Annotated in this window: 49 protein-coding genes and 1 riboswitch; of the genes, 19 read left to right on the top strand and 30 right to left on the bottom strand. The window is 61.5% G+C overall.

Annotation, left to right across the window (positions count from 1 at the left end; translation table 11 throughout):
• Positions 1-43 precede the first annotated feature (43 nt).
• On the top strand, positions 44-631 hold the full coding sequence (locus ACTQ4R_RS06390; protein ID WP_441626952.1) for a recombinase family protein: 588 nt from the start codon (positions 44-46) through the stop codon (positions 629-631).
• Positions 632-721: 90 nt separating this feature from the next.
• On the opposite strand, the gene ACTQ4R_RS06385 is transcribed toward ACTQ4R_RS06390, so the two are convergent.
• On the bottom strand, positions 722-2,131 hold the full coding sequence (locus tag ACTQ4R_RS06385) for an S-layer homology domain-containing protein (protein WP_441626951.1): 1,410 nt from the start codon (positions 2,129-2,131) through the stop codon (positions 722-724).
• Positions 2,132-2,379: 248 nt separating this feature from the next.
• Positions 2,380-3,693, bottom strand: coding sequence for an S-layer homology domain-containing protein (locus ACTQ4R_RS06380; RefSeq protein WP_441626949.1), 1,314 nt, complete (start codon positions 3,691-3,693; stop codon positions 2,380-2,382).
• A gap of 97 nt (positions 3,694-3,790) precedes the next feature.
• Between ACTQ4R_RS06380 and ACTQ4R_RS06375 the strand changes: the two genes are divergently transcribed.
• Together ACTQ4R_RS06375 and ACTQ4R_RS06370 are read left to right on the top strand one after the other, a co-directional pair.
• Entirely contained in the window at positions 3,791-4,051 is a 261-nt protein-coding gene (locus tag ACTQ4R_RS06375; protein WP_268821444.1) for a helix-turn-helix domain-containing protein, read from the top strand.
• 72 nt (positions 4,052-4,123) lie between these two features.
• Positions 4,124-5,152, top strand: a complete 1,029-nt coding sequence (locus ACTQ4R_RS06370) for a helix-turn-helix transcriptional regulator (RefSeq protein WP_441626947.1) — start codon at positions 4,124-4,126, stop codon at positions 5,150-5,152.
• Positions 5,153-5,223: 71 nt separating this feature from the next.
• Here the strand turns inward: ACTQ4R_RS06370 and ACTQ4R_RS06365 are convergent, their stop codons facing one another.
• The 4 genes from ACTQ4R_RS06365 to ACTQ4R_RS06350 form a co-directional block, all read right to left on the bottom strand.
• Positions 5,224-6,159 carry a tyrosine-type recombinase/integrase gene (locus ACTQ4R_RS06365; protein ID WP_441626945.1) on the bottom strand — a complete coding sequence of 312 codons (936 nt, stop codon included), beginning with the start codon at positions 6,157-6,159 and terminating at the stop codon, positions 5,224-5,226.
• A gap of 136 nt (positions 6,160-6,295) precedes the next feature.
• Entirely contained in the window at positions 6,296-7,294 is a 999-nt protein-coding gene (locus ACTQ4R_RS06360; RefSeq protein WP_441626943.1) for a GGGtGRT protein, read from the bottom strand.
• Between the two features lie 19 nt (positions 7,295-7,313).
• Positions 7,314-8,006: an iron-sulfur cluster assembly scaffold protein gene (locus ACTQ4R_RS06355; RefSeq protein WP_441626941.1), complete on the bottom strand. Its 693-nt coding sequence runs from the start codon at positions 8,004-8,006 to the stop codon at positions 7,314-7,316.
• Between the two features lie 241 nt (positions 8,007-8,247).
• A complete protein-coding gene (locus tag ACTQ4R_RS06350) occupies positions 8,248-10,371 on the bottom strand; it encodes a sodium-translocating pyrophosphatase (RefSeq protein WP_441626939.1) in 2,124 nt (707 codons plus the stop codon).
• A gap of 823 nt (positions 10,372-11,194) precedes the next feature.
• Between ACTQ4R_RS06350 and ACTQ4R_RS06345 the strand changes: the two genes are divergently transcribed.
• On the top strand, positions 11,195-12,055 hold the full coding sequence (locus ACTQ4R_RS06345) for a metallophosphoesterase (RefSeq protein ID WP_441626937.1): 861 nt from the start codon (positions 11,195-11,197) through the stop codon (positions 12,053-12,055).
• A gap of 10 nt (positions 12,056-12,065) precedes the next feature.
• Positions 12,066-13,931: a tRNA uridine-5-carboxymethylaminomethyl(34) synthesis enzyme MnmG gene (gene mnmG, locus ACTQ4R_RS06340; RefSeq protein WP_441626935.1), complete on the top strand. Its 1,866-nt coding sequence runs from the start codon at positions 12,066-12,068 to the stop codon at positions 13,929-13,931.
• On the opposite strand, the gene ACTQ4R_RS06335 is transcribed toward mnmG, so the two are convergent.
• Complete coding sequence (locus ACTQ4R_RS06335) at positions 13,909-14,127, bottom strand: hypothetical protein (RefSeq protein WP_441626933.1); 219 nt, start codon at positions 14,125-14,127, stop codon at positions 13,909-13,911. The genes mnmG and ACTQ4R_RS06335 overlap by 23 nt on opposite strands.
• Before the next feature lie 77 nt (positions 14,128-14,204).
• On the opposite strand from ACTQ4R_RS06335, the gene ACTQ4R_RS06330 reads away from it, so the two are divergent.
• Genes ACTQ4R_RS06330 through ACTQ4R_RS06315 form a run of 4 tightly spaced genes read left to right on the top strand, consistent with a single transcriptional unit; the run spans position 14,205 to position 17,204 of the window.
• Positions 14,205-14,429, top strand: a complete 225-nt coding sequence (locus tag ACTQ4R_RS06330) for a helix-turn-helix domain-containing protein (RefSeq protein WP_441626931.1) — start codon at positions 14,205-14,207, stop codon at positions 14,427-14,429.
• Between the two features lie 40 nt (positions 14,430-14,469).
• The gene (locus ACTQ4R_RS06325) at positions 14,470-15,141 is read left to right on the top strand and encodes a cyclase family protein (protein ID WP_441626929.1); all 672 of its coding nucleotides are present in this window, start codon (positions 14,470-14,472) and stop codon (positions 15,139-15,141) included.
• Positions 15,138-16,466 carry a MurT ligase domain-containing protein gene (locus tag ACTQ4R_RS06320; RefSeq protein WP_441626927.1) on the top strand — a complete coding sequence of 443 codons (1,329 nt, stop codon included), beginning with the start codon at positions 15,138-15,140 and terminating at the stop codon, positions 16,464-16,466. The genes ACTQ4R_RS06325 and ACTQ4R_RS06320 overlap by 4 nt, the downstream gene beginning before the upstream one ends.
• Positions 16,467-16,469: 3 nt before the next feature.
• The gene (locus ACTQ4R_RS06315) at positions 16,470-17,204 is read left to right on the top strand and encodes a type 1 glutamine amidotransferase (protein WP_441626925.1); all 735 of its coding nucleotides are present in this window, start codon (positions 16,470-16,472) and stop codon (positions 17,202-17,204) included.
• 73 nt (positions 17,205-17,277) lie between these two features.
• Here the strand turns inward: ACTQ4R_RS06315 and ACTQ4R_RS06310 are convergent, their stop codons facing one another.
• A complete protein-coding gene (locus ACTQ4R_RS06310; RefSeq protein ID WP_441626923.1) occupies positions 17,278-18,186 on the bottom strand; it encodes an AraC family transcriptional regulator in 909 nt (302 codons plus the stop codon).
• 138 nt (positions 18,187-18,324) lie between these two features.
• Between ACTQ4R_RS06310 and ACTQ4R_RS06305 the strand changes: the two genes are divergently transcribed.
• Positions 18,325-18,582, top strand: coding sequence for a hypothetical protein (locus ACTQ4R_RS06305; RefSeq protein ID WP_441626921.1), 258 nt, complete (start codon positions 18,325-18,327; stop codon positions 18,580-18,582).
• 287 nt (positions 18,583-18,869) lie between these two features.
• Here ACTQ4R_RS06305 and nifJ read toward each other — a convergent pair whose 3' ends face one another.
• Positions 18,870-22,397 (bottom strand): pyruvate:ferredoxin (flavodoxin) oxidoreductase, encoded by a 3,528-nt coding sequence (gene nifJ, locus ACTQ4R_RS06300; RefSeq protein WP_441626919.1) that lies wholly within the window; start codon positions 22,395-22,397, stop codon positions 18,870-18,872.
• A 98-nt stretch (positions 22,398-22,495) separates the two neighbouring features.
• Positions 22,496-22,708 carry a hypothetical protein gene (locus tag ACTQ4R_RS06295; protein ID WP_441626917.1) on the bottom strand — a complete coding sequence of 71 codons (213 nt, stop codon included), beginning with the start codon at positions 22,706-22,708 and terminating at the stop codon, positions 22,496-22,498.
• On the opposite strand from ACTQ4R_RS06295, the gene ACTQ4R_RS06290 reads away from it, so the two are divergent.
• Together ACTQ4R_RS06290 and ACTQ4R_RS06285 are read left to right on the top strand one after the other, a co-directional pair.
• Entirely contained in the window at positions 22,707-24,224 is a 1,518-nt protein-coding gene (locus tag ACTQ4R_RS06290; protein ID WP_441626915.1) for a YifB family Mg chelatase-like AAA ATPase, read from the top strand. The two genes, ACTQ4R_RS06295 and ACTQ4R_RS06290, sit on opposite strands and share 2 nt — an antisense overlap.
• 335 nt (positions 24,225-24,559) lie before the next feature.
• Positions 24,560-24,922 (top strand): transposase, encoded by a 363-nt coding sequence (locus ACTQ4R_RS06285; RefSeq protein ID WP_441626913.1) that lies wholly within the window; start codon positions 24,560-24,562, stop codon positions 24,920-24,922.
• Positions 24,923-25,104: 182 nt separating this feature from the next.
• Here the strand turns inward: ACTQ4R_RS06285 and ACTQ4R_RS06280 are convergent, their stop codons facing one another.
• The 4 genes from ACTQ4R_RS06280 to ACTQ4R_RS06265 all read right to left on the bottom strand — a co-directional run bounded on the left by ACTQ4R_RS06280 (position 25,105) and on the right by ACTQ4R_RS06265 (position 27,476).
• A complete protein-coding gene (locus tag ACTQ4R_RS06280) occupies positions 25,105-25,425 on the bottom strand; it encodes a hypothetical protein (protein WP_441626911.1) in 321 nt (106 codons plus the stop codon).
• The gene (locus tag ACTQ4R_RS06275; RefSeq protein ID WP_441626909.1) at positions 25,422-26,255 is read right to left on the bottom strand and encodes an RsiV family protein; all 834 of its coding nucleotides are present in this window, start codon (positions 26,253-26,255) and stop codon (positions 25,422-25,424) included. The genes ACTQ4R_RS06280 and ACTQ4R_RS06275 overlap by 4 nt, the downstream gene beginning before the upstream one ends.
• Positions 26,256-26,263: 8 nt before the next feature.
• Positions 26,264-26,752, bottom strand: coding sequence for an RNA polymerase sigma factor (locus tag ACTQ4R_RS06270; protein WP_441626907.1), 489 nt, complete (start codon positions 26,750-26,752; stop codon positions 26,264-26,266).
• Between the two features lie 91 nt (positions 26,753-26,843).
• The gene (locus ACTQ4R_RS06265; RefSeq protein WP_441626905.1) at positions 26,844-27,476 is read right to left on the bottom strand and encodes a flavodoxin family protein; all 633 of its coding nucleotides are present in this window, start codon (positions 27,474-27,476) and stop codon (positions 26,844-26,846) included.
• 173 nt (positions 27,477-27,649) lie between these two features.
• On the opposite strand from ACTQ4R_RS06265, the gene thiI reads away from it, so the two are divergent.
• Positions 27,650-28,828, top strand: a complete 1,179-nt coding sequence (thiI, locus tag ACTQ4R_RS06260) for a tRNA uracil 4-sulfurtransferase ThiI (protein ID WP_441626903.1) — start codon at positions 27,650-27,652, stop codon at positions 28,826-28,828.
• 45 nt (positions 28,829-28,873) lie between these two features.
• Positions 28,874-30,142 (top strand): competence/damage-inducible protein A, encoded by a 1,269-nt coding sequence (locus tag ACTQ4R_RS06255; RefSeq protein ID WP_441626901.1) that lies wholly within the window; start codon positions 28,874-28,876, stop codon positions 30,140-30,142.
• A gap of 38 nt (positions 30,143-30,180) precedes the next feature.
• Here the strand turns inward: ACTQ4R_RS06255 and ACTQ4R_RS06250 are convergent, their stop codons facing one another.
• The 3 genes from ACTQ4R_RS06250 to ACTQ4R_RS06240 form a co-directional block, all read right to left on the bottom strand.
• Complete coding sequence (locus tag ACTQ4R_RS06250; protein WP_441627188.1) at positions 30,181-31,032, bottom strand: DMT family transporter; 852 nt, start codon at positions 31,030-31,032, stop codon at positions 30,181-30,183.
• A gap of 57 nt (positions 31,033-31,089) precedes the next feature.
• A complete protein-coding gene (locus ACTQ4R_RS06245) occupies positions 31,090-32,277 on the bottom strand; it encodes an aldo/keto reductase (protein WP_441626899.1) in 1,188 nt (395 codons plus the stop codon).
• Between the two features lie 106 nt (positions 32,278-32,383).
• A complete protein-coding gene (locus ACTQ4R_RS06240) occupies positions 32,384-33,139 on the bottom strand; it encodes a ZIP family metal transporter (protein ID WP_441626897.1) in 756 nt (251 codons plus the stop codon).
• Positions 33,140-33,297: 158 nt separating this feature from the next.
• Positions 33,298-33,400, top strand: a riboswitch (purine riboswitch).
• A 64-nt stretch (positions 33,401-33,464) separates the two neighbouring features.
• On the opposite strand from ACTQ4R_RS06240, the gene ACTQ4R_RS06235 reads away from it, so the two are divergent.
• Positions 33,465-34,736, top strand: coding sequence for an amidohydrolase family protein (locus tag ACTQ4R_RS06235; protein WP_441626895.1), 1,272 nt, complete (start codon positions 33,465-33,467; stop codon positions 34,734-34,736).
• A 31-nt stretch (positions 34,737-34,767) separates the two neighbouring features.
• On the opposite strand, the gene ACTQ4R_RS06230 is transcribed toward ACTQ4R_RS06235, so the two are convergent.
• Entirely contained in the window at positions 34,768-35,010 is a 243-nt protein-coding gene (locus ACTQ4R_RS06230; RefSeq protein WP_441626893.1) for a helix-turn-helix domain-containing protein, read from the bottom strand.
• A 99-nt stretch (positions 35,011-35,109) separates the two neighbouring features.
• On the opposite strand from ACTQ4R_RS06230, the gene ACTQ4R_RS06225 reads away from it, so the two are divergent.
• Positions 35,110-35,295: a hypothetical protein gene (locus ACTQ4R_RS06225; protein WP_441626891.1), complete on the top strand. Its 186-nt coding sequence runs from the start codon at positions 35,110-35,112 to the stop codon at positions 35,293-35,295.
• Between the two features lie 34 nt (positions 35,296-35,329).
• Here ACTQ4R_RS06225 and ACTQ4R_RS06220 read toward each other — a convergent pair whose 3' ends face one another.
• The 5 genes from ACTQ4R_RS06220 to ACTQ4R_RS06200 form a co-directional block, all read right to left on the bottom strand.
• The gene (locus ACTQ4R_RS06220; protein ID WP_441626889.1) at positions 35,330-35,800 is read right to left on the bottom strand and encodes a COG2426 family protein; all 471 of its coding nucleotides are present in this window, start codon (positions 35,798-35,800) and stop codon (positions 35,330-35,332) included.
• A 65-nt stretch (positions 35,801-35,865) separates the two neighbouring features.
• Entirely contained in the window at positions 35,866-36,696 is an 831-nt protein-coding gene (locus tag ACTQ4R_RS06215) for a hypothetical protein (protein WP_441626887.1), read from the bottom strand.
• The gene (locus ACTQ4R_RS06210; protein WP_441626885.1) at positions 36,690-37,385 is read right to left on the bottom strand and encodes an ABC transporter ATP-binding protein; all 696 of its coding nucleotides are present in this window, start codon (positions 37,383-37,385) and stop codon (positions 36,690-36,692) included. Before ACTQ4R_RS06210 ends, ACTQ4R_RS06215 begins: the two co-directional genes overlap by 7 nt.
• The gene (locus ACTQ4R_RS06205) at positions 37,366-37,758 is read right to left on the bottom strand and encodes a GntR family transcriptional regulator (protein ID WP_441626883.1); all 393 of its coding nucleotides are present in this window, start codon (positions 37,756-37,758) and stop codon (positions 37,366-37,368) included. The genes ACTQ4R_RS06210 and ACTQ4R_RS06205 overlap by 20 nt, the downstream gene beginning before the upstream one ends.
• Before the next feature lie 122 nt (positions 37,759-37,880).
• Positions 37,881-38,009: a hypothetical protein gene (locus ACTQ4R_RS06200; protein ID WP_441626881.1), complete on the bottom strand. Its 129-nt coding sequence runs from the start codon at positions 38,007-38,009 to the stop codon at positions 37,881-37,883.
• An 83-nt stretch (positions 38,010-38,092) separates the two neighbouring features.
• Between ACTQ4R_RS06200 and ACTQ4R_RS06195 the strand changes: the two genes are divergently transcribed.
• Complete coding sequence (locus ACTQ4R_RS06195; protein WP_441626879.1) at positions 38,093-38,320, top strand: helix-turn-helix domain-containing protein; 228 nt, start codon at positions 38,093-38,095, stop codon at positions 38,318-38,320.
• Between the two features lie 36 nt (positions 38,321-38,356).
• Here ACTQ4R_RS06195 and ACTQ4R_RS06190 read toward each other — a convergent pair whose 3' ends face one another.
• The 3 genes from ACTQ4R_RS06190 to ACTQ4R_RS06180 form a co-directional block, all read right to left on the bottom strand.
• A complete protein-coding gene (locus ACTQ4R_RS06190) occupies positions 38,357-39,202 on the bottom strand; it encodes an HAD-IIB family hydrolase (protein WP_441626877.1) in 846 nt (281 codons plus the stop codon).
• A 65-nt stretch (positions 39,203-39,267) separates the two neighbouring features.
• Positions 39,268-40,581, bottom strand: a complete 1,314-nt coding sequence (locus ACTQ4R_RS06185; RefSeq protein ID WP_441627186.1) for a PSP1 domain-containing protein — start codon at positions 40,579-40,581, stop codon at positions 39,268-39,270.
• A gap of 5 nt (positions 40,582-40,586) precedes the next feature.
• Positions 40,587-41,450 (bottom strand): DNA polymerase III subunit delta', encoded by an 864-nt coding sequence (locus tag ACTQ4R_RS06180; protein ID WP_441626875.1) that lies wholly within the window; start codon positions 41,448-41,450, stop codon positions 40,587-40,589.
• A gap of 295 nt (positions 41,451-41,745) precedes the next feature.
• Here ACTQ4R_RS06180 and ppdK point away from each other — a divergent pair, with 295 nt between their 5' ends.
• On the top strand, positions 41,746-44,373 hold the full coding sequence (gene ppdK, locus ACTQ4R_RS06175; RefSeq protein ID WP_441626873.1) for a pyruvate, phosphate dikinase: 2,628 nt from the start codon (positions 41,746-41,748) through the stop codon (positions 44,371-44,373).
• 106 nt (positions 44,374-44,479) lie between these two features.
• Here the strand turns inward: ppdK and ACTQ4R_RS06170 are convergent, their stop codons facing one another.
• The 3 genes from ACTQ4R_RS06170 to ACTQ4R_RS06160 form a co-directional block, all read right to left on the bottom strand.
• On the bottom strand, positions 44,480-45,100 hold the full coding sequence (locus ACTQ4R_RS06170; protein ID WP_441626871.1) for an FUSC family protein: 621 nt from the start codon (positions 45,098-45,100) through the stop codon (positions 44,480-44,482).
• A 183-nt stretch (positions 45,101-45,283) separates the two neighbouring features.
• Positions 45,284-49,321, bottom strand: a complete 4,038-nt coding sequence (gene carB, locus ACTQ4R_RS06165; RefSeq protein ID WP_441626869.1) for a carbamoyl-phosphate synthase large subunit — start codon at positions 49,319-49,321, stop codon at positions 45,284-45,286.
• On the bottom strand, positions 49,321-50,385 hold the full coding sequence (locus ACTQ4R_RS06160) for a carbamoyl phosphate synthase small subunit (protein WP_441626867.1): 1,065 nt from the start codon (positions 50,383-50,385) through the stop codon (positions 49,321-49,323). The genes carB and ACTQ4R_RS06160 overlap by 1 nt, the downstream gene beginning before the upstream one ends.
• Before the next feature lie 258 nt (positions 50,386-50,643).
• Between ACTQ4R_RS06160 and ACTQ4R_RS06155 the strand changes: the two genes are divergently transcribed.
• Positions 50,644-52,932: a PAS domain-containing protein gene (locus ACTQ4R_RS06155; RefSeq protein WP_441626865.1), complete on the top strand. Its 2,289-nt coding sequence runs from the start codon at positions 50,644-50,646 to the stop codon at positions 52,930-52,932.
• 263 nt (positions 52,933-53,195) lie between these two features.
• Here the strand turns inward: ACTQ4R_RS06155 and lepA are convergent, their stop codons facing one another.
• Positions 53,196-55,001, bottom strand: a complete 1,806-nt coding sequence (lepA, locus tag ACTQ4R_RS06150; protein WP_441626863.1) for a translation elongation factor 4 — start codon at positions 54,999-55,001, stop codon at positions 53,196-53,198.
• Positions 55,002-55,359 lie beyond the last annotated feature (358 nt).

The following is a 55,359-nucleotide window of genomic DNA, read 5'->3' as shown; positions in this document are numbered from 1 at the left end:
CAATACAAAGCCCGTGGAGCATTCCAGAAGGGAGACAGATCAAATGAACCACGGATACGCAAGATGCTCTACCAACGAAACCAAGCAGGACATTGACCGCCAAGTGCGGGAATTGAAAGCAGCAGGCGCAGAGAGCCTTTTTGTAGAGTATGAACACGGTGACGCTGACGAGAAAAAGCAGTTGTCCTTGCTGCTGGAACAGGCCAGACCCGGCGACACAATCATTACCACAGAGGTTTCCAGACTGTCCAGAAGCACAAAGCAGCTCTGTGAGATCATTGACCGCATCCAGAAGCAGAAGTTGAGATTGGAGATCATCGGCAGTATCACCATTGACTGCCGTTCCGGCGAACTTGATCCCATGACCAAGGCATTTTTGCAAATGTCCGGCATCTTCGCAGAATTGGAGTTGTCCATGATCCGCTCCCGCGTTCGGTCTGGAATGGCAAACGCCAAGGCCAAGGGAGCGAAGATTGGCAGACCACAGGCAACCGTGGATGATATTCCCGCCGTGTTCCTCCGCCATTATCCCGCCTACAAGAAGAAACAGTTGAATGTAAGTGAGTTGGCAAGGGTGTGCGATTTGAGCAGAACGACGGTTTATAAATACATTGATCTTTTGGAAGGATAGACGAACAGGGAGCCGAGAAATCGGCTCCCTGCTGGAGGCTGTCGATCCGCCAATGGGGGATAATGTTTGACTGATGTAAAAGGCGTATATTCACTGACTGTCCCAGTCTTCTTTTAAGACGGGGAGTCCGTGAAAATAAATATCGATGTAAGCGTGCTCCTGGAAGCTGCCATTCTGCGGGTTGTCGCGCACGCGGGCGTATACTGCATCGTAAGCGTCGCTTACATAGTCGGGCACAAAGTAGAACGCGGAAGAGTCTCCGCTTTTCAGTTCCACACGGTGCATCAACCCCGTGTTCCAGCCCTCTGTTTGATGCTCTTTCACCGTCCAGAACTGAATGTCGCGGTTCATGGTGTTGGTGAAATTCACGCGGTAGAGATAACCTCCCAACACCCGTGCGCGTTCCACAGAGCGGAACTTGAAATTAGGAACTTCATAGCTGTCGTCAATGATGTCGCCATAGGGCAGGAACACGGGGGCACTGTCATCCTCCGTCAGCTGCAGATACCCTATCTCAATGACATAGTCCGGTGCCGTGTTGCCGTCCTCCGAAGGGCCGATGGAGAGGTTTGCATAGTCCCTGAACCATGCTTTTGGCAGCTTGCAGGTAAAAATACTGCTTCCCGGTTCGGCGGCATAGAGAACCATCTCGCCCAACTCACCTCGTTCCCAGTTAGCGGGCATCACAAAAAATTCCTGTACGGTAGCACTGTCATAGTGCATACGGAAATATACATACTCGCCGTCAGGGGCGTATTCCATGCTTTTGAGTTTGAAGTAGCTCGGAACATAGCCCCAGCAACCATACCCTGTTTTGGGAATCGTCCGGAACGTCAGACCTGCCGGAGCGGCATCCTGCCGATAGAGAACCCGAGCATCCTGCGAAATGGCTCCTTCCGCCTGCAGCTTTTCCGCCAGCAACTGTTCCGTGCCGCAAACCGTAGCAGAAAGGGCGCTCCAAGAGATGTATGCCACATCGTTGCGGACGAACCTGCCTGCGTTGGCGGAGTTGTACTGCCCCGCCGTGATACCCAACTTGTCGGACAATTCCCATGCCGTAGAGACCTCAAAATCCTTGCCGGATTCATAGCCCAGCGCCCGCAGGACGAAGGTGATGTACTGGTTGGCTTTGGCAGGGGCGCCGCCATTGTAGGTGGTAGCGGTATAACCGTTGGTCAGGCCATTGGTGTAGGCGTAGCCGATGTAAGGCTTCATACTGTCGGAAACATCTGTAAAGGGAATATCCCACGTTCCGGCTTTGGCCTCTTCCTCTTTGCCCAGCAGACGCACCAGCATGATGATGGCCTGGTTCCGGGTGGGCGTCTTGTCCAGGTCAAAGATGGGCGTTCCGTCAGAATTGGTGCCAGTTCCTTTGAAAAGCCCTAGCTCATACAGAGCCTCCGCCGCCTCGGCAGCCTCATCACTTGCAGCAGCCGCAGAGGGAACGAGGGCGAAAATCATAACCAGGGTAAGAATCAAGCACAATACTCTTTTTTTCATGGCTAACCCTCCTATTTTTGATATAAACAGTATGATAGCATATTATCCATGCAGCATCTACTATCATAGACATAAAACGTCTCTTTTTCTCTTAAACTGTTAAAGAGGAAAGAGGTGATTGTGTGCAGTTCGATAACTTTGCTGTTGGAAAGGCAATTAGAGACCTCACCATTGGCCTTTTGGAACGGTAAAAGCAAAAAGGCGGCAGAGATAATCCTCTGCCGTCTTCTTGCTTCTATCATGTTCTATCAATCGAAGATAAACCAGGAATCAATGTTTTGTGCCAGCGGATGATTGTTGCCCCAGTCGCAGTAATAGGTCTCGCCATCCAGGATAACGCGGTTCAGCACGTGGCCGGTGTCGGTTCCCTTAATGCTGCCACCGACACCCTGCGCAGAAATGCCTTCCAGATGCATCAGCAGATTGAATGCGCCCGCTCTGCCAACGCAGTCTGCCTTTTTGAGAACCAGACAGGCGTAGGGAGAGTCGAATTCGACACTTTTCCCCTGCTTTGCTGCCTCCGGACCGCCGCCTACGGATACGTTCATTCCTCTGAGATGGTCATAATATACCTGCGCGATCTGCTTTTGGGTCATGTCGTCGGTAATCTTTCCTCTTTCGTGCAGCTCGTTCTGGATTGCCTGCGCCGCACCCAAAGCGCCTATCTGCTGGACGTAAATTTCCTCGATACTCAGGGAAGACTGAGGAAAGTCAATAAATACACCGTCAGGGTTTGCTCCACAGCCAATAAAGGTGTTGGAGAATACACCTGCCAGCTCCGGATAGGTGATGCTCAGTGCTTTGATGCGAGTCCGCATGGTATTGATTAGGGTTGGAGCATCTGCTTCCTCTGTAGTACCTATGTTGCTGAAATTCAGGGAGTAGTTGCCGAAGAGGAAAGAATATAGTATGTTGTTGTCCAGATCCGCTTCCGTCTTCGGTTCGGAAATCCAGCGGATGTTGGCGGGAAGACCCCAGTAGGGGGCGGTCGCCACTACTTCCTGAACCTCGTGGGCATTCAGGGAAATTTTTGCCACATCACCTCGAGTAAAAGCGGAGGCATTGGCATATTCACCACTGGTGATGCCCAATTGGTCGGAAAGCAGATAGGATGTGCCTACCTGGAAGTCCTTGCCAGACTCATAACCCAGCGCACGAAGAACAAAGGTAATATACTGATTTGCCTTGATCGGATTTGTGCCGCTGTAAGTAGTTGCGGTAGTTCCACTGGTCAAGCCGTTGGCGTAAGCATAACCGATGTAAGGATAAGCTGTGGAGCCCTTTGCTACATCCGCAAAAGGAAGCTCCCAATTTCCGGCAAGAGCCTCTTCTTCCTTGCCTAGCAAACGTACCAGCATGATAACCGCCTGATTACGGGTGGGGGTTTGTTCCAGAGCAAAAATAGGGGTGCCATCGGGATTGGTGCCTGTTCCCCTGAACAGACCCAGCTCGTACAGGGTCTGGGCGGCCTGTGTTGCTTCATCATTTGCGGCAACAGCAGAGGGAACTAAACTGAAAACCATAACAAGAGTAAGCATAAGACACAAGAATTTCTTTTTCATGACGAAACCTCCTATGTTGATGTAAATATCATAATAGCATATTATTCCATAAATGTCTATTATCGCAGACTTAAATTACTTCTTTTTCTCTTAAACTATGGAAGAGAAAAGAGGTGATTGTGTGCAGTTCGATAACTTTGCTGTTGGAAAGGCAATTAGAGACCTCCGCAAAGAAAAGGGAATTTCCCAAGATGTGTTGAGCGGCTTTGCGGGAATTGCACGCACTCACCTGACAATGATCGAAAACGGGACAAAACAGGCAAATTTTGAAACGCTGTGGAAAATCGCATTGGCTCTTGATATTCGGCCCAGCGAACTGGTTGCCAGGATAGAAGAAGAGATTGAAAATCATACTTAAAGGGCAGGCTCATCCTGCCCTTTTTTGCTGTTGGCGTGGTATAATCGTGAAAACGGCGTGGGAGGATAGTATATGAAAATGGATGATCTCGATTTACAAATCAAATACACCCCCGCCGAGCGCCAATTTCTCCTGTATGAATATTTCCAAAAGCACACAAATAAGGAGCACCCTGTTTCTCGAAAAGAGATATTGGACTATCTTGAAACATTTGAAATCTACATCTCACCGCACACACTATACAGCGACCTTGATGTGTTGCGAGGCACAATGAAACTTGATATTCAGTTCAACGCCCACGCACATAAAGGTGCGGGCGGGTATTGGGTGAAAAATCCAAAGTTCAAGCCTCACGAATTGCGGTTAATGGTCGATGGTATCCAGTCCTCAAAGTTCATTCCGCAGAGCCAAGCGAGGGCGATTACTCAAAAAATTACTGACCTCGCAGACAACTATACGAAAGCCTCCCTAAACCGCCAAGCGTATGTTGCCGGGCGTGTCCGCGGTCTAAATGAAAGCGTTGTGAAAGACGCTGATCATATCCACGAGGCCATCGCCACAGATCGCAAAATAGCGTTTCGCTATTTCCATTACACCCCCAACAAGGATAATCCGCAAACCTACTCCAAGAGCGGTGAAAGAATTATTGTCAGTCCCTACGCCCTGATGTGGAACGACGGCAATTATTATCTTTATGCCTACGACGGCAAAAAGTTCAGGACATACCGAGTGGATAGAATGGAGGGTATTTCTCGCCCACTATTGGAAAAACGGGATGGTGGGGATGAATACGACAAGAAAAACCTGACCGACCAAAGGGCAAAAGTATTCAGTATGTATCACGGAGAAGCCTACAATGTGAGGATACGGGTTCATAATCGGCTGGCGGATGCTGTTATAGATCAGTTCGGCAAGGATACAATGATGGTTCCTTATGACGATAACCATTTCACCGTCAATGTGCCTGTTGAGTTAAGCCCGCCGTTTTATGCGTGGGTTGCTACTTTTGGAAAATCAATGAAGATATTAAGCCCGGAGCCAGCAGTTGAGGGAATGAAAAAGTTTCTTCAAAAGGCTGCGGAGATGTATCAAGATGAATAAAGATGAAGGGAAGGTGTTCAATCACCTTCCCTTTTGTTCGTAGATGTAAAAAGATGTTCCAAGATGCTTCATTATGCCCGCATCCGAATGTGTTCCTGTTTCAGGCTCCGAATAATATTTACTTCGTCCATCTCTTTCTTCAAATCACTCGTCAAAAGGTTCAAATATCCCTCTGTAATCGCAAGGCTGCTATGACCGAGTATCTTTTGAAGAACCACAACCGAACCTCCCATAGTCGCCCACTTTTTCGCAAATGTGTGTCTGAAACGATGAACGCCTGTCTGTTCTAATCCTCTTTCGTGGCAGTAATCCCAAAGTGCGTGATAATTACTGCTTCTGGTAAGTTGCTTGCCATAGACAGAGCAAAAAAGCCAATCATCAATACCTCCGCCGCGATACTGTAAATACTCTTTGAGGATTTTGATAATATCCTCATTCAAGGGGATAATGAGAGGTTTGCGGTTCTTTGTGGTATTCACATAGACTACCGAATTATCAAAATCCACATCCCGGATTTTGATGTTAATAAGACTGTTTTGGCGGACGCCAGTAGAAAGAAGAAAATTGACAATCACCCAACTGCGATAAGTAGAAAAGATACACTTCCGCACATCCGGCTTTTTCAGCAGCATCTTCAATTCATCGTCCGTGTATGTCTGGATGGGGGCTTTATCTGCTTTTGGGAGAGGGATTTCAAAGAACGGCAGATACTTACATTTCATAAAAAATCGCATCAGCGTTTTCAAGTCTCTCGCATACGTTCCCATAGAAACTTCGTTCAAATCAGGGTCTTCCCTCAACGAAATATAAAAATCCGCCATCGTCTGTGGGGACATTGAAGAAATCGGCGTGTCTGCCGGGATACGCTTGTAAATTTGCTTAATGGATTCCCGATAATGGTTGATCGTGCCATCCCGCAGGTTGCGGGCTTTACAATCCAAAATATACTCTTCAAAGCCCTCTTGAAACGTCTTTTCATTGGGGAAGCACATCCTGATTTTCTTCATCGTTTTACCCTCCAAATACGCAAAAACAGGAAGCACATCTCTCGCATTTTCACGAAGATGACGTGCTTCCTGCTTGGATTTGAATGAAACTCAGGCGTCCGAACTTTTCAGGGTCAAAAACTCTGAAAAAGCCCTCTTACTTCTGGCTCTCGGCAACAGCAACAGCCACGGCGACAGTCGCGCCGACCATGGGGTTGTTGCCCATGCCCAGGAAGCCCATCATCTCAACATGGGCGGGCACGGAGGAGGAGCCGGCGAACTGGGCGTCGGAGTGCATGCGGCCCATGGTGTCGGTCATGCCGTAGCTGGCGGGGCCGGCAGCCATGTTGTCGGGATGCAGGGTGCGGCCGGTACCGCCGCCGGAGGCAACGGAGAAGTACTTCTTGCCCTGCTCGATGCACTCTTTCTTATAGGTGCCGGCGACGGGATGCTGGAAACGGGTGGGGTTGGTGGAGTTGCCGGTGATGGACACGTCCACGCCCTCGTGGTGCATGATGGCCACGCCCTCCCGGACATCGTCGGCGCCGTAGCAGCGGACGTTGGCCCGCTCGCCCTCGGAGTAGCGGACCTCCCGGACGATGTTCAGTTCGCCGGTGTAGTAGTCAAACCGGGTCTGGACGTAGGTGAAGCCGTTGATGCGGGAGATGATCTGGGCGGCGTCCTTGCCCAGGCCGTTGAGGATGACCCGCAGGGGCTCCTTGCGGGCCTTGTTGGCGTTGCGGACGATGCCGATGGCGCCCTCGGCGGCAGCGAAGGACTCGTGGCCGGCCAGGAAGGCGAAGCACTTGGTCTCGTCACGCAGCAGCATGGCGCCCAGGTTGCCGTGGCCCAGGCCCACCTTGCGGTCCTCGGCCACAGAGCCGGCGATGCAGAAGGCCTGCAGGCCCTCGCCGATGGCCTCGGCGGCCTCGGCGGCGGTCTTGACGCCCTTCTTCAGCGCGATGGCGGCGCCCACGCAGTAGGCCCAGCAGGCGTTTTCAAAGCAGATGGGCTGGATGCCCTTGACGATGTCGTAGGGGTCGAAGCCGGCGGCCTTGCAGATGTCGCGGCACTCCTCCACGCTGGTGATTCCGTACTGGGCCAGGACGGAATTGATCTTGTCGATTCTTCTCTCGTAGCTTTCAAACAGAGCCATTTGTCAATTCCTCCTTTTCTTACTCGTGACGGGGGTCGATGTACTTGACGGCGGCGTCAAACTGGCCGTAGTGGCCCTTGGCCTTTTCCAGGGCCTCATTGGCGTCCACGCCCTTCTTGATGGCGTCCATCATCTTGCCCAGGTTGACGAACTCATAGCCGATGATCTCGTCGTCCTTGTTCAGGGCGATGCGGGTGCAGTAGCCCTCGGCCATCTCCAGGTAGCGGGGACCCTTGGCCTTGGTGGCGAACATGGTGCCCACTTGAGAGCGCAGGCCCTTGCCCAGGTCCTCCAGAGAGGCGCCCACAGGCAGGCCGCCCTCGGAGAACGCGGTCTGGGTGCGGCCGTAGACGATCTGCAAAAACAGCTCCCGCATGGCGGTGTTGATGGCATCGCACACCAGGTCGGTGTTCAGAGCCTCCAGCAGGGTCTTGCCGATGAGGATCTCAGACGCCATGGCGGCGGAGTGGGTCATGCCGGAACAGCCCAGGGTCTCCACCAGGGCCTCCTCGATGACGCCGTCCTTCACGTTCAAAGTCAGCTTGCAGGCGCCCTGCTGGGGAGCGCACCAGCCCACGCCGTGAGTCAGGCCGGAGATGTCCTTGATTTCCTTGGCCTGGACCCACTTGCCCTCCTCGGGGATGGGAGCCGGACCATGGTACGCGCCCTTGGCGACGGGGCACATATTCTGCACTTCAGTAGAATAGATCATGTTTCGTGCTTTCCTTTCCTGTGTTGTATTTTTCCGGAATTTTACCGTTTTCAAGGGGTTCCGGTGTTTTTCCGCCCATTATTATATCGGTAAACGATTACCCTGTCAAGCAGGGATGAAAATTTCCCGCTCCCGGTGTCCCGGCCAAATTTTAGCGGAATTTTCTGCGAAAAAGGAAAAAACCGGCCTCCGCCGAAAGGCGGAGGCCGGAGACCGGGAACGCTGGCTTACAGGCTGTGTTTTACAGCAGGTTCATCAAGTTGAAGGCCAGGATCAGGCCGGAGAACACGATGGACACGGTGGAGCACAGCTTGATGAGGATGTTCAAAGAGGGGCCGGAAGTATCCTTGAAGGGGTCGCCCACGGTATCGCCCACGACGGCGGCCTTGTGGCACTCGGAGCCCTTGCCGCCGTGGTGGCCGGACTCGATGTACTTCTTGGCGTTATCCCAGGCGCCGCCGGCGTTGGACATGAACACGGCCATGGCGAAGCCGGTGACGGACACGCCGCCCAGCAATCCGACCACGCCGGTGGGACCCAGCACCAGGCCGGTGAGGATGGGCACCACGATGGCCAGGATGGCGGGCGCCACCATCTCATGCAGGGCGCCCTTGGTGCACAGGGCCACGCAGGAGGCGTAATCGGGGTCTACCTTATATTCCATGATACCGGCGATCTCCCGGAACTGGCGGCGGACCTCCACCACGATGGACTGGGCGGCCTTCTGCACGGCGCTCATGGTGAACGCGGAGAACACGAAGGTCAGCATCGCACCGACGAACATGCCGACCAGAACAGTGGGGCTGGTGAGGGTGAAGTTCAAGGTCTCGGTGGTGTTTTCCTGGACGATGTTGACGTAGGAGACCAGCAGGGCCAGAGCGGTCAGAGAGGCGGAGCCGATGGCGAAGCCCTTGCCGGTGGCGGCGGTGGTGTTGCCCAGGGAGTCCAGGGCGTCGGTGCGGTCACGGACGGTCTCGGGCAGGCCGCTCATCTCGGCGATGCCGCCGGCGTTGTCGGCCACGGGGCCATAAGCGTCCGTTGCCAGGGTGATGCCCAGGGTGGACAGCATGCCGACGCCGGCGATGCCGATGCCGTACAGGCCCTGGTTGAAGGCAGCGGTAAAGACGCCGCTGCCGTCCACGATGACGGTGGAGCCGCCGGCGGCGAAGTAGCTCACCAGCACAGCCGCGGCCACGATGAGGATGGAGGTCATGGTGGACTTGAGGCCCAGGGAGATGCCGCCGATGATGATGGTGGCGGAGCCGGTCTCGGAAGCGGCCGCCAGCTCCTGGGTGGGCTTATAGGTATCGGAGGTGTAGTACTCGGTGAAGTAGCCGATGGCGCAGCCGCCTACGAGGCCGCAGAGGATGGCAACGTACACGCCCATGTGGCCGTCCAGAATGAAATAGGTCAAAGGCGCGGCCACGACGGCGGCCAGGACAGCGGCGGTGTAGGTGCCGGTGCGCAGGCTCTTGAGCAGGGACTCCTGGGTGGCGTCCTCCTTGGTCTTCACCAGGAAGGAGCCGATGATGGAGCAGATGATGCCGGTGACGGCCAAAGCCATGGGCAGCAGCATGCCGGCAAAGCCGTAGCCGCCCACGGCGCCCAGGGCGAAGGTCGCCAGGATGGAGCCCACATAGGACTCGTACAGGTCGGCGCCCATGCCGGCCACGTCGCCCACGTTGTCGCCCACGTTATCGGCGATGGTGGCGGGGTTGCGGGGGTCGTCCTCGGGGATGCCGGCCTCCACCTTGCCCACCAGGTCAGCGCCCACGTCGGCGGCCTTGGTGTAGATGCCGCCGCCCACACGGGCAAACAGCGCCATGAAGGAAGCGCCCATGCCGTTCATGACCATGATGTTGCCCAGCTGGGCGGGATCGCTGATACCGAAAGCATAGCGCAGCAGGAAGAACCACATGGTGATGTCCAGCATGCCCAGGCCCACCACGGTGAAGCCCATGACGGAGCCGGAGGAGAAGGCCACCCGCAGGCCCTTGTTCAGGCTCTCGGAGGCAGCCTGGGCGGTGCGGGCGTTGGAGTTGGTTGCGATCTTCATGCCGATGAAGCCGGCCAGCATGGAGAACACGCCGCCGGTGACAAAGGCGAAGGGGGTGAACTTCGACAGCATCTTGCCGCCGGAGGCGAAAGCGATGATCAGCAGGGCGATGAACACCACCACGAACACCTTGAACACGGTGGTGTACTGCTGCTTGAGGTATGCATTGGCGCCGGCGCGGATGGATGCGGCGATCTTACGCATCTTTTCCGTGCCCTCGGAATAGGTCATGACCTTTTTTGCCTGCGTAACGGCAAAAAGGCCGGCGATGATCGCGCCGACAAATCCGATCCAGAACAGTTGATCCATGATTTTCCACTCCTTGTTGGTTTGTGTTTTACAGTGTGCTATTATTCTAGCACACGTGAACGTTTTTTCAAGTAACAAGAGAGCGATTTTTTACGCAAACGTTGTATATTTTACGTTTTACCTAAAATTAACATGGAATTTCCGTCACTTCTCACCGCGTTTCCAGGCAAATTTTCGTAAATTTTTCGTTTTTGTAGCGCAAAAATGACAGACATTTAACAAAAACGCCGTTCTCCCGATATTTTCGGGGAGCGGCGTTTGGCTCATCGCAAATTTTGCGTTATTTTTTCTTTATTTTTTGCGGTAATTTTGCGTACAGCGCCCCAGGCGGCCCGCGGGATGAAAAAGAAAAAGCCCACGCCTGCATCCTGGCGTGGCCTCCCTTTGCTGCGTTTTGTTTTTACCGCTCACTCCGAGCCCAGACATCGTCCGTGAAGATCAAATCGTCCACATCAGCGGCTCTGACTGCGAATTCCTTCCGCATTCCACATACCTCCTTTCCAATTGTTCTGACGGCAGTATAGCACTTTTGCCCTGGTTTCGCAAGAATGTCCCGTCAGATTTCACAAATAATTAACATGTTCTTGTACATCTCGCAGATATTCCCTTGCGGCGGTTTGCACCGGAGTTTTCCACATCCCGCTGTGGAAACTGTCGGAACCACCGAGAATCCATGGGATTTTCCTCACTTTTTCCCACTTCTTTGTATATTTTTTCTCTCGCCTTTCCGCTCCCGCTTATGCTATAATATGTTTGATAGACTTGACAGCTTTTGCGCGGCTTTTCCGCGTTTTTACATTGGGCGGCTGAGGGGGCCGCATTTATGGCAAAACATCGACTTCCCCGCCGCCGGCGGTGGGGGCTGGCGGTACTGGTCCTCCTGGCGGCCGTCTTTTTTCTACGGTGGAGCAACACGGCCCTGCAGGTCACCCGCTTCGCCCCCGTTTTCCGGGACCTGCCCGCCGGCTTTGACGGCTGCCGGGCGGCGGTCATTGGCGACCTGCACTCCGCCTTCTTCGGGCGGAACAACGAGGACCTCTACGCCGCCCTGGCGGCGGAGGAGCCGGACTATATCTTTTTGGTGGGCGACCTGCTGGACCGCTACCGTCCGGTGCCGGAGGGTTATGCCGCCTCGGCGGCGGAGGCCCTTTCCGCCATCGCCCCCACCTACTATGTCACCGGCAACCACGAGTGGGCCCTGGGAAATGTGCCCGCCTTGAAGCAGACCCTGGCGGACCACGGCGTGATGGTGCTGTCCAACCAGTTCACGGCACTGGAGCGGGGCGGGGACACCATCGTCCTGGCGGGCATCGACGACCCCAACGGCTACGCCGACCAGAAAACGCCGGAGCAGCTGGCGGCGGAGGTGTACGCCCAATGGGGCGACCCCTTCTGGGTGCTGCTGGCCCACCGCAACGACCGCTTCGCCTCCCGGTACAGCCTGCTGGGGGCGGACCTGGTGGTCTCCGGCCACGCCCACGGCGGCATCATCCGCCTGCCTTTTACCGACGGGCTCATTTCCCACGATTTTCAGCTGTTCCCCTCCTACACGGCGGGGCTTTACCGGGAAAACGGCTCCGTCCTGTTCGTCACCCGGGGCCTGGGCAATTCCGGCCCCTCCTTCCGGCTGTTCAACCGGCCGGAGGTGGCCGTGGTGACGCTGCACAAAGAATCTGAAGTTTGAGGAATTACCCATGACCGAATTTCACGCCGGACAATTTGATATTGCCGTCATCGGTGCCGGCCACGCCGGCATCGAGGCGGCGCTGGCCGCCGCCCGGCTGGGGATGGAGACCGTGGTGTTCACCATCAACCTGGACGCCGTGGGCAACATGCCCTGCAACCCCGCCATCGGCGGCACCGGCAAGGGCCACCTGGTCCGGGAGCTGGACGCCCTGGGCGGCGAGATGGCAAAGGCCGCCGACGCGTGCTGCATCCAGTACCGGCTTTTGAACAAGGGCAAGGGCCCCGCCGTGTGGAGCCTGCGGGCCCAGGCGGACCGCCGCAAGTACCAGGAGCGGATGAAGCACACCCTGGAGCGGCAGGAGCACCTGACCGTCCGCCAGGGCGAGGTGGTGGCCCTCCGGGCGGAGGGCGGCGCGGTGCGGCAGGTGGTGCTGTCCACCGGGGCGGTATTCGATGTGCGCGCCGTCATCCTGGCCACGGGCACCTACCTCTCCGGCCGCACCATCATCGGCGAGTGCGTGGAGGAATCCGGCCCCGACGGCATGCACGCCGCGGCGCGGCTGACGGACTCCCTGCTGGCCCTGGGTCTGCCTCTGCGGCGGTTCAAGACCGGCACGCCGCCCCGGGTCAATGCCCGAACGGTGGATTTTGACGAGATGGAGCTCCAGCCGGGAGACACCCTCCCCGTCCCTTTCTCGTACAGCACGAAAACGCCGCCGGAGAACTCCGCCGTGTGCTGGCTCACCTGGACCACGGAGGAGACCAAGCGCATCGTCCAGGAGAACTTGGACCGGGCACCCATGTACTCCGGCCTCATCGAGGGCGTCGGCCCCCGGTACTGCCCCTCCTTTGAGACGAAGATCGTCCGCTTTCCGGACAAGCTCCGCCACCAGCTGTTTGTGGAGCCCATGGGGCTCAACACCGAGGAGCTGTACATCCAGGGCTTCTCCTCCTCCATGCCGGAGGAGGTGCAGCTGCGGATGCTCCACAGTGTGCCGGGCCTGCGCCGGGCCGTCATGACCCGCCCGGCCTACGCCATCGAATACGACTGCATCGACCCTCTGGCCCTGCGGGCCACCCTGGAGTGCAAGGCCGTCAGCGGCCTATACGGCGCCGGGCAGTTCAACGGCTCCTCCGGCTATGAGGAGGCCGCCGTCCAGGGCTTTGTGGCCGGCGTCAACGCCGCCCGGAAGCTGAAGGGCGAAAGCGACTTCATCCTCTCCCGGTCGGAGAGCTACATCGGCACCCTCATCGACGACCTGGTGACCAAGGGCACCAACGAGCCCTACCGCATCATGACCTCCCGCAGCGAGTACCGCCTGCTGCTGCGCCAGGACAACGCCGACTGGCGGCTCACCCGCCGGGGCCGCGACATCGGCCTGGTGTCCGACGGGCGGCTGCGGGAAGTGGAGGAAAAATACGCCGCGGTGGAGCGGGAGATCAAGCGCCTTGCCCACACCGGCGCCGCCCCCTCCCCGGCCCTTTCCGCCCTGCTGGCGGAAAAGGGCACCGCCGACGTCACCGACGGTGCCTCCCTGCTGTCCCTTTTGAAGCGGCCCCAGCTCCACTATGCCGAGCTGGCTCCCTTTGACCCGGAGCGGCCAAGCCTCCCGGCGGACGTGGCCGAGCAAGTGGAGATCAGCGTGAAATACGAGGGCTACATCCAGCGCCAGCAAAAGCAGGTGGAGGATTTCCGGAAGATGGAGGGCCGCAAGCTGCCTCCCGACTTGGATTTCAACGCCATCCAGGGTCTGCGGCTGGAGGCCCGGGAAAAGCTCTCCGCCATCCGTCCCCTGGACCTGGGACAGGCCAGCCGCATCTCCGGCGTGTCCCCGGCGGATGTGACGGCCCTCATGGTCTATCTGGAGCGGTGAGGGCGAGCCCCAGCCGGACTCCTGTCTCAAAGGCGGCGGTGGCGCAGTCCAGCACCAGGGCGTACACCCGGTCCAGCCGCTCCAGCTCCGTCTCCCCCGCCAGGGCCTCCCGCACCCGGGCATCCTGAAAGGCCGGCAGCCGCCCCAGCCGGGGCTGGGCATACTTGTCGTAGAGCCATTCATAGATGGATTCCAACGTTTATCACCTCTAGCGCAATTTAATTGTGCTATTATTATACACGCAATTAAATTGTGTGTCAACAGGAGGCTTGCATGCAAAACAACCTTCTTGCAGAATTTGGCCGGCGTCTCCGGGAACTTCGCCAGGAGCGAAACGGAACGCAAAAATCCATGGCGGCCTATTTGGGCTGTACTGTCAGCAATTATCAAAAAATGGAGTATGGGCAGGTCAACGTCCCCGCCTTGACCCTCATCGCCCTGTCCGAATATTTTCACGTGAGCATCGACTATCTTCTGGGCCGCAGCGAATTGCGGTGACTGTCCTCAAGATACAACCACAAGGAAGGAATCTGTACACATGATCATCGACTTGACCCATACCATCACGCCGGACACCTTCGTCTATCCCGGCACGCCCCGCCCCGCCTTCTCCCACACCCGCACGCTGACGGACAACGGTGCCCGGGAGACGCTGCTGCAGATCGGCTCCCACACCGGCACCCACATGGACGCCCCCCGCCACATCCTGCCGGAGGGCTGCGGCCTGGACCAGCTCCCCCCCTCCCAGTTCTGCGGCCGGGCCGCCGTCATCGACGTGTCCCACCTGGGAGCCGGCGCCGTCATCACCGCTGATTTTCTCCGCCAGCAAAACGGCTACCTCCGCACCGCCGACTTTGCCCTGTTCTACACCGGCTGGGAGAAGAAGTGGGGCACCGAGGCCTTTTTGAGCGAGGCCTTCCCCGTGCCCGATGAGGAGGCGGCCCGGTATCTGGTGTCCTGCGGCCTCAAGGGCGTGGGCACCGACGCCATCAGCGTGGACTCCCTCTCCGGCAGCGACTATCCCGCCCACAAGGTGCTGCTGGGCGGCGGACTGGTCATTGTGGAGAACCTGTGCCTAAAGAAGGTCGTGGGCCGGAAGGACGTCATGTTTTTCGCCCTGCCCTTGAAATACGCCGGAGCCGACGGCGCCCCCGTCCGGGCCATCGCCGAGTTCCGGGACTTCTCTGAAAAGGAGATGAGCGGGGAATGAGAAAGTTCCTTGCGATCTTAGTATGCAAGCTGGGCCGGGCCGTGGGCAGGCTGGTGGGCAAGGGCAGCTCCCTGCCCGGAAAGTACGCTCTGAAGATCTGCCCGGACATTCTGCGCCGGGTGCAGTTGCCCGCCCACATCATCGCCGTCACCGGCAGCAACGGCAAGACCTCCACCGTGGAGATGATCGCCGCCATCCTCCGCTCCGGCGGCAAGACCGTGGTATACAACGAGGAGGGCTCCAACCAGATCGAGGGCGTCACCACCACCGTGCTGACCAACGCCACTCTGACCGGCCGGGTGAAGGCCGACGTGCTGCTCATCGAGTCCGATGAGCGCTACGCCGCCCACAGCTTCCGCTACTTCCACCCCACGGAGTTCGTCATCACCAACCTGTACCGGGACCAGCTGACCCGCAACGGCCATCCCGAGTGGGTGTACGACGCCATTCTGCCCGCCATCCACCCGGACACGAAGCTCATCCTGAACGCTGACGACCCCCTGTCCTCCTGCTTCGCCCAGAACCACGGGAAGGTGAAGTGGTTCGGTCTGGACAAGTGCGCCATCTCCACGGATGCGCCCACCGGCGTGTACCACGACGGCGCCTACTGCCCGGTGTGCCACGCCCCCATGGTGTACGATTACGTCCACTACAACCACATCGGCGCCTACCGCTGCACCCGGTGCGGCCACGCCAAGCCCGCCACGGATTACACCGTCACGGCGGCGGATCTGGACCAGGGCCGTTTGACCATCGACGGCGCCGTCACCATCCAGCTGGCCTTCCGCAGCATCTACAACGTCTACAACATCCTGGCGGCCTACGCCGCCTGCCGGGAGGTGGGCATCGCCGCGGACACCGCCGCCGGGGTCATCAACAACTACATTCTGAAAAACGGACGGATGCAGAAGTTTACCCTGGGGGCCCACAAGGGGATGCTGCTGACCAGCAAGCACGAAAACTCCATCGCCTACGACACGAACCTGCGGTATGTGGCAGCCTCCAAGGAGCCCTGCACCGTGGTGGTCATCGTGGACGCGGTGAGCCGCAAGTACTTCACCAGCGAAACCAGCTGGCTGTGGGACATTGACTTCGACCTGCTGAACACCCCCCAGGTGGAGCGGGTCATCCTCTCCGGCCGGTACTGCAATGACCTGGCCCTGCGGTTCTCCTTCACCGGCATCCCCCGGGAAAAAATTCTGGTCCAGCCGGACATCGCCGCCGCGGCCCAGACGCTGAAGGAAGACGGCGGCGAGCAGGTATACGTGGTCACCTGCTTCTCCGACCGGGACAAGCTGCTGGCCCACGTGGTAAAGGAGGCGTAAGGCATGGAACTGAAAATCGTCCATTTCTACCCCGACCTCATGAACCTGTACGGCAGCTACGCCAATGTCGCGGTTTTGAAGCGGTATCTGGAGGAGCTGGGAAACACCGTCACGGTGGAGACCGTGGCCCCCGGCGAGGAAGCGGACCTTGCCGGCGCGGACTTCCTCTTCATGGGCGCCGGCACCGAGCGGCGGCAGAAGGCCGCCCTGTCTGACTTTGTCCGCTGCGGCGAGGCCGTGAAGGCCCTGGCCCGGGACGGCGCCGCCATGCTGTTTGCCGGCACCGCTATGGAGCTGCTGGGCAAGACCATCACCGCCGATGACGGCACCGTTTACGAGGGCATCGGCCTGGGGGCGTTTACCTCCGTCCAGGGCAAGAAGCGGTTCGTGGAGGATGTGTACGGCACCACGGACCTGTACGACGGGCCGGTGGTGGGCTTCATGAACAAGTGCAGCATCATCCAGGGGGTGGAAACGCCTCTTGTGACCGCCATGGACATGGGCTTCGGCAACAGCGGAGAAAAGACCCCCGAGGGCTTCCGCTTCCGGAACGTATTCGCCTCGGAGCTCACCGGCCCCATTTTGGTGAAAAACCCCCGCCTGCTGGACAAGGTGGCCCAGGCCATCTACGCCCGCCGGGACCAGGCCCTGCCGGACCGGCTTCCCCGCTGGCAGTACGCCGAGGACGGCTACGCCATCACGGCCCAGCAGCTGAAGCTGCGGTGGGAAAAGCCGTAAACGCCGGCCGAAAATCTGATAAAAGCCCCGCCTGTTTTGAAAACAGGCGGGGCTTTTTTGCTGCACGGGGGCGTCATCGCCCGGTCCGTTTCCTTTCCCGGTAGGCCGAGGGGGTGCAGCCCTTCAATTCCCGGAACGTTTTGGTAAAATAGCTCATCTCCCGAAAGCCGCACCGCTCTGCGATGTCGCTGACCTTCCAGTCGGTATCCGCCAGCAGCTCCGCCGCTTTCTGCACCCGCAGCTGCCGGAGGTATTGGATGGGTGTGGTGCCGATGGTGGCGTGAAAGCACCGCAGGCACTCACTCGGGCTGATGCTGACGCTGGCCGCGATGTAGGCAACGGTCAGTTCCCGGGTATAATGCGCCTGCATAAAACGCATCATAGCTTTGATGCGCTCCTCATCCCGCAGGGCCTTTTCCGAGGGGAGCCGGGGCTCCACAGGCAGATGCGTGACCAGCTGGAACACCAGCTCCGACAGCGCCGCCCGGACCTGAAACACAAACCCCGGCATCTCCCGCTCCGCGCTGTGCCAGGCGGACTCGATGGCCTCCAGGGACTCCCGCCGCCATGGGACCCTTCTGTCCAGGCGCACACAGGCCGGCGCCCGGGGCGAGAGCAGCGGAAGCAGGTACTCCTGCCAGAAAACGCTGTCCACGCTGCCGCCCACCAGGCGGGGATGAAACACCACCGAGCGCAGGCGAAATCCCCCGCCGCCCAGGTCCCGGATGTTGTGCAGCACCCTGGAGCCGATGAAAAAGCCGTCGCCGGCGGAAACGGTGAACGTCTCCCCTCCAGCCGCCACCTCGACTTCTCCCTGGGAGACCACCACAGCCTCCAGCTCGTCATGCCAGTGCCAGGGGCAGGGGACCCCCTCCAAGTACAAATCGTCCCGGTAGCAGGCCACCGGAAACAGCGCCGTGCCGTGGTCGATCAGCTCCCATCCGTGGGGGTCCGCGGCACAGCCGCAGGACACCAATGCCATCCCATCCACCTCCTTGGCGGTTTTACACCAGAAAACCGACGGTTCTCTCATACCTCACCTTAAATTACGGTGATATTATAATAGTATAAGTGAACCGCCGTCAATACCGAAGCACAATTGCATGAAAAGAGGGACCATATGCTGACCATGACCGTCCTTCCCGACCGGGAAGCGTTTTTGCGTATCGTGGACCGCAGCCGGGGCAGTGTGCTGCTGCAGCTGCCGGACCGGACCGCCTGCGATCTAAAGCATGACTCCGCCGCCCGGCAGATGCTGCACCTGCTGAACCCGGGGCCGGAGGGCATCACGCTGCGTCTGACAGACCCGCGGGACCTGCCCGCCTACCTCCACTATATGATGGAAGCGCCCTTGCAGGCAGAAAAGGACCGCAGGTAAAACCTGCGGTCCTTTCAGCTTGCCGAAAAACCTCTGTTTGGAGAAAAAGCGTTCCGTTTCGCAGGGGGAGTACGAGGGGGCGGGAGACCCCTCGTGTTGAATCGAATGCCTGCAAACGCCTGCTGCCGCAGGCGTTTGCGCCGCACAGCGGCAGTTTTTTGGACTGCGAAGCAGACAAAAAAGCGAGGCATTGTGAAGTCTGTCGAAAAAGTCCACTGGACTTTTTCGACAGACTGAAAGGACCGCAGGTAAAACCTGCGGTCCTTTTTTGGTTTGCGAAAGGGGACTTAGCCCTCGTACATGGCCTTCAGCTTGAGCAGGTGCTCGTAGCGGTCCATGGCGGCCTTCTCGTTCCGCTCGAACAGCTCGGAAGCACGGTCGGGGAACTCGCGGGTCAGGCGGGAGTAACGGGCCTCGTTCATCAAGAACTCCTGGTAGCCGCCCTTGGGCTCCTTGGAGTCCAGGGTGAATTTAGCGCCCTCGGCAGCGGGGTTGAACCGGAACAGGTTCCAGTAGCCGCACTCCACAGCCTTCTTCATTTCCTTCTGGCAGTTCATCATGCCGCCCTTGATGCTGTGCATCTCGCAGGGAGCGTAGCCGATGATGAGGGAGGGACCATTGTAGGCCTCGGCCTCCTTGATGGCCTTCAAGGTCTGCGCGGGGTTGGCGCCCATGGCCACCTGGGCCACGTACACATAGCCGTAGCTCATGGCGATCTCAGCCAGGGACTTCTTCTTGACTTCCTTACCGGCAGCCGCGAACTGGGCGACCTGGCCGATGTTGGAGGCCTTGGAAGCCTGTCCGCCGGTGTTGGAGTAGACCTCGGTGTCGAACACGAAGACGTTCACGTTCTGACCGGAAGCCAGCACGTGGTCCACGCCGCCGAAGCCGATGTCGTAGGCCCAGCCGTCACCACCGAAGATCCACATGGACTTCTTGCCCAGGTACTCCTTGTCAGCCAGGATCTCCTTGCTGTACGGGCAGTCGGAATCGGCTTCCAGAGCGGCGACCAGCTTGGCGACGGCGGCCTTGTTGGCCTCGTAGTCCTCCATGGTGGCCAGATACTCCTCGCAGGCGGCCTTCTTGGTCTCGCTGGTGGTCACACCGGCCAGCTCCTTGACCTTGCCGGCCAGGCGGGAACGGGTGGCCTGCTGGCCCAGGAACATGCCCAGGCCGTGCTCGGCGTTATCCTCGAACAGGGAGTTGGACCAGGCGGGGCCGTGGCCTTCCTTGTTGGTGCAGTAGGGAGAGGTAGCGGCGGGACCGCCCCAGATGGAGGAGCAGCCGGTGGCGTTGGAGATGTACATATGGTCGCCGAACAGCTGGGTGATCAGGCGGGCATAGCTGGTCTCGGCGCAGCCGGCGCAGGAGCCGGAGAACTCCAGGTAGGGCTGCTTGAACTGGCTGCCCTTGACGGTGTCGTCCTGCATATCCTTCTTCTCAGAGACCTCGGCCACGCAGTAGTTGAACACATCCTGCTGGGCGGCTTCCTGCTCCTGGGGCACCATGGTCAGAGCGCCCACGGGGCACTGGCCCACGCACACGGCGCAGCCCATGCAGTCCAGAGGAGACACGGCCATGGTGTACTTGTAAACGCCCTTGCCCTTGCCGGCCTTGATGTCCACGATCTTGGCGGCGGCGGGAGCCTTGGCGGCCTCCTCCTCGCTCAGAGCGTAGGGACGGATGGTGGCGTGGGGGCAGACATAGGCGCAGTTGTTGCACTGGATGCACTTGGCGGAATCCCAGGTGGGAACGGTCACGGCCACGCCGCGCTTTTCGTAAGCGGCGGCGCCCAGCTCGAACTGGCCGTCCACGTGCTTGACGAAAGCGGAGACAGGCAGGCTGTCGCCGTCCATCTTGCCCACGGGGTTCAGGATGGTCTTGACCTGCTCCACCAGCTCGGGCTTGCCGGCCAGCTGGACATCGTTGGCCACGTCCTGGGCGTCGGCCCAGTCGGCGGGGACCTCAAACTTCTTGTAGGCGGTGGCGCCGGCGTCGATGGCCTTGTGGTTCATGTCGACGATGTCCTGGCCCTTCTTCAAATAAGAATGGGTGGCGGCGTCCTTCATGTACTGGATGGCCTCAGACTCGGGCATGACCTTTGCCAGAGAGAAGAAGGCGGACTGCAGGATGGTGTTGGTCCGCTTGCCCATGCCGATCTCCTTGGCCAGGTCGATGGCGTTGATGGTGTAGACCTGGATGTTGTTCTTGGCGATGTAGCGCTTGGAGGCGGCGTCCAGATGGTGGCCCAGCTCCTCGTCGCTCCACTGGCAGTTGATGAGGAAGGTGCCGCCGGGCTTCACGTCACGGACGATGGGGAAGCCCTTGGTGATGTAGGCGGGCACGTGGCAGGCCACGAAGTCGGCCTTGTTGATGTAGTAAGAGGACTTGATTGGGGTGTCGCCGAAGCGCAGGTGGCTGACGGTGACGCCGCCGGTCTTCTTGGAGTCATACTGGAAGTACGCCTGGACGTACTTGTCGGTATGGTCGCCGATGATCTTGATGGAGTTCTTGTTGGCGCCGACGGTGCCGTCGCCGCCCAGGCCCCAGAACTTGCAGGCGATGGTGCCGGCGGGAGCCACACCGGGGGCGGGCTTCTCCTCCAGGCTCAGGTGGGTGACATCATCCACGATGCCGATGGTGAACTGGCGCTTCATCTGGTCCTTGGCCAGCTCCTCATACACAGCGAACACGCTGCGGGGAGGCGTATCCTTGGAGCCCAGACCGTAACGGCCGCCGATGACCTGGATGTCGGTCTTGCCGGCGTTGGCCAGAGCGGTGACAACGTCCATGTACAGAGGCTCGCCCTGGGAGCCGGGCTCCTTGGTGCGGTCCAGAACGGCGATCTTCTTGCAGGTGGCGGGGATGGCCTCGATCAGCTTGTCCGCCCGGAAAGGACGATACAGGCGGACCATGACCATGCCGACCTTCTCGCCCTGGGCGGTCATGTAGTCAATGACCTCCTGGGCCACGTTGCAGATGGAGCCCATGGCGATGATGACCCGCTCGGCGTCGGGAGCGCCATAGTAGTTGAACAGCTGATAGTTGGTGCCCAGCTTCTCGTTGATCTTGCCCATGTACTTCTCCACCACGGCGGGCAGCGCGTCGTAGTAGGGGTTGCAGGCCTCACGGTGCTGGAAGAAGATGTCGCCGTTTTCGTGAGAGCCGCGCATGTTGGGCCGCTCGGGGTTCAGCGCATGCTTGCGGAAGGCGGCCACGGCGTCCATGTCGCACATTTCCTTCAGGTCATCGTAATCCCACACGGCCACCTTCTGGATCTCGTGAGAGGTACGGAAACCGTCGAAGAAGTTGATGAAGGGAACGCGGCCCTCGATGGCGGCCAGATGGGCCACGGGAGCCAGGTCCATGATCTCCTGGGGATCGTTCTCGCACAGCATGGCGAATCCGGTCTGGCGGCAGGCCATCACGTCGGAGTGGTCACCGAAGATATTCAGCGCGTGGGTGGACACGGTACGGGCGGACACGTGGAACACGCAGGGCAGCAGCTCGCCGGCGATCTTGTACATATTGGGGATCATCAGCAGCAGGCCCTGGGACGCGGTGTAGGTGGTGGTCAGCGCGCCGGCGGCCAGAGAGCCGTGAACGGTGCCGGAGGCACCCGCCTCGGACTGCATCTCGCACACCTTGACGGTGGTTCCGAAGATGTTCTTCTGACCAGCGGCAGCCCACTGGTCCACCAAGTCTGCCATGGGAGAGGACGGGGTGATCGGATAGATACCCGCCACTTCGGTAAATGCGTAGCTGACGTATGCAGCGGCATTGTTACCGTCCATGGACTTGAACTTTCTTGCCATAAACTTACCTCCTATTTTTGCTGCCCGCGGCAGCATCTTACCAAGCACGAAATCCGGACACTCTCCCCCAGATTCACATGCATCGTTATTATATCACTTCATTTTTTCCGTGTAAACTGGCACTTTGTTATTTTTTGCACAAAAATTGCCTTTTTTGCGGATAGGCCAAATCCCCCCGGCATTTTTGGGCATATTTTGAAGTTTTCATTCCCTCTTCCCCGCTTTTGTGATACACTCAAGGCAGCCGGACGCCGTTTGCGGCGTTTTGGCGGTTCAACTTCTGTATCAATTCCCGGGAGGTGGTTTTTCATGGTGGTCTGTGTCCGCTCGCTGGGCCTTTCCGGCATCGCCGGATACGAGGTGAAGGCGGAGTGCTTCCTCTCCGGCGGCCTGCCGGCCTTTGACATCGTGGGCTTACCGGACGCCGCCGTGCGGGAGGCCCGGGAACGGGTCCGGGCGGCTGTAAAAAACTGCGGGGCCAAGTTCCCCGTCAGCCGTATCACCGTGAACCTGGCTCCCGCGGGACAGAAAAAGGCAGGCACCGTCTATGACCTGCCCATTTTCGTGGGACTGCTGGCGGCGGGCGGCGACCTGCCTGTTCCCCCGGCGGACGCCGCGTTTTTGGGCGAGCTGTCCCTCACCGGCGCGGTGCGGGGCGTGGAGGGCGTGCTGCCCATGGCCCTGGCCGCCCGGGACGCCGGCGTGAAGCAGCTGTTCGTCCCGGCGGAAAACGCCGCCGAGGCCACCCTGGCCGGCGGGCTCACCGTCTACGGCGTGCCGGATGTGAAGGCCCTGGCCGCCCACTTAAAGGGCGAGGCTCCCCTGTCCCCCGCCCCGGGATGGGAGCCGGAGGCGGAGACGGTTCCCCTGCCGGACCTCCGGGACGTCATGGGCCAGGAGAACGTGAAACGGGCGCTGGAGATCGCCGCGGCAGGCGGCCACAACCTGCTGCTCATCGGCTCTCCCGGCGCCGGCAAATCCATGCTGGCCAAGCGCCTGCCCTCCATCCTGCCGGACATGACCCGCCCCGAGGCCCTGGAGGCCTCCGGCATCTGGTCGGTGGCGGGGCTGACGGACCCCCGCCGCCCCCTGCTGACCCGCCGTCCCTTCCGCTCTCCCCACCACACCGCCTCCGCCGCGGCCCTGGCCGGCGGCGGGCCCGCCCTGCGGCCGGGTGAGATGTCCCTGGCCCACAACGGCGTCTTGTTTTTGGACGAGCTGCCGGAGTTCCGCCGGGACGTGCTGGAGGCCATGCGCCAGCCCCTGGAGGAGGGGGAGGTCACCGTGGCCCGGGCCGGCGGCACGCTGCGCCTGCCCGCCCGGTTCCAGCTGGTGTGCGCCATGAATCCCTGCCGCTGCGGCTGGCGGGGCCACCCCACCCACCGCTGCACCTGCTCCGACCGGGAGGTGGAGAAGTACGTGGAGAAGATCTCCGGCCCCCTGCTGGACCGTATCGACCTCCATGTCAGCGTTCCCTCCGTGGAGTACGAGGCCATGCGCCGCAAGGAGGTCCCCGAGTCCTCCGCCGCCGTCAAGAGCCGGGTGGACGCTGCCCGGGCCATCCAGGCGCGGCGCTTCGCCGGGACGGACACCGCCTGCAACGCCCGCATGACCCCCGCCCAGATCGCTCAGTTCTGCGCCCTGGGCGAAGCCGGAGACAGGCTGATGGAAAGCGCCTTTGCCCGCATGGGCCTCACCGCCCGGTCCCACGACCGGATCTTGCGGGTGGCCCGCACCATCGCGGACCTGGACGGGGCCGACGCCATCGGCCCCCAGCATCTTGCTGAAGCAATCCAATACCGGAACACGGATATCCTCAGGGGGTAACGCCTCCGAAAAGCCACGGAGAGTTTTCAGCGGAAGAGGAGGTCGTGGGCTCCCCAATGTCATTCGGTTACGCAGGGCTCCCCCAGTTAAGTTTAAGCCCCCATCCGCTTTCGCTGTTTTAGCGGAAGCGGATGGGGGCTTTTTTATTTTTGACCAGTGGCAGCCATCATATTTACTCAACTAACCAAGTATTTTAGTATCGGAGTTTTTTTCATTAGAAGGGTAATTATTAAGCTTCCAAACAGGATGAAAAGAGAATATATGAGATTGCACGGGATGTTGCAAAGCACGGCATATGTCAAAATTTTCTTTTTTGTGAGCTGTATGAATATCTCGTGCAAAAAATATATTCCCCGTGTATTACAAGAGATTGCGTTGGGTGTCCATATCAAGGGCAGTGTCGTCCAAAAATCGATGGAAGGAATGCAACATTCATTACCTCAAAGAATGCTTCAAACAGGGCAAAGAGCCAAAGGTATATGCAAAGTGAAGAATTCAGCAATTATGCAAAGCTTAGGAATGGCGTAGAAACGGTACCGGCAAACATCCGTAAGAATTACCGCCTTGATAAATTGCCACGAGGCAAGCAACGAGGAAAATTCTTCTTCGGTAGCAAAATAGCGGCTCTCAATTTCAGGAAGCTCTTTGGTTTTCGAAAGGGCTTGGTTAATTATGCTCAAAATCCAATATGTGGATAGCAAAAGAATAAAATGACTAAAATCTACTCTATGAAAAATAAGCACCCAGAGAGACAGCCTCAAAAGGCCATTTCCTCTGGGTGCTCATTTCAGCGCTATTTTTCCAGCTCTTTGCTATTGGTCATACATAAAAGGCTTGTTTTGACCCCGGCATCATGACATGCCGAACCTTTCCTGTTCTTTTATTCCGCCGCTTCCACGGAGAGGACCTCTCCGGTGAAGCTGTCCACCACGGAGAGCTCGCCGGTATACGTCACCGTCACCCGGCTGCCCACTGTCTGGTCCTTCAGCCCCTCCGGCGCGTCGCCGTCAAAGGCGAGGGCGTAGCTGTCGCCGTTGTCGTCCGTCACCACGAACATGAAGTCCTTCACCTCGTCCAGCGTGCCGGTGAGGGTGTGTTCCGTTTGTTCGGCCTTGGCGGCTTTTTTCCCGCCGCAGCCGGCGCAGGAGAGCACCAGGACTGCCGCCAGCAGGCAGGCGAATATCCGCTTGTTCCTCCTCATTTCAGCAGCCCTCCGTATACCTCCGCCGGGATGGTGAACTCCGGCATCCCCATGGAGCCGGGGGCGGCGGTATATTCGTCGAACACCAACACCAGCTCGCCCTCCCCGTTGAAGTAGAAATTCTGCTCCGGGTCAATGGCGCTGAACTCCTCCGGGAAATATCTGACACTCTCGTCGGCGGCCATCCGCTGCTCCATCTGCCGGCGCACCTCCTCGGAAAGGGGCGTCACATAGTCGGCATCCTCCCGGAACAGGTCCCGCAGCGTCACCACCTGTCCGGTTGCCTTGTCGATGTGGTAGAAGCGGCTGAACTGATAGCCGCTGGCCTGGGTCTCCACCGCGTCGACGCGGAGGGTGAACCAACTGTCCGAATCCGTCACCACGGAGCTGGTGACATCCAGGCTCTTGTAGCCCTCTCCCAGCGCCTCGCAGTCCGTTTGGAACTGCCCGATGAGCTGGTCCGTATAGGCCCGCACCTGGTCCGATACCTCCCGGGCCGCCGCGCTGCCGTCCAGCTCCGGGACGGTGACATCGGCGCTGGCGTGGCCGTCGTCATAGGTCCAGGAGCGGAAGGTCACCAGCTCCACGATGGTCCCCAGCACCGGCACATCCGCCAAAGCGGCGGCGGCCGCCGGGGATGCGTTGGGCACCGTGATGAACAGCGCCAACGCGGCAGCCATCCAAAGCCCCCAGCGGGGAGCGCGCCTGTGCTTCACAGGGGTCTCCTCCAGGGCGGCGCAGGTCTGAAAGACCCGACCCGCGTAATCCTCCGGCAGGGGGAAGGGCTCTTCCCTGGCCCGCTCTTTTAAAATCTCGTCAAATCGATCCATGTCGCACCTCACTCTTCTTCCAGCAGCTGGCGCAGCCTCGCCCGGCCCCGGGACAGGCGGGTCTTCACCGCCGCCTCGCTGATCCCCAGAACGCCGCTGATCTCCCGGATGGACAGGCCATCGTAGTAAAACAGGGTGACCGCGGCCCGGAGGTCGCCGCTGAGGGACATGACCGCCTGCCACAGGGTCAGCCGCTCCGTGTGGTCCTGGTCCTTGGCGGGCAGATAGTCCGCCACGTCCTCCAGGTCCACCGTGGGCCGCCGGCGGCGGCAGGTGTCATAGCACTTGTTCGCCAGGATGCGCAGAAGCCAGGGCCGGAACTTCTCCAGCTCCCGGAGGCTGTCCCGTCGCTCAAAGGCGGTGCAGATGGCTTCCTGCACAGCATCCTCGGCATCCTCGTCACTGCGGAGGATAGCCTTGGCGGTATGGAACAGCGTTTCCTGGTTTTTTACTACCAGGGCGCTGAAGGTCTTTTTATCCAGCTTGGCTTGCATCATGGCTGCGCGGCGTTCTCCTTTCCTCGTTTGGACCGGTCTGTAAATTAAGATGCGCCGGCAGGGCAAAAGGTGACATGGAACTGCGATTTTTTTACCGGATGAAGTTGGTCATGGTGCGGGCGTGGGTCTCCGGCGGCGGCAGGGTCTCCTTGGCGGCGGCCAGGGCCTTCACGGTCCAGGCCATGTTGCGGCCCAGCTTGGCGGCAACCTCCATGCCCTCGGTGTCCTGGGCGCACTCGCCCTTTTCCGCTCCGTGGACGGCGCCCCAGTAGTCGGAGGTGACAATGATCATCTCCATGGCGTCCATGGTCCCCAGCAGCTGCTGGTAGGTCTCCATACCGCCGCTGCGGCGCAGGGTGCACAGGGCGCCGCCCACCTTGTGGTGGAGCTGGTTGTCGCCGCAGCCGGCGGCCAGCATCAGCCGGTCCAGCACGCACTTCATGTTGCCGGCGATGCCGCCGTGGTACACGGGGCTGGCCAGCAGGATGCCGTCGGCCTCGATGCAGGCGGCGATGATGTCGTTGACCATGTCGTCGGTCTGGATGCAGCGCAGTGTTCCGTTGTCCAGGCAGTGGTAGCAGGCCAGGCAGGGGTGGACCTTGGCGCCGGGCTGGAACACCTGGAACTCCACACCGGCGGCCTCCACCTCCTTGCGGACGGCCTCCAGGCACAGCGCGGTGTTGCCGTTTTTGCGGGGACTTCCGTTGATGGCTACGATCTTCATATCGATTCCCTCCAGTTTTTATTTGGCTCCTGCCTTGATGATAGCAGGTCCTGCCCATGAAGGCAACCAGACTTTTGAAAAGTCTCTCTTTGGGCAAATGGGGGCTTTTGCTTCCGGGAAAAATGCTGTATAATAATATGTCTTGAAATTTTGGAAACCGGAGGGAATCCCCTATGAACAACAACGAGATCCTTCTGCTGAAGCTGGGCGAGGTGGTTTTGAAGGGCCTCAACCGCAAGGCCTTCGAGGACAAGCTCATGAACAACGTCCGCCGCCGGCTCCGCCGCTGCGGCAGCTTCCAGGTGTATATCCGCCAGAGCACCATCTACGTGGAGCCCAATAACGCCGAATGCGACATGGAGGAGGCCTATGCCGCCTGCCGCCAGGTGTTCGGCATCGCCGCCGTGGCCCGGGCCGTCCCCTGTGAAAAGACGGTGGAAGCCATCGTGGACACCGCCAAGACCTACCTGGCGGACGCCTTCGCCGCCGCCCGCAGCTTCAAGGTGGAGAGCAAGCGGGCCGACAAGACCTTCCGCCTCAACTCCATCCAGCTGAGCCAGGAGGTGGGCGGCGAGCTGGCGGAGGCCTTCCCCGCCGTGGCCGTGGACGTTCACGACCCGGACTTGACGGTGTACGTGGAGATTCGGGAGAAGTACGCCTATGTCCACGCTCCCTCCGTGCCCGGCGCCGGCGGACTGCCGGTGGGCATGGGCGGCACGGCGGTGAGCCTGCTGTCCGGCGGTCTGGACTCCCCCGTGTCCTCCTGGATGATGGCCCGCCGGGGCGTCCAGCTGGAGATGGTCCACTTCGTCTCCCCCCCTTACACCTCCCAGCAGGCCCTGGACAAGGTGCTGGAGCTGGCTCGGCTGCTGACGGCCTACTGCGGCCGCATGATCGTCCACGTCATCCCCTTTACCGAAATCCAGGAGGAGATCCGCAAAAACTGCCCGGAGGAGTATTTTACCCTCATCATGCGGCGGTTCATGATGCGCCTGGCGGAGGCCGTGGCCAAAAAGGCCAACGCCGGCGCCCTGGTCACCGGCGAGTCCCTGGGCCAGGTGGCAAGCCAGACCATGCTGGCCCTGGGCACCACGGAGGATGTCACCTCCCTGCCGGTGCTGCGGCCCCTCATCGGCATGGACAAGGTGGAGATCATCCGCCTTGCCCGGGAGATCGGCACCTATGATACCTCCATCCTCCCCTACGAGGACTGCTGCACCGTGTTCACCCCCCGCCATCCCTGCACCCGTCCCCGGGTGGAGGATGTCCGGGCCGCCGAGGCCGCTCTGGACGTGGACACCCTGGTGGCCAAGGCCCTGGAGGGGGAGACCTGGGTGCGGGTGAAGCCGTAACGGTCCCAAGCGCCCACCCCCATTTTTATCAAAGAAGGTCTTGTTATGTCACACACCGCTGAGATCATCGCCGTGGGCACGGAGCTGCTCCTCGGCAACATCGTCAACACCAACGCCCGGGACATTTCCCAGGCCCTGTCCGCTGTGGGCGTCAACGTCTTCTGGCACACGGTGGTGGGAGACAACCCGGAGCGGCTGCGCCAGGCCCTGGACATCGCCCGCCGCCGGGCGGACGTCATCATCACCACCGGCGGCCTGGGTCCCACCTACGACGATTTGACCAAGCAGACCATCTGCGCCGCCTTTGATAAGCCCCTGGTGCTCCATCCGGACATTCTGGACACCATCCGGACGTACTTTGAGAAAAACGTCCACATGACCATGCCGGAAAACAACGTCCAGCAGGCGCAGCTGCCGGAGGGCTGCACCGTGTTCGACAACCCCGTGGGCACCGCCCCCGGCTGCGCCTTTGAAAGCGGCGGCGTCCATGTGCTCATGCTGCCGGGCCCGCCCTTTGAGATGGTGACCATGCTGCGCCGCTGCGCCGTCCCCTACCTCCGCCGCCTTTCCAGTGAGGTCATCGTCTCCCACGACATCATGACCTTCGGCCTGGGGGAAAGCCCCATGGAGGAGCTGCTGCGGGAGAAGATGCTCCACATGGAAAACCCGTCTCTCGCCACCTACGCAAAGCCCAGCGAGGTCCGCCTCCGGGCCACCGCCAAGGCGGAGAGCCTGGAAGAAGCGGAGGCTATGCTTGCCCCGGTGGTAAAGGAGGTCACAGAGCTTTTGGGGGACTATGTCTACGGCGTGGACGTGGAGAGCCTGGAGTCCGTCTGCTCCCAGCTGCTGCGCCAAAAGCACTGGACCATGGCCACCGCGGAAAGCTGCACCGGCGGCCAGGTGGCCCAGCGGCTCACCGCCCTGCCCGGCGCCTCCCAGGTGTACCGGGGCGGCGCGGTCAGCTACTGGACGCAGGTAAAGGCGGACGTGCTGGGGGTGCCCCAGGCGCTGCTGGAGGAATACGGCGCTGTGTCCGCCGAAGCGGCCCGGGCCATGGCCGAGGGTGCCCGGCGCATCACCGGGGCGGACATCGCCGTGTCCGTCACCGGCGTGGCGGGTCCCGACCCGGACGAGCGGGGCGTGGACGTGGGCATCGTGTACATTGGCCTTGCCGCGCCGGAGGGCACCTTCTGCCGCCGCTGCGACTTCGGCAAACGCCGGCGGGACCGCATCCGGGACCTGGCGGCCAACCATTCCTTCGACGTGGTGCGCCGGTATCTCACGGGCCTGCCCGTGGAGCACTGGACCAAATGACATAAAACATCCCCGGAGCGGGTGCTCCGGGGATGTTTTTATGCGGTTTCCTTTGCGGGAAGATGGTGGTTGTTGTACCAGAAGGTCAGGCCCGCCATGCCGCAGATGATGATGTAGCCCAAAAAGCTGTACACGTCCGGAACGTCGCCGAAGAGGAAAAAGCCCAGCAGCGCGGAAAACACCACCTGGGAGTAATCGTAGACGGACAACTCCCGGGCGGGGGCGCAGCTGTACGCTCCGGTGACGCTGAACTGTCCCCCCGCCGCGAAAAGGCCGGCAATGACCAGGCACGCCGTCTGCTTGGCCGTCATGGGCACCGGATTCGCCAGCACGAAGGGCAGCGCCGACAGGCAGGAAAAGGCGGAGAACGCAAACACAATGTAGCTCTTCCGCTCTCCCCGCTTGCCCAGAAAGCGCACAAACGTGTACGCCACGCCGGCGCCCAGGCCGCCCATCAAGCCGATGAGGGAGGCCCCCAGGTCCATGTTGGAGAAGGTGGGCTTGACGATGAACAGCGCGCCGATGAACGCTCCGATCAAGGACAGCCCCTGCACCGGGGAGATCTTCTCCTTCAAAATAAAATAGGAGGCGATGACGGCGAAAAAGGGGGACATCTTGTTGAGCATGGAGGCGTCCGCCAGCAGCAGATGGTCCACAGCGTAAAAATTCATCAACAGGCCCGCCGTGCCGAAGGCGGCCCGGGCCAGCAGGAAGGGCCAGTTCTTCCGGGAGGCGGGGCGGAAGCCCTTTCCCTCCCGCGCCAGGATGGCGACGGACACGATGAGGGCGATAAAGTTGCGGAAAAAACTTTTTTGAAAGGTGGGGAGATCCCCCGACAGGCGGACGAAAGCCGTCATGGTGGCAAAGCAGAACGCCGCCGAGACGATCAGTAAAATGCCCTTGTATTTCGGTTGCAGTTTCGTAGGGACACCGGCTTTCTCAGGTTCTTACTTGCTCTGGGCCCGGAGGCGGGCGGCCTCCTCTTCCCGCTGGCGGCACAGGTCCGCCCACTTGGGCACCTTCTCCAGGGCCGCCGTGAACTCCCGCAGCAGCTCGGGGATGTGGATGCTCTGGGGGCAAATGGCGGCGCAGGCGCCGCAGCCGATGCAGGCGGAGGGCCACTTGTCCTCCGGCAGGGCCTCGATGCGCATGCCCACGGTGAAGGTGGGGGAGAACTTCAAATCGTTGTAGGTGTGCAGCAGCATGGGGATGTCCAGTCCCTGGGGGCAGCCGTCACAGCAGTAGCGGCAGGCAGTGCAGGGAATGGCGTCCATCATGCCCTCGGCCAGGTCGGCCAGGGTCTTTTTCTCCGCCTCGGTCAAGGGCTTTTCCCCGGCGTAGGTTTTGACATTGTCCTCCATCTGCTCCATGTTGGACATGCCGCTGAGGACCATGGTCACGTTGGGCAGGCCTTGCAGCCAGCGGAAGCTCCAGGCGGGAATGCTCTCGTCCGGCCGCAGGCCCTTCAAAAGGGCGGTCTCTTCCTCAGACAGCTTCGCCAGCCGGCCGCCCCGGACAGGCTCCATCACCCACACGGGAATGCCCCGCTCCGTCAGCAGCTCGTACTTGCCCTTGGCGTCCTGGAGCTTCCAGTCCAGATAGTTCAGCTGGATCTGGCAGAACTCCATCTCATCGCCGTACGCGTCCAGAAACTCCCGCAGCACGCCCACGCCGCCGTGGGAGGAGAAGCCCAGGTGGCGGATGCGGCCCAGGCGCTTTTGCTCCACAAAGTAGTCCACGATGCCCCACTGGGGGTCCATGTAGGTCTTGATGGAATTTTCATACACGTTGTGGAGCAGGTAGAAGTCAAAATACTCCACACCGCACTTTTTCAGCTGCTCTTCAAACACCGCCGCCGGGTCATAGGAGGCGCTGATCTGGTGGCCGGGATACTTGGTGGCCAGATAAAAGCTGTCCCGGGGGTAGGCGCTCAAGGCCTTGCCCACCACCACCTCGGACATGCCGCCGTGGTAGGGATAGGCGGTGTCAAAGTAATTGACGCCGTGCTCCATGGCATAGCGCACCATCTCCGTTGTCAGCGGCTCGTTGACGGAGCCGTCCTCCAGCACCGGCAGGCGCATGGTGCCAAAGCCCAGGGCAGACAGCCGCAGCCCTTGAAAATCATGGTAGATCATGGTGGTGTCCTCCTCATTTCCGTCCGCCGCGGAGGCGGCTCGTTCTTTCCTGCCTCTATTGTACAAGTCCCTCCCCGCTCCGTCAAGGGCAGGGAGGGACTTCTTCTCAGCCCAGGGCCACGTCCAGCACCATCATCACCAGAAAGCCCCCCACAAATCCGCAGGTGCCGCTCCGGCTGTGGGCCTGGGGCACCAGCTCCTCCACCACCACATACAGCATGGCTCCGGCGGCAAAGCTCAAAAGCCACGGCATCAGCGGATGGACGGCGCCCGCCGCCAGCACCACCAGCACGCCGAACACAGGCTCCACGCTGCCGGAGAGCGCTCCCCCAAAAAAAGCCCTGCGCCGGGAAAAGCCCTCCTGCCGCAGGGGCAGGGAGATGGCGGCCCCCTCGGGGAAGTTCTGGATACCGATGCCCATGGCCAGGGCGGCGGCTCCCGCCAGCCCCTCCCCCTCCGCCGCCAGGGCGAAGGCCAGGCCCACCGCCATGCCCTCCGGCACGTTATGTAGGGTGATGGCCGTCATGAGGAGGGTGTTCTGCCGCCAGTCCTCCCGGGGTGTCCGCCGCAGACGGGGCAGCAGGCTGTCCAGCGCCGCCAGGAACACCACTCCCAGCAGCATCCCCGCCGCCGCGGGCAGCCAGCCGGGGAGCTTCCCCTCCGCCCGGGCCTGGTCGATGGCCGGCAGCAGCAGGCTCCACACAGAGGCCGCCGTCATGACCCCGGCGGCGAAGCCCAGCATGGCCTTTTGGAACTTAGGCCGGGGCTCCCCGGAGAAGAAAAACACCGTGGCGGCGCCCAGGGTGGTCATGAGAAAGGTAAAGCCGGTGCCGAGGGCGGCCCAGCCGAGAGAACGCAGCATACGCATCAACGCCTTTATCCGGATTCAGGCGGAACACCGCCTGTATGCCAGTATAAGCGAAGCCCGCGTGTCCGGTGCCGGGGCGCAAAAACCGGGCGGCATGACTTCCGCAAGCCCGCCTTGCTTTTTCACCCGGGCTGTGGTATCGTAAGGATAGCGGCATACAAGTCAAAAGGGCTCATATAATTTCGCTGTGCAAATGGCGCGAAAGTTTCTACGGGGCCGCCGAAAGGCCCTGCTATGAGTGTCTGGACGGAGAGGGGGCATCCTATCCGGGCAGGCGCTCCTTTTCTTTTGTGTCGGAATCTGATGAAGAGGTGTTTGTATGGCTGTTACGATCATAAAGGGCACCGTGGTCTCCGCCCGGTCACTGGGCAAGCTGGACATCACGGAAAACGGCTACCTGGTGGCCGAAAACGGCGTGATCACGGGGGTGTTCCCCGTTCTGCCGGAGCAATACGCCGGCGCGGCGGTGGAGGATTACGGCGACGCCCTCATCCTCCAGTCCTTCGCGGACCTCCACCTTCACGCCCCCCAGTACCCCATGCTGGGCATGGGCATGGACCTGCCCCTGCTGGACTGGCTGAACGCCTACGCCTTCCCCACGGAGGCCCGCTTCGCCGACCCGGACTACGCCCGGGCCATTTACCGCCAGCTGGCCCACGAGCTCATCTCCCACGGCACCACCCGGGTGTGCATGTTCTCCTCCCTTCACACGGACGCCACCCTCATTTTGATGGAGGAGCTGGAAAAGGCCGGCGTCACGGGCTATGTGGGCAAGGTGAACATGGACCGCAACGCCGCCCCCGGCCTCCTGGAGGAGACCACGGCGGAATCCATGCGGGAGACGCTGCGGTGGCTGGACGAGTGCGGAGACTTCACCCATGTGAAGCCCATGCTCACCCCCCGGTTCACCCCCTCCTGCACCGACGAACTGATGGCGTTTTTGGGGAAACTCTCGGCGGAGCGGGGCTTGCCGGTGCAGTCCCACCTGTCGGAAAACCACGCGGAGATGGAGTGGGTCCGCCAGCTCCACCCGGACTGCCGGCAGTATTGGGAGACCTACGCCAAATTCGGCCTGTGGAACAGCCGCACCCTCATGGCCCACTGCGTCTGGTCCGACGGGCGGGAGCGCCGGGCCATGAAAGACGCCGGCGTCACCGTGGTCCACTGCGCCGACTCCAACCAGAACATCTGCTCCGGCGTGGCGCCGGTGCGGGTGATGCTGCAGGAGGGGCTGAAGGTGGCCCTGGGCAGCGATATTGCCGGCGGCGACCACCTGGACATGTTCGACGTGGTGGCCTCCGCCATCCGGGCCTCCAAGGCCCGCCGGGTGATGGACGGCTGGCAGACGGACTTTCTCACCGTGCCGGAGGGCTGGTTCCTGGGCACCTCCGCCGGAGCGGCCTACTTCGGCGAAAAATCCGGCTTCGCCCCGGGCAATCCCCTTCACGCCATGGTGGTGGCGGACGACACCCTCCCCCAGCCCCACCCCCTAACAGCGGCGGAGCGGCTGGAGCGGTGCGTGTACCGCCGCCAAACGGGCGCCGTCCGGGCCGTGTGGAGCCAGGGGCGGAAGGTATATACCGCCGAATGAGCGAAAAAAGAGAGCCTTGCGGCTCTCTTTTTTATTGCAGTTCCTGCTCCAGGCCCGTAAACTCCGGGCCGGAGAAAAATTCCGCCAGGGATATCTCCAGGCCGTCGCAGAGCATTTTGATGGTGACGATAGACACATCCCGGCGGCGGACATCCATCATACTATATACCGTGGATGGCGTCACACCCGCTCGGACTGCCAGTTCATTGTATTTGATCCCGCGCTGGCGGCAAATGGAAGCGAACCGCGCGGTGACTGCATCCTTGACTCCCATGCAAACCACCTCACGGCTATGCTATCCATTTTTACGCTTTTACGTATACGCACTTGCGTAATTTAGGGAAATATGATACCATTTCCGAGGGGTGATTTTATGCAGAGCGAGCAGGACTTTTACCGCTGCCTGGTCTCTGACGCCAGCAGCCGGGCTTTGCTGAAGATCCGGGACATTCTGGCGGACGACACCCTGGACGACCCGGCGTGCTTTGCCCGCATCGAGGCCATCGTGTCCCTGCTGGAGGACCTGGGCGTCGACTGCGGCGGCCGGCACGATTTTTGATGAAAAAAGAGAGCCTCGCGGCTCTCTTTTTTCATCAAAACAGGTGAAACAGTCCCAGCGTCACCGCCAGGGTGACGGCGGCGGCAATGACCAGGCCCAGCAAAATAGCCGGCAGGGCGTTGCGCATGCGGATGTTCAGCACCGAGGCCACCAGCGCCCCGGTCCAGGCGCCGGTGCCCGGCAGGGGCACACCCACCAGCACCACCAGGCCGATGAGGCGGTACTTGCGCACCAGGCGGCCCTTGAGGTGGGCCCGCCGCTCCAGCCAGTCGATCTTGGGGCCGAAAAAGGCCGTGCCCCGCAGCCAGTCCGCCACCCGGCGGAACAGCAGCATCACAAAGGGCACCGGCAGGAGGTTGCCCAAAATGGCGGTGACGCAGGCCACGGCGGGAGGCAGTCCCGCCGCCACCCCCACGGGAATGGCGCCCCGCAGCTCCAGCACCGGCACCATGGCCGTGCCAAAGGTCAGCAGCAGTTTTCCGAATACAGTTTCCAAAAAGGGCATTTTGTCCTCCAAACGGAAGTCACGGTCCCCGGCAGTCCGGAGACCGTGACGGCGATATGGCTAGTTTACTCCAGGTTCAGCCGCTTTTTCAAGAACCAAGTTGTTAAGAAATAGTACACCGCGCCGTAGAGCACCTCGCCCAGGAGCACGATCAGCATCATCAGCTGGGTGGCGGCGGTGCCGGAGAGTTGCCAGCCCTCCGTCCAGGCCATCAGCAGGTGGTGGAGCCAACTCTCGTCCAGCAGGGCGAAAAGGCTGCCCGCCAGCAGCTGCGTGGCGAACTGGAGGACGAAGAACCACAGCACGGACCAGGCCATTTTGTGGTTGGGGAAGCTGTGGCCGATGGCCAAGGAGGCGTAGAACTGCAGGCACATGACGCAGCAGCCCACAAAGCAGATGGCCAGAAATTCCAGAATGATCACCGTGCCGTTGATGGCGTAGTAGGCGTTGAGGTACCGGGAGATCTCCCGGAACAGTTCCCGGAAGCCCCGGACCAGCTCCTGGACGAAGCCCACGTCAAAGGCCACGATACAGGCCGCCAGGCACACCACCACGATGGTCAGCGCAAACCAGACGGCGGAGACGATGAGCTTGCTCCAGATGTGCTGGTGGACGGAGACCGGCAGGGTCATCATCACGTAGCCCTCGTCCTGGAGGAGGTTTTTGTAAAACCGCTGGACCATGACCACCACGCTCATGACGCACACGCCAAAGATAGCGACGGCAAAGGCCATCACCAGGAGGCTGCCCAGAACGTCCAGCACCTTGTAGGGGGTATCCAGCATGCCCCGGACGGAGAGGTTGGCGCCCACGGAGGTCACCAGCAAAATGAGGAACAGGGGCAGCATGACGCGGCCCGTGGCACGGAACTCGTGCTTGATGAGTTTTCTCAGCATTTGAACACCTCCCGGAACAGCGCGTCCACGCTCATGCCCTTTTCCTCCCGGATCTGGTCCACGGAGGCCTGGAGCATCACACGGCCCTGGTTGATGAACACCACGTCGTCCAGCACCTTTTCCACATCGGAGATGAGGTGGGTGGAGATGACCACCGCCGCGTCGGGATTGTAGTTGCCGATGATGGTGGAGAGGATGTAGTCCCGGGTGGCGGGGTCCACGCCGCCGATGGGCTCATCCAGCAGGTACAGCTTCGCCGCCCGGCTCATGACCATGATGAGCTGCACCTTCTCCCGGGTGCCCTTGCTCATCTGCTTGATGCGCTGCTTGGGCGGGATGTTCAGGTGGGACAGCATCTCCTCCGCCGCGTCCCGGCGGAAGTCGGCGTAAAAGTCCTGGTAAAAGTCCAGCAGCTGGGTGACGGACATCCAGGTGGGGATGGCGGTCCGCTCCGGCAGGTAGCTGACGCAGGCGTGGCTCTCCTTTCCGGGGAGCAGGCCGCAGACGCGGAGCTCTCCCTCACTGGGGGTCAGCAGGCCGTTGGCCAGCTTGATGAGGGTGGTCTTGCCGCTGCCGTTGGGACCCAGCAGCCCCACGATGCGGCCCGGCTCAATGCTCAGATCCACCTGGTCCAACGCCTGGGTGCCGCCGAACCGCTTGCTCAAGCCCTTACATGTCAAGATCGCCATGGGTGGTCTCCTCCTTTTCGTTCTCCTGCCGCAGCAGGTTCAAAATCTCTTCTTTCCCGTAGCCCAGGCGGCTCATGGCCGCCAGGAATGTCTGGATATGGCCCTCTGCCAGGCCCCGCTTCGCTCCTTCGATCATGGTCTGATCCTCCGTCACAAATCTGCCGGCGGTCCGCTGGCTGTACACCAGGCCGTCCCGCTCCAGCTCCGTCAATGCCCGCTGCATGGTATTGGGATTCACCCCGGCCTCCGTGGCCAGGTCCCGCACCGAGGGCAGCCGCTCCCCCGGCGGAAAGGCGCCGGAGACGATGCCCACCTTGATCTGGGCGATGAGCTGGGCGTAGATGGGCGCGTCATTGGAAAACTGCCACTTCAAGAAAGCACCTCCTCGTTTTGTACTGTTGTATTAAGTGATTAATACAATAACACAACTGACAGATTTGTCAATAGGTTTTTGCAAAAAAATTTTCCGCACCCTGTTCCGGGTGCGGAAAACGCTTATTCCCCAAGCTCCTGCGCCGCGTCCAGGACCCGTTCCTCGGCGGTCTGCTGGGCGCGGACCAGCAGGTCCACGGCGTCCGCCAGGGCGGCAAACAGGTAAAAATACAATTCCCGGTAAATCGACATAGGCTCACCTCGAATCCATTTTAGAACAATACATTCAAAAAGTAAATAGAATATTTTGTTCTAGGATATGCTGGGTCCAGGTGATGAATATGTACCATCGGATTCGGGACCTGCGAGAAGATTCAGATTTGACACAGGCGCAGGTAGGCGCTGCCGTGGGCGCCTCCCAGCGGACATACGCATATTATGAAAGCGGCCAGCGGATGCTGCCGCCGCAGGTTCTATGTGCCCTCGCGGATTTTTACCATGTGAGCGTTGACTACCTTTTGGAGCGCACAGATATAAAAGCTCCCTATCCGCCCAAAAAATGAGACCGGCCACAGGCCGGTCTTATTTTTATTCCGTTTTCAGCTGTACCGCTTGTCCAAAATGGCGATGATGTCCGCCAGGGCGTCGTGGGCGGCGTCGGAGACGATGGTGGCGCCGCTTTCACGCACCGCCGGGGCGCAGTTGGCGGGGGCGAAGCCCTCCGCCGCCACCGCCAGCATGGAAAGGTCGTTGGACTCGTCCCCGGCGCAGTAGATGTGTTCCCGGCCGATGCCCAGCCGCTCCGCCAGCCGCAGCACCATGGCCCCCTTATTGGCCCCCAGGGCCGTCATCTCCAGCAGCGTGGGGTCGGAGAAGATGAGCTCGTACTCCCCCGCCCAGCCCTGGGCGGCAAACCAGTCCCGGATGGTCTCCAGCTCCCCGTGCTCCCCCTCGAACATCAGCTTGCCCAGGGGCACCGGCACCTCCAGCAGGGAGGGCGCCTCCGTGACGCCCACGTGGGTGATGTGCTCGTGGTGGCGGGTGATGTCGTTGGGGTGGACGGCGTGGATGACGTTGCCGATGTGGTAGGCCTCCACCGCCACCGCCGGGTGGGCGTCCAGCATGACCTGGGCCCGGCGGCAGGCCTCCCGGTCCAGCATGTTGGTCTCCAGGTACTCCCCTGTCTTGAAATCATACAGCGCCGCGCCGTTGCACAGCACGGCGGGGACGTTCATGGGCACACCGTCCACCAGCCGCTGGAAGGAGGCCAGCGCCCGGCCGGTGGCCACAGTGAAGGCGCCGCCGTTTTTCATGAAGTAATCCAGGGCCTCCAGGGTCCGCTCAGAAGGCGCGGGCATGTCCAGCCCGCCCCGGAAGGAGGAGGCGGTGTCCACGATGGTATTGTCAAAATCGCTTGCCAGCAGTACGCCGGTGAATTTTCCCATAGCTGTCTCTCCTTATCCGCATGGTAAAAAGCCCGCCGCCCGCGGTGCGGACGGCGGGACGCCTGTCATTCGCTTTTGGGCGCGGAGCCGCTGCCCTCGCCTCCCTTGTTCCGGCGGCGTCCGCCCCGGTGGTGGGGCCGGTGGCGGCGCTTGCCCTCGCCGCCCTCGCCGCCCTCGCCGCCCGCGGCGGCCTCCGCCTTGGGCTGCTGGGGCTGCTTGGGCCCCTGGGCCTTGGGCGGGCGGGACTTGCCGCCGCCCTGGCCGGTCTTTTTCTCCTGGCCGTCCTTGGGCTGGTTCGGCTTGCCGCCCTGCTTGCCCTCCTGCTTGGCGGGCTGCTGGCTCTCCCCGGCGGGCTTGGCGCCGCTCTTGCGCCGTCCGCCCCGGTGGCGGCGGCGGGACTTGCCCTCGCCGCTTTCGGCGCCGCCGATCTTCTCCCGGACGGGAGCGTCCTCCAGCTGGGCGTCCATATAGAAGGGTGTGGTGAGGATGGGCACGGCGAACTCCTCGTCCTCCTTCTCCTCCACGTAGCGGGCGGGCCGCTCCGGGACCTCGATGCCGTCCCGGCTGCCCTTGCCGTTGCGCAGCACGCACACCTCGCAGTTGTGGTAGCACTTGAGGGGCTCGTTGGGACCGGCGGTGTCCAGGCTCACCTTCATGGTCTCCCGCAGCAGGTCCACGCTCTTGACGTTGCCGGGGCCGTCGGGGGTCTGGACAAAGGACTCCACCTTGGGCATCCGCTTGGCGGCGTCCTCATAGGCGTTCTGCTCGTACTTCAAGCAGCACATGAGGCGGCCGCAGGTGCCGGAGATCTTGGTGGGGTTCAGGCTCAGATTCTGGGTCTTGGCCATTTTGATGGACACAGGCAAAAACCCGTCCAAAAACTGGGAGCAGCAGAAGGGCCGGCCGCAGATGCCCAGGCCCCCGATCATCTTGGCCTCGTCCCGGACGCCGATCTGCCGCAGCTCGATGCGGGCCCGGAACACGCTGGCCAGGTCCCGCACCAGCTCCCGGAAGTCCACCCGGCCGTCGGCGGTGAAGTAAAAGATGATCTTGTTGCCGTCAAAGCTGGCGGACACGTTCACCAGCTTCATCTCCAGGCCGTGGTCCGCGATCTTCTTCTCGCAGATGTCAAAGGCCTCGCTCTCTTTTTTCTTGTTGTACTCCACGGTGCGGCGGTCGTTTTCCGTGGCCATCCGCAGCATGGCGCACAAGGGGCTGACGATGGCGGAGTCCTCCACCTCGTGGTTGCCCTCGGTGCAGGTGGCGAACTCCGGGCCCTGGGCGGTCTCCACGATCACCTGGTCCCCCATTTTCACCTGTGCCCCCTTGGGGTCGAAATAATAATTTTTGCAGCCGCCCCGAAAGCGGACGCTGATCACTTCTGTCAAAGGATACCCTCCAATTCCACCGCGAGGGCACCCAGAACGTGGCTTGCGCCCACGTTATAGGTACATTCCCCGTGGTACTTCTGTAACAGTTCTATTGTGCGCATGATTTGGGTTTTTGTCAAGTTTTTCGCAAGAAACGCGGCAATTTCCCGGTCTGATTCCTCCGGCTGGCACCCATAGGGCAGCAGCAGAGCCGCCGCGCAGACGGCCCGGCACCGCTCCAAAAGAGCCGCCAGGTCCTCCCGGGTGGTTTTTTTCCGCTCCAGCCGCACCGCCAGCTCGCTGACGGCGCCCCGTTTCTTCCCCCCCAGGCAGCGCAGCAGCATCTCCGCCGCCTCGGACAGCTCCCCACTCCCCGCCTCCCCGGAGGGACGGAGCTTCAGCTCCACGCAGCGGGAGCGAAGCGTCTGGAGCACCACGGCGGCGTTTTCCGCGCAGAAGAGGAACGCCGCGTAGGGCGGCCCCTCCTCCACGATCTTCAAAAGCACGTTCTGGTCCTGGTCTGTCAACAGGGCGCAGTCCGGGAAGATATACACCTTCCGCCCCCCCTCGTTGGGACGGATGTAGGCGTCGGACCGGATCTGGCGCACCACGTCCACGGAGATGTTTTTGTGCTGGTCGTCCCGGACGGTGATGACGTCCGGATGGATGCCGGAGAGCACCTTCCGGCAGCCCTCGCACACACCGCAGGGGCGGCTCCCCTCCCCCCGGCACTCCAGCGCCGCGGCGGCGTAGCGGGCCGTAGCCTCCCGGTCACCGCTGCCGGTGAACAGCAGGGCGTGGGACAGCGTGCGCCGGGTAGCGGCCTCCCGGATGCGGGCGGCCGCGGGGTCGTTTTCTGGCAGGCCAAAGGCGTTCATGGCGGGCGGCTCCTTCCTGTACGCTGGAAATTCCCTGTTATCCTATCACACTTCCGGAAAAAAGGGAAGCGGTGAAAGCCGCCGGTTTCTCCCAGGCTTCATTTTTCCCTTTTTTGTGGAAAACAGCGATTTCTTTAGCACTTTGTTGGAATTCCGGCAATTTTTCTTATGATATTTATGCATTGTTTTCCAGAATTGTTCTTATTATAATAATATAGTCAATTTGGCTAATCGTTTAACAAACGATTTTGACATATCTGCCGCAGCGGCAGTTACAAAAAACGGAGGAATGAAAATGAGCAAAAAGTATTGTTACCTGTTCACCGAGGGCAATGCCAACATGCGCGAGCTCCTGGGCGGCAAGGGCGCCAACCTGGCCGAGATGACCAACATCGGCCTGCCGGTGCCCCAGGGCTTCACCATCACCACCGAGGCCTGCACCCAGTATTATGAGGACGGCAAGCAGATCAATCCCGAGATCATGGCCGAGATCATGGAATACATCGACAAGATGGAAGCCATCACCGGCAAGAAGTTCGGCGATATGGAGAACCCCCTGCTGGTCTCCGTCCGTTCCGGCGCCCGGGCCTCCATGCCCGGCATGATGGACACCATTCTGAACCTGGGCCTCAATGAGACCGTGGTGGATGTCCTGGCCAAGAAGTCCGGCAACCCCCGCTGGGCTTGGGACTGCTATCGCCGCTTCATCCAGATGTACTCCGATGTCGTCATGGAAGTGGGCAAGAAGTACTTTGAGCAGCTCATCGACAAGATGAAGGCCGAGCGCGGCGTCACCCAGGACGTGGAGCTGACCGCCGAGGATCTGAAGGAGCTGGCCGGCCAGTTCAAGGCTGAGTACAAGGCCAAGATCGGCGAGGACTTCCCCACCGATCCCAAGGAGCAGCTGATGGGCGCCGTGAAGGCCGTGTTCCGCTCCTGGGACAACCCCCGCGCCAACGTCTACCGCCGCGACAACGACATCCCCTATTCCTGGGGCACCGCCGTCAACGTCCAGTCCATGGCCTTCGGCAACATGGGCGACGACTGCGGCACCGGCGTCGCCTTCACCCGCAACCCCGCCACCGGCGAGAAGAAGCTATTCGGCGAGTTCCTGACCAACGCCCAGGGCGAGGACGTCGTGGCCGGCGTTCGTACCCCCATGCCCATCGCCGAGATGGCTGAGAAGTTCCCCGAGGCCTTTGCCCAGTTCGAGACCGTGTGCAAGACGCTGGAGGACCACTATCACGACATGCAGGACATGGAGTTCACCGTGGAGCACGGCAAGCTCTACATGCTGCAGACCCGCAACGGCAAGCGCACTCCCGCCGCCGCTTTGAAGATCGCCTGCGACCTGGTGGACGAGGGAATGATCGACGAGAAGCAGGCCGTGGCCATGATCGAGCCCCGCTCTCTGGACACCCTGCTGCATCCCCAGTTCGACGCCGAGGCTCTGAAGAAGGCTGCCGTCATCGGCAAGGCTCTGGGTGCCTCTCCCGGCGCCGCCTCCGGCAAGATCGTGTTCTCCGCCGAGGACGCCAAGGAGTGGGCCGCCCGGGGTGAGAAGGTGGTCCTGGTCCGCCTGGAGACCTCTCCCGAGGACATTGAGGGCATGAAGGCCGCCCAGGGCATCTTGACTGTCCGCGGCGGCATGACCTCCCACGCCGCCGTCGTGGCCCGCGGCATGGGCAAGTGCTGCGTCTCCGGCTGCGGCGACATCAAGATGGACGAGGAGAACAAGAAATTTGAGCTGGCCGGCAAGACCTACGTCGAGGGCGACTGGATCTCTCTGAACGGCTCCACCGGCAACATCTATGACGGCGCCATCCCCACTGTGGACGCCACCATCGGCGGCGAGTTCGGCCGCGTCATGGGCTGGGCTGACAAGTACCGCCGTCTGGCTGTCCGCACCAACGCCGACACCCCCCACGATGCCGCCCAGGCCCGCAAGTTCGGCGCCCAGGGCATCGGCCTGACCCGTACCGAGCACATGTTCTTCGACGAGGACCGCATCCCCGCCATCCGCCGCATGATCTGCTCCGACACCGTGGAGCAGCGGGAGGCCGCCCTGGCCGTTCTGGAGCCCATGCAGCAGGGTGACTTCGAGGGCATCTACGAGGCCATGGAGGGCTGCCCCGTCACCATCCGCTTCCTGGATCCCCCCCTGCACGAGTTCGTTCCCACCGAGGAGGCCGACATCCAGAAGCTGGCCGACGATATGGGCAAGTCCGTCGCCGACATCAAGAACATCATCGCTTCCCTGCACGAGTTCAACCCCATGATGGGCCACCGCGGCTGCCGTCTGGCTGTCACCTATCCCGAGATCGCCGCCATGCAGACCCGCGCCGTCATCAAGGCCGCTCTGGCCGTCCAGGCCCGCCATCCCGAGTGGACCATGGTCCCCGAGATCATGATCCCCCTGGTGGGCGAGGTCAAGGAGCTCAAGTACGTCAAGAGCGTGGTGGTGGAGACCGCCGACGCCATCATCAAGGAGGCCGGCTCCGACATGAAGTACCTGGTGGGTACCATGATCGAGATCCCCCGCGCCGCTCTGACCGCCGACGAGATCGCCAAGGAGGCCGACTTCTTCTCCTTCGGCACCAACGACTTGACCCAGATGACCTTCGGCTTCTCCCGCGACGACGCCGGCAAGTTCCTGGACGCCTACTACGACAAGAAGATCTACGAGAACGATCCCTTCGCCAAGCTGGACCAGAAGGGCGTCGGCAAGCTGGTGGACATGGCCGCCAAGATGGGCCGTGCCACCAACCCCGACATCCACCTGGGCATCTGCGGCGAGCACGGCGGCGACCCCTCCTCCGTGGAGTTCTGCCACAAGGTGGGCCTGGACTATGTGTCCTGCTCTCCCTTCCGTGTGCCTATCGCCCGTCTGGCTGCCGCGCAGGCCGCCATCAAGGAGATGTAATCTCCCCCTCCCCCGTCTTTATGGCCGGGTGCGCCTTGCGGCGCACCCGGCCCTTTTTTCCGCGCAAAAAAGCCGCATGGCAGCTGCCACGCGGCTTTTTTCTCCATCATTCCGTGTCGCTGGAGCGGTCCTCCCAGAAATAGCTGATTTTGCTGTCCAGGCTCCACAGCTTCTCCAGCCACCGCTCCACCCGGTCCCGGGGGAAGTACTTGTTGATGAACAGCGCCACCACCACGCCCACGCCGGTGTCGAAAATGCGGTTGAGGGCGTAGCTGATGTAGGTCTCCGGCGGGGTATTGAACAGCAGGATGCACAGCACCACGCCGCCGGGCTGGACACCGCCCACCCAGAAGATCTGGCACAGGACGATGAGCAAAATCGTGCCGATGAACACCAACGGCACCAGCAGCAGCGACCTGCCCCCCTCCGGGTGAAAAATGAGGTACACGCGGAACAGCGCCATGCCGATCACGCCGCCGATGATGGTGCCGAACAGGCGGTTGCCGCCGTTAAGCTTGGAGTGCTCCATATTGGCGCCCAGGCCGAAGATGGCGCCGATGCAGGCAAAGGCGGGGCTGCGGTCAAAAAAGAAATAGATCAAGGCGCAGATGGCCGCCGCCGTGGCGGTCTTGATGGTGCGCATACCCACGGTGGGCGGACGCCGGTCCGGCTTCGGGGCTTTCATCTCCGCCGCGGGCGGCGCGCTGGGGGTGGTATTGGTCTCCATGGCTGCTGTCTCCCAAATTGTATCATTTTACGAAAAGCTTCGTATAAAATAATTATAGCACGTTCCGCAAATTTGCGAATGCCGAGTTTGCTGAAATTTTAACAATTTTTGCAGTCTCCTCTTGTAACATCTGCAAAAACACCTCCGTTCCCGGGGAACGGAGGTGTTTTTTTGCAGGTTTTCTCAGTATTCCGCCTCGCCGGTGAACACCAGCTTGGCGTCGCCGGTGAGCGTGACGCGCTCGTCGGTGTAATTCACCACCAGGTCGCCGCCCCGGACGCGGACCGTGATGTCGCTGCCCTTGGCGCACAGGCCGTTGGCCACGGCGGCCACCACCGCCGCGCAGGCGCCGGTTCCGCAGGCCAGGGTCTCGCCGCTGCCCCGCTCCCAGACCCGCATCTTGATGGTGTTGGGATTCACCACCCGGATGAACTCCGTGTTGATGCGCTCGGGGAAGTAAGGCGCGTGCTCGAAACGGGGACCGATGAAGTCGATGTCCACCGCGTCCACCCGGGGGCAGAACACCACGCAGTGGGGGTTGCCCACGTCCACGCAGGTGATGTTGTAGGGCCGGCCGCCGATGCGGACGGGATAGTCCACCACGGTCTTTTCCGGAATGTCGAACCGCAGGGCCGCCGTGTCCAGGGTAGCGCGGCCCATGTCCACGCAGGCGGAGGTGACCTGGCCGTTGGTGGTGTACACCCGGACGGACTTGACGCCCTTGCCTGTTTCCACGGACATCTCCTCTTTCTTCACGATGCCGTTGTCATAGAGGTACTTGCACATGCACCGCAGGGCGTTGCCGGCCATCATGCCCTCGCTGCCGTCGGCGTTGAACATGCGCATTTTGGCGTCGGCCTTGGCGGACTTCTCCATGAGGATGATGCCGTCGGCGCCGATGCCGTAATGCCGGTCGCAGAAGGAGACGCACAGGGACTCCGGGCAGGTGATCTCCCCGTTCCAGTTTTCCAGGAAGATATAGTCGTTGCCGCAGGTCTGCATTTTGGCGAAGCGCAGCTTCTGCCGCTGGGAGCGCAGGTGGCAGATGTCGATGAGCTCCGTGTTGTGCTGGTTGTAGCGGGAGGCCAGGATGTCCGTCAGAGCATTGGCCGTGTCCAGGCTGGTCAGGCACGGGATACCCAGCTGGACGCAGCGGTGGTTCAGATGGATGAAGTCCCGGATATAGCTGGGCTCCGTGGAGCCGGTGAGGATGACGTAATCGATCATCCCATCCTCCAGCATCTGGAACACCTTGTTGTCCTTGCCCAGCTTGCCCACGACCTCCACATCGGTGCCCAGGCGGGAGATCTCGTTGGCGGTGCCCTCGGTGGCGTACAGCTTGAAGCCCATCTCGTCCAGCTTCCGGGCGATGTTCACGATCTCCGGCTGGTCCCGGTGGTTCACGGAGATGAGGACGCCCGCGTGCTCGCCCTTTTCCACCTTGTAGCCGGCGGAGACCAGGCCCTTGAACAGCGCCTCCTGCATGTTTTTGCCCAGGCCCAGCACCTCGCCGGTGGACTTCATCTCCGGAGACAGGGCGGCGTTGGCGTCGGTGATCTTCTCAAAGGAGAACACGGGCACCTTCACGGCCACATAGGGCGGCTGGCGGTACAGTCCGGTGCCGTAGCCCAGGGACTTGAGGGGTTGGCCCACCATGACCCGGGTGGCCAGGTCCACCATGGGCACGCCGGTGACCTTGGAGATATAGGGCACGGTGCGGCTGGCCCGGGGGTTGACCTCGATGACGTACAGCTCCCCCTGGTAGATGAGGTACTGGATGTTGATGAGGCCCTTTGTGCCCAGGGACAGCGCCAGCTTCTCGGAGCAGTCGATGATGACCTTGAGCATCTTGTCGCCGATGGAGAAGGGCGGATACACGGCGATGGAGTCGCCGGAGTGGACGCCGGTGCGCTCAATGTGCTGCATGACGCCGGGGATGAGGACGTCCTTACCGTCGGAGATGACGTCCACCTCCAGCTCCTTGCCCATGAGGTACTGGTCCACCAGCACGGGGTTTTCGATCTTGCCGGAGAGGATGACCTCCATATAGGTGCGCACGTCCTCGTCGTTGTGGGCAATGACCATGTTCTGGCCGCCGATGACGTAGGAGGGGCGCAGCAGCACGGGATAGCCCAGCTCGTGGGCGGCGTCCAGGGCCCCCTGCATGCCGGTGATGCCCATGCCGCGGGGGCGCTTGATGTGGAACCGCTCCAGCAGCTCGTCGAACCGCTCCCGGTCCTCGGCCATGTCGATGGACTCGGCGGAGGTGCCCAGGATGGGGATGCCGTGGCTGTCCAGGTACTTGGTGAGCTTGATGGCCGTCTGGCCGCCGAAGGCCACCACCACGCCCACGGGCTTTTCCACGTCGATGATGTGCATGACATCCTCGGGGAACAGCGGCTCGAAGTACAGCCGATCGGCGGTGTCGTAGTCGGTGGAGACGGTCTCGGGGTTGTTGTTGACGATGACCACGTCGTAGCCCAGCTCCTTCAGCGTCCAGACGCAGTGGACGGAGGAGTAGTCGAACTCAATGCCCTGGCCGATGCGGATGGGGCCGGAGCCCAGGACCATGATGACGGGCCGGCCGCTGCGGGGGAAGGTGCGGGACTCGCAGAACTGGTCGAAGCTGGAGTAGAAATAGGGGGTCTCAGCGTCGAACTCGGCGCCGCAGGTGTCCACCATCTTGTAGACGGCCTTCTTGGCCTCCGCCGGCAGGGTGTCGGCGCCGGAGAGGCGCTTGAGGGTGTCGTCGGGGTAGCCCAGGCGCTTGCCGGTCTCATAGTGCTCCGCCGTCAGGCCGTCCTTGGCCAGGGCCAGCTCGAAGTCCGCCATTTTCTTGAGCTTGGCCAAAAACCAGCGGTCGATGCGGGTAATGCCGAAGATCTCGTCCACGGACAGGCCCGCCTTCAGCGCCTCGAACACGGTGAAGAGCCGGTGGTCGTCCACCCGGCGCAGCCGCTCCCAGATGGGGGCGTCATCCTCCGGGTCCGCCTTGCGGTTCAGACTGTCCAGGCCCACCTCGGCGCCCCGGACGGCCTTCATGAGGGCCATCTCAAAGCTGGGGCCGATGGCCATGACCTCGCCGGTGGCCTTCATTTGGGTGCCCAGGGTCCGGGAGGCGTCGGCAAACTTGTCGAAGGGCCACTTGGGCATCTTCACCACAATGTAGTCCAGCGTGGGCTCGAAGCAGGCGCAGGTCTTGCCGGTGATGTCGTTTTTGATCTCGTCCAGGGTGTAGCCCAGGGCGATCTTGGTGGTGATCTTGGCGATGGGGTAGCCGGTGGCCTTGGAGGCCAGGGCGGAGGAGCGGCTGACGCGGGGGTTCACCTCGATGACCGCGTACTCAAAGGTGTCCGGGTTCAGGGCCAGCTGGCAGTTGCAGCCGCCCACGATGCCTAAGTGGGTGATGATGTCCAGGGAGGCGGAGCGGAGCATCTGGAACTCCTTGTCCGCCAGGGTCTGGGTAGGCGCCACCACGATGGAGTCGCCGGTGTGGACGCCCACGGGGTCGAAGTTCTCCATGGAGCAGACGGCGATGACGTTGCCCACGCTGTCCCGCATGGTCTCAAACTCGATCTCTTTCCAGCCGAAAATGGCCTTTTCGATGAGGACCTGGGTGATGGGAGAGGCGTCCAGGCCCGTCTGGGCGATGACCCGCAGCTCCTTTGCGTTCTTGGCCGCGCCGCCGCCGGCGCCGCCCAGGGTGAAGGCGGGACGGACGATGACGGGATAGCCGATGCGCTCCGCCACAGCCAGGGCGTCCTCCACGGTCTCAGCGATGTCGGAGGCAATGACCGGCTGGCCGATCTCCGCCATGGCTTCCTTGAACAGCTCCCGGTCCTCGGCCCGGGAGATGGCCTTGGCGTCGGTGCCCAGCAGGCGGACACCCTGGGCCTCCAGGAAGCCCTCCTTGTCCAGCTGCATGGCCAGGGTCAGGCCTGTCTGGCCGCCCAGGCCCGCCAGGATGGAGTCGGGCTTTTCTTTCTTGATGATGCGTTTGATGGTCTCCACCGTCAGAGGCTCCAGGTAGATCTCGTCGGCCATGGCCTGGTCGGTCATGATGGTGGCGGGGTTGGAGTTGCACAGCACCACGTTGACGCCGGCCTCCTTCAGCACACGGCAGGCCTGGGCGCCGGCGTAGTCAAACTCGGCGGCTTGTCCGATGACGATGGGGCCGGAGCCGATGACCAGGACTTTCTTGATGGAAGTATCGAGAGGCATCAGCACTCACCACCTTTCATAAGCTCCACAAAGCGGTCAAAGAGGAAGGACGTGTCCTTGGGGCCGGTGCAGGCCTCCGGATGGAACTGCACGGTGAAGGCCCGCAGGCCGGGGTAATCGATGCCCTCGCAGGTGCCGTCATTGGCGTTGGCGAAGCGGAGGCGGCCGGTCTGGATGCTGTCGAAGTCCACGGCGTAGCCGTGGTTCTGGCTGGTGATGAATGTGCGGACACCACTGACATCCCGCACCGGCTGGTTCACGCCCCGGTGGCCGTACTTGAGCTTGTAGGTCCGGCCGCCGGCGGCCAGGGCCGTCAGCTGGTGGCCCAGGCAGATGCCGAACATGGGCACCTTTCCTAAAAGCTTTTGGATCTGGGCGATCTCATAGACGTTCTCCGCCGGGTCGCCGGGGCCGTTGGAGAGCATGACGCCGTCGGGGTCCTCCGCCAGGATGTCCTCGGCGGAGGTGGCGGCGGGCAGCACCGTCACGGTGCAGCCCCGCTTCTGAAGCTCCCGGATGATGTTGCGCTTGGCGCCGTAATCGATGAGGCTGACGCGGAACTTCTCCTCCCCCACCGCCGGATGGACGGAGGGCTCCTTACAGGAAACCGCCTCCACCACGCCGGTGACGGCGTAGGTCTCCACGGCCTTGAGGTCGGCGGGGACCTGGTCGCAGATGACGGCGTTCATGACGCCGTGCTCCCGGATGATGCGGGTGAGCTCCCGGGTGTCCACGCCCCACAGGCCCGGCACCCCCTGCTCCTTTAAGAAGGTGTCCAGGTCACAGTCCGTGCGGAAATTGGACGGCGCGTCACACCACTCCCGCACCACATAGCCCTTCACGCAGCAAGCGCCCTCGAAGTCCTCCCGGATGATGCCGTAGTTGCCGATAAGGGGATAGGTCTGCATGACGATCTGTCCCGCGTAGCTGGGGTCCGTCAATGTCTCGATATAGCCGCACATGCCGGTGGTGAACACCAGCTCGCCCACGGTGTCCGCCGGGGCGCCGAACCGGAACCCCTCGAACACCCGGCCATCCTGCAGCACCAAATAGCCTTTCTTCATAACCGCCTCCATACTTTTGTCCGCACTTTATCGATTTTACTATATTTTATGCTATTATGATGGTTTTTTCCAGCCCAGTCAATGAAAACCAGGCGTTTTTACCGCTAGACTTTTTTCTCCAAAACAGGTGGCTTTTTGTGCATTTCCGAAAAGGTCCACCTATTTTTTCTCGTTTTTCGGCAAAAAACGCATTTCCCTTGCACCCGCTTCCTTTCACATATATAATAGAAGTGATTTTTTCTTTTCGGGGGTGTTTTCGTGGCGAAGCCGCTGGACAAGTTTACAAAGCCCTTCCAGGGCAGCCGCATCCCCTTCCTGCTGCTGGAGGTGGTCACCAACGGCAGTGGGGACATGGTGGACCTGGTCTGCCGCTTCGCCAACGACGCGGCCGCCTCCCTGCTGGGCACGCCGGCGGCGGAGCTGAAGGGCCGCCGCTTCCTCTGGGACTACACTCCCCGGCACCTGGCGGCGCTGGCGCCGCTGCACACGGTGGCCTTCTCCGGCTCCTCCGCCTCCCTGCCCTTTGAGACCGCCGCCGGCAGCGCCTTCACCCTCACCTGCTACCAGGTCATGTACGGCGTGGTGGGCTGCGTGCTGGACGTTCCTTCCGAAACGGAGAGCGCCGCCGGCCTCATGGCGGATGACCTGCCCGGCGCCGTGGCCACCCTGGAGCTGAGCCGGGAGGGACTGCGGTGCCTGTCCTTCAACCGGCGGCTGTGCCAGCTCACCGGCTGGAGCCGCCGGGAGCTGCTGGACCGCTTTTCCCAGGATGTTTCCGCCCTGGTGGTGAAGGAGGACTGGCCTCCCCTGCTGCAGGCCCTGCTGGACGCCCAGCGGGAGGGCCACCCGATGGACCACGACCTGCGGCTCAAGCGCCGGGAGGGTCCGCCCCTGTGGGTGAACCTCCGGGCGGAGCGCCTGCAAAACAGCGGCGGCGCCACCGTGTTTTACGCCATGCTGCTGGACATTGACCTGTCCCGCCGGACCCAGGCCCGGCTGGAGGAGGCCCAGACGCAGCTTACCAGCGCCCAGGACCAGGTGGACGCCCTGCTGGGCACGCTGCCGGCGGCCTTCGCCCTGTTCCGCCTCCAGGCGGACGGGACGCCGGAGCCGGTGTATCTCAGCGGACGGCTGGCGGAGCTGCTGGGCTATCCGCCGCCGGAGCTGCTGAAGCGCCTGCGGGCAGACCCGCTTTGCCGGGTGGTGCCGGCGGACCGGGAGGGGCTGATGTCCGCCTTGCTCCAGGCCCGGGTGAACGGCAGACCCTGCCGCCAGATGTGCCGGCTGCGGACCCGGAGCGGCCAGGTGCTGTGGGCCGCCGTGGAGGCGGTCTGGCAGCCCCGGGCGGACGGTGAAACGCGGCTGTACCTCTGCTGCACCGACATGACCCGGGAACAGGAGACCGCCGAGGAGCTGCGGCTGCGGACCCGGCTGTGCGACCTGCTGCTGGACCGCTCCCACATCGTCAGCCTGGACTATGACACCGCCGCCGATGTGGCCCATGTGGAGACCTACGATGCCGGCGGCCACCGCTCCACCCGCCGGGTGGAGCACTACCTCCAAAGCCTGGAGGACTCCCCCGCCATTCACCCGGAGGACCGCCGGCGGCTGGCCACCGCCCTGCGGCGGGCCTCCGCCCGTCCCGGTGCCGGCACCCTGGAATACCGGGGCAATTACAGCGGCCAGGGCTGGCGCTGGTACAGGGCCTCCCTGGTGAGCCTGTTTGACAGCAAGGGCAACGTATACGGCCTTTTGGGCAAGGCGGAGGACGTCAGCGACCGCCAGGCGGCCAAGCGCCGCTTCGCGGAGCTGGGCAGCCGCTTCAAAGCCCAGGCCAAAACCGCCCTGGCCGCCGCCCGGCTGGACCTGTCCGCCGACCGCATCCTGGACAGCCGCGGCGCTGACCGCTATCTTGTGGGCGTGCTGTTCGGCAACTCCGCCGACGCGTGCCTGCGCCACCTCCGGGACAATATCCCCGACCCGGACCAGCGGGCGGAGTTTGACCGCCGCTTCCGCCCCACGCCTCTGCTGGAGGACTTTTCCCAGGGAAACGCCCACCACGGCTTCGAGCACCGCTTCTCCCTGGGCGACGGGCGGACCGTCTGGGTCCGCTCCATGCTGGAGCTGGCGGAGGACCCGGAGAGCCGCCACGTGGAGGCCTTTTACCGTGCCGTGGACGTCAGCGCCCAGCGCCAGCGCAGCCGGCTGGCGGAGGCTCTGGCCCTGCGGGACTATGACTTCGTGCTGACGGTGGATGTGTTCAGCGGCGTCTGCTGCCTGCCGGACGGGCAATCCGCCCTGCCGCCGAGCACCACCTACCGCGCCCTGGCGGCCCGCTATGTCCGCCAGCAGGCCCCCGGTCCCCTCCGGGCCCGGCTCCGCCGGGCTATCCGGCTGGATACCATTCAGTCCGCTCTGGAGGATTCGCCGGTATACACCTTTACGTTTCCCCTGGAAACGGAGGACGGCCCCCGGGCCAAGCAGCTGCGCTGCTCCTGGCTGGACCAGGAGGACGGAGTGCTGCTGATCACCCTGGCAGACGCGTAAAAAAAGACCGCAAGCATACGCTTGCGGTCTTTTTTTGATTTGTCCAGCTTGAGCACCGCCAAAAACGCCTCCGTCGGCACCTTCACCGACCCAAGGCTCCGCATGCGCTTTTTGCCCGCCCCGCAAAACCCGTTTTGCGGGGTCCCCTCCATAGGAGCCAACCGGGCAGGCAAAGCCCGCCCGGTTCAAGGTTTTTCCGCTTCGCGCAAAAACGCTTGGCGCCGCTTCCGCGGCGGCTCGCTCCCGCTCGCAGAGGGCAAAAATCATTCGTCCAGCTTGAGCACCGCCAAAAACGCCTCCGTCGGCACCTTCACCGACCCAAGGCTCCGCATGCGCTTTTTGCCCTCTTTTTGCTTTTCCAGCAGCTTCTTCTTCCGGGTGACGTCGCCGCCGTAGCACTTGGCCAGCACGTCCTTGCGCATGGCCTTCACTGTCTCCCGGGCGATGACCCGGCCGCCGATGGCCGCTTGGACGGGGACCTCAAAGAGCTGGCGGGGGATGTTCTCCTTCAGCTTCTCACACAGGCGCCGGGCCCGGGGATAGGCCCTGTCCTTGTGGGCGATAAAGCTCAGCGCGTCCACGCCCTCGCCGTTGAGCTTCAGATCCACCTTCACCAGCTCGCTGGGCCGGTAGTCGGAGAGCTCGTAGTCCAAGGACGCGTAGCCCTTGGTGTTGGCCTTCAAGGTATCAAAAAAGTCGTAGATGATCTCATTCAAGGGCATTTGGTAGTGCAGCTCCACCAGGTGGGTGTCCAGATACTGCATGTCGTGAAACTCACCCCGGCGGTTCTGACACATGGGCATGATGTTGCCCACGTATTCGTTGGGGGCGATGATGTTCACCTTCACATAGGGCTCCTCCGCGTGCTCGATGGTGGCGGGGTCCGGGTAATTATGGGGATTGTCCACCTTCACCATGGTGCCGTCGGTCTTGTAGACGTGGTAGACGACGGAGGGCAGGGTGGTCACCAACTCCAGGTCAAACTCCCGCTCCAGCCGCTCCTGGATGATCTCCATGTGGAGCATGCCCAAAAAGCCGCACCGGAAGCCAAAGCCCAGGGCCACGGAGGACTCCGGCTCAAAGCTCAAGGAGGCATCGTTGAGCCGCAGCTTTTCCAGGGCGTCCCGCAGGTCCGGATACTTGGAGCCGTCCTCCGTGTAGATGCCGCAGTACACCATGGGCTGCACGGGGCGGTAGCCGGGCAGAGGCTCCGCCGTGGGGGCAGCGGCGTCTGTGACGGTGTCGCCCACCCGGGTATCCTGGACGTTTTTGATGCTGGCGGTGAAATAGCCCACCTCGCCGGCCTCCAGGCAGTCGCAGGGCTCCAGCCCCAGGGGCAGCAGGTGGCCGCACTCAATGACCTGGTACACGGCGCCGGAGGCCATGAGCTTCACCTGCTGGCCGACGCGGATGCTGCCCTCCATGACGCGGAAATACACGATGACGCCCCGGTAGCTGTCATACTGGCTGTCGAAGATCAGCGCCTTTAGGGGCGCGTTCACGTCGCCGGCGGGCGGCGGCACGTTTTTCACAATGTCTTCCAGGACGGCGTCGATGTTGATGCCCATTTTGGCGGAGATCTCCGGGGCGTCCAGGGCCGGCAGGCCGATGATGTCCTCCACCTCCTGCTTGGCTTTCTGGGGGTCCGCCGCCGGCAGGTCGATCTTGTTGAACACCGGCAGGATCTCCAGGTCGTGCTCCATAGCGAGATAGGTGTTGGCCAGGGTCTGGGCCTCCACGCCCTGGGTGGAATCCACCACCAGCACGGCGCCCTCGCAGGCGGCCAGGGACCGGGACACCTCATAGTTGAAGTCCACATGGCCCGGGGTGTCGATGAGGTTCAGCTCATAGACCTCCCCGTCCTGGGCCTTGTAATTCAACCGGACAGCCCGGGCCTTGATGGTGATGCCCCGCTCCTTTTCCAGATCCATGTTGTCCAGCAGCTGGCTGGACATCTCCCGGGCCGTGACGGCACCGCACTTTTCCAGCAGCCGGTCCGCCAGCGTGGACTTGCCGTGATCGATGTGGGCAATGATTGAAAAGTTTCGGATGTTCTGCTGTTTTGTCATTGTTTGGATAACCTCCATGGGCAAGTCCACGCGGGGCCCCGCTCTGCGGGGCGGCGCGGAGCGCCGTTTTCAAATCAAGTCAGGGGTCCCCAAAAAGTCCTCCGGACTTTTCGGGGAGAGGAGGAGCAAGGGAGTGCGCGCAGTTTTCGCCGCAGGCGGAAACGGAGTCAAGCGGACTTTGCGACGACGAGGTCAATGTGGGCAATGATTGAAAAGTTTCGGATGTTCTGCTGTTTTGTCATTGTTCGGATAACCTCCATGGGCAAGTCCACGCGGGGCCCCGCTCTGCGGGGCGGCGCGGAGCGCCGTTTTCAAATCAAGTCAGGGGTCCCCAAAAAGTCCTCCGGACTTTTCGGGG

The organism is Dysosmobacter sp. Sow4_B12 (genome assembly GCF_052116665.1).
Taxonomy (GTDB): domain Bacteria; phylum Bacillota; class Clostridia; order Oscillospirales; family Oscillospiraceae; genus Oscillibacter.
This window is presented reverse-complemented; position numbering and strand designations above follow the sequence as displayed.

What these genes read in the sequence shown, in the direction of transcription:
- ACTQ4R_RS06215 (WP_441626887.1), bottom strand. Translation starts at nt 36,696, where the DNA reads ATGCTGAGAAAACTCATCAAGCACGAGTTCCGTGCCACGGGCCGCGTC.
- ACTQ4R_RS06350 (WP_441626939.1), bottom strand. Translation starts at nt 10,371, where the DNA reads ATGGATCAACTGTTCTGGATCGGATTTGTCGGCGCGATCATCGCCGGC.
- ACTQ4R_RS06390 (WP_441626952.1), top strand. Translation starts at nt 44, where the DNA reads ATGAACCACGGATACGCAAGATGCTCTACCAACGAAACCAAGCAGGAC.
- ACTQ4R_RS06245 (WP_441626899.1), bottom strand. Translation starts at nt 32,277, where the DNA reads ATGATCTACCATGATTTTCAAGGGCTGCGGCTGTCTGCCCTGGGCTTT.
- ppdK (WP_441626873.1), top strand. Translation starts at nt 41,746, where the DNA reads ATGAGCAAAAAGTATTGTTACCTGTTCACCGAGGGCAATGCCAACATG.
- ACTQ4R_RS06235 (WP_441626895.1), top strand. Translation starts at nt 33,465, where the DNA reads ATGGCTGTTACGATCATAAAGGGCACCGTGGTCTCCGCCCGGTCACTG.
- ACTQ4R_RS06385 (WP_441626951.1), bottom strand. Translation starts at nt 2,131, where the DNA reads ATGAAAAAAAGAGTATTGTGCTTGATTCTTACCCTGGTTATGATTTTC.
- ACTQ4R_RS06180 (WP_441626875.1), bottom strand. Translation starts at nt 41,450, where the DNA reads ATGAACGCCTTTGGCCTGCCAGAAAACGACCCCGCGGCCGCCCGCATC.
- ACTQ4R_RS06360 (WP_441626943.1), bottom strand. Translation starts at nt 7,294, where the DNA reads ATGGCTCTGTTTGAAAGCTACGAGAGAAGAATCGACAAGATCAATTCC.
- ACTQ4R_RS06375 (WP_268821444.1), top strand. Translation starts at nt 3,791, where the DNA reads ATGGAAGAGAAAAGAGGTGATTGTGTGCAGTTCGATAACTTTGCTGTT.
- ACTQ4R_RS06345 (WP_441626937.1), top strand. Translation starts at nt 11,195, where the DNA reads ATGGCAAAACATCGACTTCCCCGCCGCCGGCGGTGGGGGCTGGCGGTA.
- ACTQ4R_RS06330 (WP_441626931.1), top strand. Translation starts at nt 14,205, where the DNA reads ATGCAAAACAACCTTCTTGCAGAATTTGGCCGGCGTCTCCGGGAACTT.
- ACTQ4R_RS06230 (WP_441626893.1), bottom strand. Translation starts at nt 35,010, where the DNA reads ATGGGAGTCAAGGATGCAGTCACCGCGCGGTTCGCTTCCATTTGCCGC.
- ACTQ4R_RS06220 (WP_441626889.1), bottom strand. Translation starts at nt 35,800, where the DNA reads ATGCCCTTTTTGGAAACTGTATTCGGAAAACTGCTGCTGACCTTTGGC.
- mnmG (WP_441626935.1), top strand. Translation starts at nt 12,066, where the DNA reads ATGACCGAATTTCACGCCGGACAATTTGATATTGCCGTCATCGGTGCC.
- ACTQ4R_RS06295 (WP_441626917.1), bottom strand. Translation starts at nt 22,708, where the DNA reads ATGAAAAACCACCTCCCGGGAATTGATACAGAAGTTGAACCGCCAAAA.
- ACTQ4R_RS06270 (WP_441626907.1), bottom strand. Translation starts at nt 26,752, where the DNA reads ATGATGCAAGCCAAGCTGGATAAAAAGACCTTCAGCGCCCTGGTAGTA.
- carB (WP_441626869.1), bottom strand. Translation starts at nt 49,321, where the DNA reads ATGCCTCTCGATACTTCCATCAAGAAAGTCCTGGTCATCGGCTCCGGC.
- ACTQ4R_RS06265 (WP_441626905.1), bottom strand. Translation starts at nt 27,476, where the DNA reads ATGAAGATCGTAGCCATCAACGGAAGTCCCCGCAAAAACGGCAACACC.
- ACTQ4R_RS06365 (WP_441626945.1), bottom strand. Translation starts at nt 6,159, where the DNA reads ATGAAGAAAATCAGGATGTGCTTCCCCAATGAAAAGACGTTTCAAGAG.
- ACTQ4R_RS06305 (WP_441626921.1), top strand. Translation starts at nt 18,325, where the DNA reads ATGCTGACCATGACCGTCCTTCCCGACCGGGAAGCGTTTTTGCGTATC.
- ACTQ4R_RS06200 (WP_441626881.1), bottom strand. Translation starts at nt 38,009, where the DNA reads ATGTCGATTTACCGGGAATTGTATTTTTACCTGTTTGCCGCCCTGGCG.
- ACTQ4R_RS06380 (WP_441626949.1), bottom strand. Translation starts at nt 3,693, where the DNA reads ATGAAAAAGAAATTCTTGTGTCTTATGCTTACTCTTGTTATGGTTTTC.
- ACTQ4R_RS06170 (WP_441626871.1), bottom strand. Translation starts at nt 45,100, where the DNA reads ATGGAGACCAATACCACCCCCAGCGCGCCGCCCGCGGCGGAGATGAAA.
- thiI (WP_441626903.1), top strand. Translation starts at nt 27,650, where the DNA reads ATGAACAACAACGAGATCCTTCTGCTGAAGCTGGGCGAGGTGGTTTTG.
- nifJ (WP_441626919.1), bottom strand. Translation starts at nt 22,397, where the DNA reads ATGGCAAGAAAGTTCAAGTCCATGGACGGTAACAATGCCGCTGCATAC.
- ACTQ4R_RS06160 (WP_441626867.1), bottom strand. Translation starts at nt 50,385, where the DNA reads ATGAAGAAAGGCTATTTGGTGCTGCAGGATGGCCGGGTGTTCGAGGGG.
- ACTQ4R_RS06255 (WP_441626901.1), top strand. Translation starts at nt 28,874, where the DNA reads ATGTCACACACCGCTGAGATCATCGCCGTGGGCACGGAGCTGCTCCTC.
- ACTQ4R_RS06370 (WP_441626947.1), top strand. Translation starts at nt 4,124, where the DNA reads ATGAAAATGGATGATCTCGATTTACAAATCAAATACACCCCCGCCGAG.
- lepA (WP_441626863.1), bottom strand. Translation starts at nt 55,001, where the DNA reads ATGACAAAACAGCAGAACATCCGAAACTTTTCAATCATTGCCCACATC.
- ACTQ4R_RS06310 (WP_441626923.1), bottom strand. Translation starts at nt 18,186, where the DNA reads ATGGCATTGGTGTCCTGCGGCTGTGCCGCGGACCCCCACGGATGGGAG.
- ACTQ4R_RS06355 (WP_441626941.1), bottom strand. Translation starts at nt 8,006, where the DNA reads ATGATCTATTCTACTGAAGTGCAGAATATGTGCCCCGTCGCCAAGGGC.
- ACTQ4R_RS06275 (WP_441626909.1), bottom strand. Translation starts at nt 26,255, where the DNA reads ATGGATCGATTTGACGAGATTTTAAAAGAGCGGGCCAGGGAAGAGCCC.
- ACTQ4R_RS06280 (WP_441626911.1), bottom strand. Translation starts at nt 25,425, where the DNA reads ATGAGGAGGAACAAGCGGATATTCGCCTGCCTGCTGGCGGCAGTCCTG.
- ACTQ4R_RS06290 (WP_441626915.1), top strand. Translation starts at nt 22,707, where the DNA reads ATGGTGGTCTGTGTCCGCTCGCTGGGCCTTTCCGGCATCGCCGGATAC.
- ACTQ4R_RS06210 (WP_441626885.1), bottom strand. Translation starts at nt 37,385, where the DNA reads ATGGCGATCTTGACATGTAAGGGCTTGAGCAAGCGGTTCGGCGGCACC.
- ACTQ4R_RS06325 (WP_441626929.1), top strand. Translation starts at nt 14,470, where the DNA reads ATGATCATCGACTTGACCCATACCATCACGCCGGACACCTTCGTCTAT.
- ACTQ4R_RS06190 (WP_441626877.1), bottom strand. Translation starts at nt 39,202, where the DNA reads ATGGGAAAATTCACCGGCGTACTGCTGGCAAGCGATTTTGACAATACC.
- ACTQ4R_RS06195 (WP_441626879.1), top strand. Translation starts at nt 38,093, where the DNA reads ATGAATATGTACCATCGGATTCGGGACCTGCGAGAAGATTCAGATTTG.
- ACTQ4R_RS06320 (WP_441626927.1), top strand. Translation starts at nt 15,138, where the DNA reads ATGAGAAAGTTCCTTGCGATCTTAGTATGCAAGCTGGGCCGGGCCGTG.
- ACTQ4R_RS06315 (WP_441626925.1), top strand. Translation starts at nt 16,470, where the DNA reads ATGGAACTGAAAATCGTCCATTTCTACCCCGACCTCATGAACCTGTAC.
- ACTQ4R_RS06240 (WP_441626897.1), bottom strand. Translation starts at nt 33,139, where the DNA reads ATGCTGCGTTCTCTCGGCTGGGCCGCCCTCGGCACCGGCTTTACCTTT.
- ACTQ4R_RS06225 (WP_441626891.1), top strand. Translation starts at nt 35,110, where the DNA reads ATGCAGAGCGAGCAGGACTTTTACCGCTGCCTGGTCTCTGACGCCAGC.